Origin of the sequence: Allobosea sp. (assembly GCF_036675845.1) — a bacterium.
Lineage (GTDB): Bacteria > Pseudomonadota > Alphaproteobacteria > Rhizobiales > Beijerinckiaceae > Allobosea.
In genome coordinates this window covers 1-54,201 of record NZ_JAKFED010000036.1, presented here as the reverse complement: position 1 = coordinate 54,201, position 54,201 = coordinate 1, and the positions used below count along the sequence as shown (strand labels likewise).

Sequence of the window (54,201 nt, the reverse complement as noted above, 5' to 3'; positions counted from 1 at the left end):
CCTTCGACGGCGAGGCCGATCCTGGCCAGCCCTTCGCGCATATGGTCGAGAACGGCGCGCTGATCGCGGCGCTGCTGCAGGCGGCGAAGGCGGCCGGTGTCGCCTTGCGGCCCGAGGGCGTGCGTTCGGGCAGCTCCGCCGATGGCGGCCCGATGGAGATCGTCTTCGCTGGGGGCGAGGCCATGCCGGCGGCGTTGCTGGTCGCGGCCGACGGCGCGCGCTCGAAGCTGCGCGAGCAGGCCGGGATCGGCTGGGTCGGCTGGTCCTATCCGCAATCCGGCATCGTCGCGACGATCGGCCATGAACGGCCGCATGGCGGGCTTGCCGTCGAGCATTTCCTGCCGTCGGGCCCCTTCGCCATGCTGCCGCTGCGCGATGGCGGGCGGCTCGGCCATCGCTCCTCGATCGTCTGGACCGAACGCAGCGAGAATGTCGCGGCGCTGCTTTCGCTCGACGCGAGCGACCTTCTCGGCGAGATCGAGCGGCGCTTTGGCTTGCAGCTCGGCGAGATCGCGCTGGAGAGCCGGGTGAGCGCGCATCCGCTGTCCTTCGGCATTGCACGGCGTTTCGTCGGCGAAAGGCTGGCGCTGCTCGGCGACGCGGCCCATGTCATCCATCCGATTGCCGGGCAGGGGCTCAATCTCGGCCTTAAGGACGTCGCCGCCCTGGCCGAGGCGATCGTCGATGCCGCCCGGCTCGGGCTCGATCCCGGCGGGGCGGAGGTTCTCGACGCCTATGAGAAGGGGCGGCGCTTCGACACGGTGGCGATGGGGGTCGTCACCGACGGGCTGAACCGGCTGTTCTCGAACGATTCGACGCCGCTGCGCCTGGTGCGCGATCTCGGGCTCGGCGTGGTCGAGCGCCTGCCGGGGCTGAAGCACCTCTTCATCCGCGAGGCGGCGGGGCTATCGGGCCAGGCGCCGCGCCTGCTGCGCGGCGAGATGCTGTAGCGGTAGTCGTCATGGCCGGGCTTGACCCGGCCATCTCAGCCAGGATGGGCTTCTCGTCAGGAGATGCTCGGGTCAAGCCCGAGCATGACGGCGATCACCCCTCCAGCTGCCGCGCCTCTTCCGGCAGCATGATCGGGATGCCGTTGCGGATCGGGTAGGCCAGCTTGGCGGCCCGGCTGATCAGCTCCTGCTTGGCGGCGTCGTATTCCAGCGTCGCCTTGCTGACCGGGCAGACCAGGATCTCCAGCAGCTTGGGGTCGATGCGGGGCGCCGTCGCGGCGACCTCGGGCTTGGTCTCGGAACTCATCGCAATATCTCCGTCAGGCCTGCCGGCGCGGCAGGTCGGCCAGCATGCCGGCAGCGACCATCAGCTTTGGCAAAGACAGCCCCGACATGGCAATGGCCGAAACGGTGGCCCGGGTCCGCTCGGCCTCGGCACCGCGCTGTTCCAGCCAGGCCGGCAGCGGATCGGGACCGGCCGCGTCGGCGGCGATCTCCTGCGTCAGCCCGGCATGGGCGTCGGTCAGGGTCTCGACGGCGCGCTGGCGGGCCATGCGCTCGTAATCGTCGGTGGCCGGGACGCTGGCGGAGGCGGCAGCGAGAGCCGACAGGCCGAAGACCGAATCGGCGGCGAAATGAATCCGCGCCACCTCGGTCACATCGCGCCCGCCGCGGCTGGCGATGTCGACGATATCGGTCGCCTGCGCCAGCCAGGGCAGGCTGGCGACGCGGGCGGCCAGGGGCTCGGACACCCCTTCGACGACCAGGGTGGCGATCCTGGCGGCGCAGGCCTGCGCCGCCGCTTCGGGCAGCAGGGCCGGCAAGCCGGCAGCGAGCGCCGCGACGCCGGCGGCATAATGCGCCACGGTCTGCTCGATCGCGCCCGGCCTGGCCACGCCCCGGCGCAGGAACCAGCGCATCCGGTCGACCACCAGCTCCTGGGCCGCGCCATAGAGCCCGAGCTGGGTCTTGCCGGGGATCTTCGCATCGAGCGCGTCGATGCCGGCATTGAGGCCGATCAGGTCGAAGGCGTCGCGGGCGATGGCATAGGCCGCCGCGATCTCCGGCGCCGCGGCCCGGGTCTGGTCGGCGAGCATCGAGACGATGGCCGGGCCGCCGCGGTTGACGATGGCGTTGGCGAGCTGGGTGGCGACGATCTCGCGGCGGAGCTTGTGCCCGGCGATTTCGGCTCCGTAATGATTGCGCAGGGGCTGCGGGAAATAGCGGATGAGCTCGTTGTTCAGGTAGAGATCGTCCGGCACGGCCGATTCGAGCAGCGCGTCGTGCAAGGCGAGCTTGGCATAGGCGAGCAGCACCGCGAGCTCGGGCCGGGTCAACCCCTCGCCGCGCTTCTCGCGCTCGATCAGCGCGGCATCCGGCGGCAGGTTCTCGACGCTGCGATCGAGCCGGCCCTCGCCTTCGAGCTGGACCATCAGCCGGCGCAGATGCGGCGTCGCCGCGACGCCCTGGGCTTCGGTCAGGGAGAGCGCCAGCGACTGGAGGTAGTTGTTGCGCAGGACGAGCAGGCCGACCTCGTCGGTCATCTCGGCGAGCAGCGTATTGCGATCCTCGTTGGAGAGGCGGCCGCTCTTCACCGGCCCGGCGAGCGCGATCTTGATGTTGACCTCGACGTCCGAGGTGTTGACGCCGGCGGAGTTGTCGATCGCGTCGGTGTTGAGGCGCACGCCCTGGCGCGCCGCCTCGATGCGGCCGCGCTGGGTCATGCCGAGATTGGCGCCTTCGCCGACCACCCGGGCGCGCAATTCGGCTCCGGCGATGCGGATCGCGTCATTGGCGCGGTCGCCGACCTGGGCATCGCTCTCCTCCCCGGCGCGGACATAGGTGCCGATGCCGCCGAACCAGAGCAGATCGACCGGCGCCTTGAGGATCGCCGTCATCAGCTCGGCCGGGGTCGCCTCCGCCCTGGCGAAGTCGAGCACGGCGCGGATCTCGGGCGAGAGCGCGATGCTCTTGGCCTGGCGCGAGAACACGCCGCCGCCCTTCGAGATCAGGGCCTTGTCGTAATCCTGCCAGGAGGAGCGCGGCAGGGAAAACAGGCGCTGGCGCTCGGCCAGGCTGGTGGCCGGGTCCGGAGCGGGATCGAGGAAGATGTCGCGATGGTCGAAGGCCGCCACCAGCTTCGTCGCCGGCGAGAGCAGCATGCCGTTGCCGAAGACGTCGCCCGACATGTCGCCGACGCCGGCGGCGATGAAGGGTGTCGTCTGGATGTCGATGTCGATCTCGCGGAAATGGCGCTTCACCGCCTCCCAGGCGCCGCGCGCCGTGATGCCCATGCCCTTGTGGTCGTAACCCTGCGAGCCGCCCGAGGCGAAGGCGTCGCCGAGCCAGTGATGCTTTTCGGCCGAAAGCGCGTTGGCGGTGTCGGAGAAGGTCGCCGTGCCCTTGTCGGCGGCGACGACGAGATAGGGGTCGTCGCCGTCATGGCGGACGGTGTCGGCGGGCGGCACGACCGTCTCGCCGTCGAGATTGTCGGTGAGCTCGAGCAGCGTGCGCACGAAGATGCGGTAGCTCTCGGTGCCCTCGGCGAGCCAGGCCTGGCGGTCGGAGGCCGGCGGCAGCAGCTTGGGCACGAAGCCGCCTTTGGCGCCGACCGGGACGATCACGGCGTTCTTGACCTGCTGCGCCTTGACCAGGCCGAGCACCTCGGTGCGGAAATCCTGCGGCCGGTCCGACCAGCGCAGGCCGCCGCGGGCGACCTTGCCGAAGCGCATATGGACGCCCTCGACGCGTGGCGAATAGACGAAGATCTCGTAGAGCGGGCGCGGCAGCGGCATGCCGTCGACCTGCCCCGAGGCGAATTTGAAGGAGATCGTGCCGCGCGGATGGCCGTCGCTGCCGATCTGGAAGAAATTGCTGCGCAGGGTCGCGTCGATCAGGTTGACGAGGCGGCGCAGGATGCGGTCCTCGTCGAGGCTGGTGACGTCGGCGAGCGCCGCCTCGATCTTCTCGCGTTCGGCCGCCATGCCCTTGCGGCGCGCCGCCTCGTCGAGGCGCGGATCGAACTTGGCGATGAAGAGCTTGACCAGCATGGCGGCGATGCCGGCATGGCGGGTCAGCGCATCGGCGATGTAATACTGGGCATAGGGCGCGCCGACCTGGCGCAGATAGCGGCCCAGCGCACGCAGCAGCGCCGCCTCGCGCCAGGCGAGGCCGGCGGCGAGCACGAGTTGGTCGAAGCGGTCGGATTCGGTGAAGCCGCGGAACTGCGCCATCAGCGCCGCCTCGATCGTCGGGTCGAGGCGCTCGATGTCGATGGCGCCGCCATTGGCGCGCTCCAGCGTCATGTCGTGCAGCCAGACGCGGGCTTCGGTGCCGTTCTCCCCGGACTGCGGGGTGATGTTGAAGGTGCGCTCGTTGACGACGCGGAAGCCCATATTCTCCAGCATCGGCACGCGCTCGGAGAGGGTGATCGCGGCCTCGCGCGAGAACAGCTTGAGGTTGGCGCGGGTCGCGCCGTCGCCCTCGCGGCGGTAGAGATTGACCGCGCGCGGCCGCTCGGCCGAGAGCTTCTGCAGCATGTCGATGTCGATCAGCGCGTCGGCGGCCTCGTAGCGCTCGCGATAGGCGGCGCCGAAGGCCTCGACATAGCGCTCGACCAAGGCGCGCCCGGTCGGGCCGGCCTTCTGCTCGTCGAGCGCGTCGCGCAGCCCGTCGCCCCAGGTGCGGACGATCGCGCTGATCCCGGCTTCGAGCACGGTGCGCTCGACCTTCGGGGTTTTGCCCTCGTCGCGGCCGATGATGTAGTGGGTGCGGGCCAGCGGCCCGTCCGGATAGGCGGGGTAGGCGGCGGAGACGCGGCCCTGGAAGACGCGGGCGAGGAACTCGCCGACGCGCCGGCGCACCGTGGTGTCGTAGCGCTCCTTCGGGATGAAGACGAGGATCGAGACGAAGCGGTCGAACTCGTCGGCGCGGGCCAGCGCCCGGATGCGCGGGCGCTCGGTCAGTTGCAGGATGTCGAGAGCGAAGCGCTCCAGCGTCTCGACGTCGATCTGGAAGAGCTCGTCGCGCGGGAAGGCGTCGAGCACGTTGAGCAAGGCGCGGCCGGAATAACTCGAGGCGTCGAAGCCGGTGCGCTTGGCGACGCGGGCCACCTTCAGGCGCAGATAGGGGATGGCGCGGGCGCTGCCGGTATAGGCGTTGGAGGTGAGCAGGCCGACAATGCGCAACTCGCCGTCGAGCCGGCCGTCGGAGGTGAACAGCTTGACGCCGACATAGTCGAGATGGACGCGGCGATGCACCCGGCTCTTGACGTTGGCCTTGGTGATGATCAGCGCCAGCGGCTTGGCCAGGAAGGCGCGGATCTCGGGCGTCATCACCACGAGCTCGCGATTCTTGCGGAGCACGCGGACGCCGGAATCGCGCAGGATGCCGAGGCCGGAGGAATCGATCGGGTCGGCCGCGGTGTCGCCCCCGGCGATGCGATAGGCACGGACGCCGAGCAAAGTGAAGTTGTCGCCGGTGATCCATTCGAGGAACTCCAGCGCCTCGGCGACCTCGTCCTCCGGCAAGGGCGGCGGATTGGCGCGATAGGACTGGATGACCTCGGTGATGCGGCCGCGCATCGCCGCCCAGTCGTCGACCGCGAGCCCGACATCGACATAGACGCGGGCGAGCCCGGCACTGAGCTTCTCGCGCGCCTCCGGGGTGTCGATCCGGTCGAGATGGATATGGATCAGGCTCTCGCGGCGCGTCCCTTCCTGGGCGCGGGCGGCGGCTTCGCCGGCGAGCGCCTCGAAGGTACCATCGGCCCGGCGCGCCACGGCGAGGATCGGATGGGCGACGAGCCGCGGCTCGTAGCCCTGCTCGGCGAGCTCGGCCAGGGTCGAATCGAGCAGGAAGGGCTTGTTGTCGTTGACGACCTCGAGGATCGTGATCTGGCGCTGGCGGCCGCCATCCTCGGCGGTCTCGTCACGGAAGCGCAGGTTCGGCTCGCCGGGCGCGCGCTGGCCGGAGAGATGCTCATAGGCGGCCGCGGCGGCGCGGGCGAGCATGTCGGGCGAGAGCGCGGTCAGGTCTTCGGCGACGACGCGGCCATAGAGCAGCTTGGGGAAGTCCTCGGGCATCGCCGCGCCCAGCGCGCGGGCCGAGGCCTCGATCGACGCGACCGCCGCAACCGTGGCATTGGTTTCCCGTTTCGCCATCACGGTTCTTCCCCCTGTTCTTGTGCGGCAGCGATGACATAGCTCATGAACGGCTGCAACTTTCGTCGAATCATCCCCGCCGATTCGCGTCAATTCCGACGCCATGCCGGCCGATCGTGTCGGTTCTCGAGTGCAAACCAGAGCAAGGACAGCAGAAATGGCGAAGAACCATGACAAGCCGATGGTGGGCGAGATGCCGGCGCGACAGGACGATCCGCCGGAGGTGATGGCGCTCGGCCTGCAGCGCGCCGCGCTCTCGCCGCCGATGCAGGCCTATTTCGCGAAATGCGAGGAAAAGCTCGGCTATGTGCCGAATGTGCTGCTCGCCTATGCCCATGACGATGCCAAGCTTGCGGCCTTCGCGGGCCTCTACAACGACCTGATGCTGGCGCCGTCGGGCCTGTCGAAGCTGGAACGCGAGATGATCGCGGTCGCGGTCTCCAGCGTGAACCGCTGCTATTACTGCCTCGCCGCCCATGGCCAGGCGGTGCGGCAGCTCTCGGGCGATCCGCTGCTCGGCGAGATGCTGGTGATGAACTACCGCGCCGCGAAGCTCTCCCCCCGTCACCGCGCCATGCTCGACTTCGCCGTGAAGCTGACCGAGACGCCGCATCTGGTCGAGGAGGAGGACCGGCAGGGCCTGCGCGCCGCCGGCTTCGGCGAGCGCGATCTGTGGGACATCGGCGCCGTCGCCGCCTTCTTCAACATGTCGAACCGGATGGCTTCGGCGGTCGATATGCGCCCCAATGCCGAGTATCACGGCTCGGTGCGGCAAGCCGGCCAGGCTTGGAAGGCATGCCCCTGATGGAAGGCCTGCCGCAAAAGAAAAACGGCCGGCGTGACCGCCAGCCGTGAGTTGGCCTCGACTCGTTGGCCCGGCCCGCCGCAGCTCCGGAGGGGCTGGGGGGCTGACGTGTCCAGAACCGGACAAGCCGGGCCGTCGAGGCAACAAGGGGAGTTGAGCCGCGCAACAGGGCGGACGCTTGGCGCAAGCGCGGCAAAATCATGGCGAGGGGTGTTGCTGTTGGTCGCGGTGCGCAGCCCTGCCCGGCGATCTCGTCATGGCGCTTGTCAGCGCCCGGGTCGCGGGCCATCATCACAAGCCAGATCGGATGTCGATGGCCGGACCATCGCCGAGCAGGAGTCGCGATGAGCGAGAGCGAAACTCCGCCAGCGCAGCGAGCGGGTGCGGTGGTCGCCTTTCCAGGGGCGGCCAGCCCGCCCGCCGTCACCTTCGACCGGCGCGAGCTCAACGAACTGCTCAACCTCTACGGTCGCATGGTCGCCGCCGGGGAGTGGCGCGACTACGCCATCGATTTCCTGCGCGACAAGGCGCAGTTCTCGGTGTTCCGGCGCTCGAGCGAGGTGCCGCTCTACCGGATCGTCAAGGACCCCTCGCTGGCGCGCCGCCAGGGCGCCTATTCCGTGGTCAGCGCGACCGGGCTCATCCTGAAGCGCGGCGCCGAGCTCGGCCGGGTGCTGCGGGTGCTCGACAAGCGCCTGAGCGTGGTGAATTGACGGCTAGTCCGGCGGGGTGCCGTCGGCGGCGCCGAGCGGCTTCTGCATCAGCATCTGGTCGAGCCAGCGGCCATGCTTGTGGCCGACGGCGCGGGCGACGCCGATCAGGCTGAAGCCGGCGCGCTCGTGCAGGCGCCGCGAGCCGACCGAGGCGCCGGTGCCGTCGCCGATCACCGCGACCATCTGGCGAAAGCCGCGCGCCGTGCAGTCGGCGACGAGCGCGTCGAGCAGGGCGCTGCCGACGCCGCCGCCCTGCGCACCAGGGGCGACATAGATCGAGTTCTCGACGGTGGCGCGATAGGCCGGGCGCGGGCGATAGGCGCCGGCATAGGCATAGCCGACGATCGCGCCTTCGCGTTCGGCGACGAGATAGGGATAGCCGCCGGCGAGGATCGCCTCGAAGCGGCGGGTCAGCTCGGGCAGGTCCGGCGGCTCGATCTCCCAGGAGGCGGTGCCGTCGAGCACGGCATGGGCGTAGATCGCGGCGATCGCGGGGAGATCGCGGTGCTCGGCGGGGCGAATGGCGGGGAGGGTCATGGCGGCAGGATCGAATGCCAACCGGCAAAAGAAAAGCCCCGGCTTTGCAGCCGGGGCCCGATATCCACGAGTTGGAGCGCCGATATCACTCTTGCCTGGAGCCGAACAGCGAGAGCAGCATCTGGAACATGTTGACGAAGTTCAGGTAGAGCGACAACGCGCCGTTCACCGAGAGCTTCGCGGCCGATTCCGCGTCCATGTTCGAATAGAGATACATTTCCTTCAGGCGCTGGGTATCCCAGGCGGTCAGGCCGGCGAAGACCAGCACGCCGATCACCGAGATGCCGAAGGACAGGGCGCTCGAGGCCAGGAACAGGTTGACCACCGAGGCGATCACCAGGCCGATCAGGCCCATGATCAGGAAGGAGCCCATGCCCGAGAGCGACTTCTTCGTGGTGTAGCCGAACAGGCTGAGGCCCGCGAAGGACGCCGCGGTGATGAAGAACACCTTGGCGATCGACTCACCGGTGAAGACCACGAAGATCGACGACAGCGAGACGCCCATCACCGCCGCGAAGGCGAAGAACATGGCGCGCGCCGAGGACGAGCTCATGCTCTCGGCCTTGAACGAGAAGAACAGGATGAAGGCGAGCGGCGCCAGCATCACGACCCATTTCAGTGGGCTGAGATAGAGCGCCTGGCCGAGCGGCGTCAGCGCGGTGACCTTGCCCGTCGGCGAATAGCCGGCGATGGCGAGCATCGAGATGCCGATCGCGCACAGGCCGGTGATGGCGAGGCCGATCGTCATGTTGTTGTAGACGCCGAGCATGAACGAGCGCAGGCCCTGATCCATCTCGACGGCGCTGGTCTGCTGTGCGCGGCCCGCACCCCAGACCGGAGCATTGCGGTCGAAGTTGCTCATGCAGTGAGTTCCCCTTGAAACCGTTGGCACGGCGGACATCGCCCCTGCGACGGCCACCATCGTCCACCTTCGTGGCGACAGTGCGGAATATGAGGGGGAATGCGCCGCCTTACAAGGGGCCGCCATGGTTAAGCGGCCGGCGACGATAGAACTCCGCCGGCGCTTCGATGCAACATTACCCTTTGTCCATGTCTACGTTCAGCCGCCCACGTACGGGACTTATAAATTGCGTAGATGAGAAGCGGGCGCTTTCGACAGTATCTGCAACGTTCCGATCAATCCGAACATGACCGTGACGGCGACGGCGGCAGTCGCAGCAAGCATTGCGCCGGTGGGATCGGGAACAAATTCGATCTTCATCACTTGCGTGACGACGCCCCAGCCGGCGGCGGCGCCGGCGACGAGCCCGAACAGCGCCGAAACGACGCCGATCCCTGCGTATTCGAGGGCGTACGACGAAAGTATGAAGCGGCGAGTCGCGCCGAGCGTCTTCAGGATCATTGCGTCGTAGAGCCGCGCCCTCTGCCCGGCGGCGAGCGCGCCGGCCAGGACCAGCAGGCTCGCGGCGATGGCGAGGCTGGAGGCGCCGCGGATCGCGCCGGCAAGCTGGCCGACGATCACATTGACCGCTTCGAGCGCGTCCTTGACGCGCACCGCCGTCACCGCCGGGAAGGAGGTGGCGAGCTGGCGCATCAGCGCCGCGTCGCCGGCGGGCGTCGCGGCCTCGGTTTCGGTGACGGTGGCGAGATTGGTATGCGGCGCGCCGGCGAAGGTGTTGGGCGAGAACACCATCACGAAGTTGATGCCGAGCGAGCGCCATTCGATGTTGCGGAAATTGGCGATGCGGGCGGTGATGGTGCGGCCGAGCACGTTGACGGTGAGCATGTCGCCGAGCTTGAGCCCGAGCCCCTCGACGGCACGCGCATCGAAGGAGACCAGCGGCTCGCCGCGATGATCGGCCGGCCACCACTCGCCGGAAGCGAGCCGGGACCCTTCCGGCATCGTCGCCGCATAGGTGATGCCGCGGTCGCCCTCGAGCACCCAGGCCATCTGCTCGCTCGCCTTGACCTGTTCGGCCGGCACGCCGTTCAGGCTGACGATCCGCCCGCGCATCATCGGTACGCGCTCGACCATGGCGCCGGGACGCTGCTTGGCAAGGAAAGCGTCGAACGCGTCCGCCTGCGCGTTGGGGATGTCGAGGAAGAAGAAGCTCGGCGCCGTTTTCGGCAAGGACTGGGTGAGCTGCCGCGAGAGGCTGACATCGATGAAGGCGAGCGCCGAGAGCAGCGCGACGCCAAGCCCGAGCGAGAGCACGAGCGAGGGTGTCAGAGCGCCCGGGCGATAGGTGTTGGCGAGCGCCATGCGCAAGGCCGGGCGGCGCGGTCGCGGCATGCGCCGGGCCAGTGCCATCAGCCCCCAGGCGACCAGGCGCAGCAGCAGGAAGACGCCGCCGGCGACGCCGATATAGATCAGCGCGATGCGCCGCTCATAGGCGAAGGCGAGCGCGACGCCGACGAGGCCGGCGAGCGCGGCCGCGAAAATGGCGAGATAGATCCAGCGCGGCCGGCGGCGGTCGGGCTCGATCTGGTCGCGGAACAATGCCGAGACCGGCACGTCATGGGCGCGGCCGAGCGGGATGATGGCGAAGACGAGCGCGGTCAAAAAGCCGTAGAGCGCCGCGATGGCGAGTTCGCCGGGCGCCAGCGTCGGCTCGAAGGGCAGCGGCAGGCGGTCGGCGACCAGAGCGCCCAGGGCGAAGGGCGCGGCGGCGCCGAGCGCGAGCCCGATGGCGATGCCGAAGCCGGCGACCAGCATGACCTCGGCGAGATGGATCACGACGACCCGGCCGCCGGTGGCGCCGAGCGCCTTCAGCGTGGCGAAATCGAGCTTCTTGGCCTCGACGAAGCGGCGCACCGCATTGGCCACGCCGACGCCGCCGACGAGCAGCGCGGTCAGGCCGACCAGCGTCAGGAACTGGGTGAAGCGCTCGATATTGCGCTGGAAGTTCGGCGCGGCGTTGGAGCGCGAGCGGATCTCCCAGCCGGCCTGCGGCTGCTCGCGGGCGGCGTTGGCGAGCAGCGCTTCGAGCGCGGCGTCGGAAGAGGCGCCTGCCGGCAGGATGACGCGCGCCGTCCAGCGCACCAGGCTGCCGGGCTGGAGCAGGCCCGAAGCACGCAGCGCCTCCTGCGAAATCAGCAGGCGCGGGCCGAAACCGACGCCAGCGGCGATCTTGTCGGGCTCGGAGACCAGGCTGGCGCGTAATTGCACCCGGGCGGTGCCGATCGAGACGATGTCGCCGGGCTTGAGGTCGAGCCGGCCGAAGAGCACCGGATCGGCGATGCCGCCGAAGACGCCGTCGCGGTTGGCGAGCAATTCGCCGGCGGCGCCGGCGGGCTCGCTGTGCAGTTCGCCGACGCTCGGATAGGAGCCGTCGACCGCCTTGATCTCGACCAGGGCAGTGCCCTTCGCGCCGGCATTGGCCATGCCGCGCAGGGTGGCGATGGTCGAGACGCTGCCATGGCGCTCGAGGAAGGCGCGTTCCGGTGCCGTCGGCTCGCGATGGATCAGGCTGAAGGCGGCGTCGCCGCCGAGAATCCGCCGGCCCTCGCGGCCAAGCCCCTCGCTGAGGCCGCGCGAGGTGGAGGAGACGGCGGCGATCGCCATGACGCCGAGCGCCAGGCAGGCGATGAAGACGCCGAAGCCGCGCAGGCCGCCGCGCAGATCGCGCCAGGCCAGGCGCAGCGCCAGCTTGAGGCCGGCGCTGCTGCCGGCCGACGGGCCGGGGGCGGTTTCGGCCGGCTTGACGGGAGCGTGCATGGTCAGGCCACCGGCGCTTCGATTTGCCGCGCGTCGGCACCCTGGTCTTGCGTCTCGATCCGGCCGGCGCGCAGCTTGACGGTCCGGTCGCAGGCCGCGGCAAGCGCCAGGTCATGGGTGACCAGGACCAGGGTGCCGCCGCGCTCGCGCCGGAGCGCGAAGATCAGATCGACGATCGAGCGACCGGTCGCCTCGTCGAGATTGCCGGTCGGTTCGTCGGCGACCAGGATCGCCGGATCGGGCGCGACGGCGCGGGCGATGGCGACACGCTGCTGCTCGCCGCCGGAGAGCTGGGCCGGGTAGTGATCCATGCGCTCGCCCAGGCCGACATTGCGCAGCTCGGCTGCGGCGCGCTCGAAGGCGTCGGCGGCGCCGGCGAGCTCGAGCGGCAGGGCGACGTTCTCGCGCGCCGTCATCGTCGGCACGAGATGGAAGGACTGGAAGACGATGCCGATGCGGCGGCCGCGGAAGATGGCGAGCTCATCCTCGCCGAGCGCGCCGAGATCCTGACCGGCTACCTTGACGAGGCCGGAATCCGGCCGCTCCAGCCCGGCCATGGTCATCAGCAGGGTCGACTTGCCGGAGCCCGAGGGGCCGGTAAGCCCGGTCGCCTGGCCTTGCGCAATCGCCAGCGATACGCCTTTCAGGATATGGACGCGGGCGGCGCCACGCCCCAGACTGAGTTCGACGTCGCGCAATTCGATCGCCGAGGGGCCCTGCTCGCTCACCGCCATGTTTCCGCTCTCATCCCGTCCGATGCCGCTCCCTCGCACCGCTTCCGGAGCCGAAGGAGAAAGAACCGCCATGGCCAATGTCAGCAAGGCCGACGCCGCCAACCGATATGGGCGCTCGCTCGCCCGAATCCAGTCATTGCGCGGTTTTTGGGCGGTGGCGCTGCTGATCGCCCTCGCCTTGGGTTTCCATGCGATGACCATGCCGCTCCAGGCGCAGACGCCTCCGCTCAAGCTCGTCGCGCTCGGCGACAGCCTGTCTGCAGGCTACAATCTTCCCGGCAATGCCGCCTTCCCTTCCGTGCTGGAGAAGCTGCTGCGCGAGAAGGGAATGCCGGTCGAGATCGCCAATGCCGGGGTCTCGGGCGACACCTCGCAGGGCGGGCTCGAGCGGCTCGACTGGTCGGTGCCGGACGGGACCGACGGCGTCATCCTCGAGCTCGGCGCCAATGACGCGCTGCGCGGCATCGACCCGGCACTGACCGAAAAGGCGCTCGATACGATCATCACAAGGCTGAAGGCGCGCGGCATCCCGGTGCTGCTCGCCGGCATGTATGCGCCGCGCAATCTCGGCCAGGACTACGCGGCGCGCTTCGACGGCCTCTTCCCGCGGCTCGCCGAGAAGCATGGGCTGATCCTCTATCCGTTCTTTCTGGACGGCATCGCCGGCGACCGGGTATTGAACCAGCCCGACCTGCTGCACCCGACGGCGGAAGGCGTGCGCGTCATCGCGACGCGCATCCTGCCGACGGTGGAGCGGTTCCTCGCCACCCTGCGCCCGCGCTCCTGAGCGCTGGCGCCTCCCGCCTCGTCCTTTTTTCGTCCGCGGCGCGCCCGGCGCGTCCGTCTCCGGAGCCTTTCGCCATGGAATACCGTCAACTCGGCCGCACCGACCTGAAGGTCTCGGCGATCTGCCTCGGCACGATGACCTGGGGGCAGCAGAACAGCGAGGCCGAAGGCCATGAGCAGATGGACTATGCGCTGGCCCAGGGCGTGAACTTCTTCGACACCGCCGAGCTCTACTCGATCCCGCCCAAGGCCGAGACGCAGGGCTCGACCGAGCGGATCATCGGCAACTGGTTCAAGGCGCGCGGCAATCGCGACAAGGTGATCCTGGCCTCCAAGGTCGTCGGCCGCTCGGGCAATGACTGGTTCCGCGACGACAAGGGACCGACGCGGGTCAACCGCAGGCAGATCGAGGAGGCGGTCGACAAGAGCCTGAAGCGGCTGCAGACCGACTATATCGACCTCTACCAGATCCATTTCCCCGACCGGCCGATGGCCTGGGGCTCGAACCCGACGCGCTTTGGCAAGACCGCCTTCGAGCCCGCCGTGGACGAGACGCCGATCGCCGAGCAGCTCGATGCCTTCGCCGGGCTCGTCAAGGCCGGCAAGATCCGCCATCTCGGCCTCTCGAACGAAAGCGCCTGGGGCACGATGAGTTTCGTCGCCGAGGCGCAGAAGCAAGGCGACCGCCCGCGGGTGCAGTCGATCCAGAACGCCTACAGCCTGCTGAACCGGACCTTCGAGACGGCGCTGGCCGAGATCGCGCTGCGCGAGCAGGTCGGGCTGCTCGCCTATTCGCCGCTGGCGCAGGGCTATCTCACCGGCAAATATCTCGACGGGGCGCGGCCGGCCGGCGCGCGCACGACGCTGTTCGACCGCGCCCAGCGCTACCAGACCGAGGGCTCCGAGCTGGCGATCAAGGCCTATCTCGCAGTGGCGCAGGAGGCCGGGCTCGATCCGGCCCAGATGGCGCTGGCCTTCGTCACCTCGCGCTGCTTCGTCACCTCGAACATCATCGGCGCCACCAGCATGGCACAGCTGGAGATCGCGATCGGCTCGGCCTCGGTGACGCTGCCGGCGGAGGTCGAGGCCAAGATCGACGCGATCCACCAGCGCGTCGGCAATCCCTGCCCGTAAAGCGCGGCTGAAGCTCGCCGTCATCCCGGACAAGCCGCGCCAGCAGCGTAGCGCCGGGATGACGGTGCGGTAGGCGAGCCGTCGCCCTGCTTGTCCGAAGCCCGCTTGTCGATCGTCCCCTGCAATGCGAGGCTTCCGTCTCGCCAGAGTCACAAACGCTTGGCACTGATTCGCCTATGCCGCGCTTGTTCACCGCCCTGGAAATTCCCGCCGAGGTCGCCTCGGCCCTGACGCTGCATCGCGGTGGGCTCATCGGTGCGCGCTGGATCGAGCCGGCCGATTACCACATCACCCTGCGCTTCCTCGGCGATATCGACCGGCGCATGGCCCATGACGTCGACAGCTTCCTCAACGATGTCCAGGCGCCGCCGCTGACGATCACGCTCGACCAGCTCGGCAGCTTCGGCGGCGACAGGCCGCGCGCGGTGTTCGCGCGGATCCAGCCGACGCCGCAGCTCAGCGAGCTGCAGGCCGATCTGGAGCGGCTGATGCGCCGGCTCGGCCTGCCGGCCGAGGGGCGCAAATTCCTGCCGCATGTCACGCTGGCGCGCCTGCGCGACACCTCGCCGCTCGACGTGGCGCATTACCTCGCGACGCATCCGATCGTGCGGCCGATCAGCTTCACGGCGCGGCGCTTCGCGCTGTTCTCCTCGCGTGAATCGATCGGCGGCGGCCCCTATGTGCTGGAGGCGGCCTATCCGCTCGGCCCTTCCTATCCGAACCGCCCGAGCGGCTCGGTTTCCCAGCGGAGGTGACATGGCAAACGACCGGCCGAAACGGCTGAGCGCCGAGGCGAGGCAGGAAGCGCTGGGGATCCTGGCAGGGTGGAAACTGGTCGAGGGCCGCGAGGCCATCGCCAAGCGCTTCGTCTTCCGCGATTTCAGCGAGGCCTTCGGCTGGATGAGCCGGGTGGCTCTGCTGGCCGAGAAGATGGACCACCATCCCGAATGGTCGAATGTCTACAAGACCGTCGACGTCACCCTCGCGACGCATGATGCCGGTGGGCTGACCGAGCTCGACATCAAGCTGGCGCGCGCCATGGACGCGATGGCGAGCTAGAACGCACCGAAGAGGCGGCTGACCCAGGCCGCCGGCAGGCGCTTCGCGACGGCCTTGAGCGCCGGCCGCAATCGCGGCAGCGCGAAAGCGCAGGCAAGGCGGCCGCGCCAGCTCAGCGGCATGGCGAGATCGAGGACGGCGACGACCCCGTCGGCATGTTCGAGCTTGTAGGGATCGGCCGGCGCGAGCAGGTCGAACACCGCGCTGCCGCGTGCTTTCGCGCCGGCGAAGGTCCGGTGGATCAGGATGCGGCCGATGCCTTCGCGCTCGAAGGCGGGATCGCTGGCGATGACATGGCCGAAGCTGCGGCCCTTGCAGTCGAAGGAGAGGTCGATGCCGATCGGCCGGCCGGCGCAGGTGACGACGGAAAGCCGCAGGCCGGCCTCGTCCGCCTCGTCGCCGGCGAGCGCCGCGAAGAAGGCCTGGAAGCGAGGATCGGCGACGGTCGGCGCGGCGATGCCGTGCTGGGCCAGGGCGGCGCGCTTCATCGCCACGGCGCTTGCCGCCAGTTCGCGTGCCTCGGCGCCGGGGGTGAGTGCGCGGTAGTCGAGCTCGCCGCGCTCGGCCAGGCGGCGCAGGCGGCGGCGATAATTCGAGCGCTCGCGGGCGGGATAGGCCGCGCTCGGCCCGCCGGCCGCGACGCGCAGAGCGAGGTCCGCGAAGGGCGCTTCCTGACGCTGCACCAGCAGGGCCGCGTCCGGTCGGGAAAAAGCTGCGTCGGCGCGCAGATTGCGGATGTCGAGGAGATCGGCGCCGAGCCGGCCGAGCGCCTCCCGGCCGGCATCGAGCCAGGCCTGGCGGGGTGCGCCAGGCGCGATCAGGACATCGCCGAACTGGGCGACCGGCGCGCCCATGAATTGCAGGATGTCGAGGCCGAAGCGGCGCTTGCGGACCAGCGGCCAGAGCATCGCCAGCCGGCCGCCGCTGCGCCCGGCGAGGATGCAGATGCGGCTTCCGGCGTCGAGATAATGGTCGCACCAGTGACGCAGGAAGGCGTGGCGCTGGAAAAGCTGATGAGGCATGCCGGCGCGGGCGAAAAGCTCGTCCCATTCCGGCTTGATGGCCTCGAAGGCGGTGCGATCGCTGAGGATCTCGAGCGCCAGCGGCGCCATCGCGGCGTCGGTCGCCGGCTGCCGGCTCCCGGCCTCCGCCATCGCGGTCCGCGCCAGCACGGCTCAGGCCTGGCCGCGCAGGTGCTGGATCAGGCGCCTGGCGCCGGCCAGCCTGAAATGGGCGAGATAGGGCAGGAGCAGCAGCGGATGGCGCGCCGCGAAGGGCGCGTCATGCTCGACCATGTGGCGGATGGCGAGCACCGGCAACGGCGAACGCAATGGCCTGAAATCGGGGTTCCACAGGCCCGGTGCGTCCGAGCCGGCATGCATCAGGCCGATCATCCGGTTGCGGCTGAGCGAATGGAATTTGTGGCGCTTCTGCACCCGCTGCAGCATGGCGAGACCGGCCTCGTCGGCGCAATGCGGGAAGCCGACGATGATCGTCCGGAAATGCGCCATGCTCGGCTTGCAGGGGATTTCGTCGAGGGCGCCGAAGCTGCCGCGGATCAGCGTGAAGGCCCGCTCCTCCTCGCCGGGCCCGGCCTCGCAGATGGCGAGCCGCGCCGTGTCGATGCGGGCCGCCTGCCGGGTGAAGGGGCAGACGGCGCCGGTGCGGCCGAGCTGCGGATGCTCGCGCATCAGATAGCTCTCGACCCAGTCGTGCAGGCTGGCCAGCGCCGCATTCGCCTCGGGCCGGGCCGCGATCTCGGCGCGCGCCTGCGCAAAGCTCAAAAGCGCGCTGCGCGCTTTTGCAGTCCTCGCCACCTGCTCCAGCATGATCCCGCGCTCCGCGCCCTCTACAACCAGCGATAGCAGGCGCGGCTTAGGGAATGGTTGACCGGACCGCCGGGCAAGGCCGGATCGACGTTAGGGTTTAGGAAAGGTTTCGCCGGAGACCCAGCCGCAGGCGGCGAGCGCCGCGTGGAGATGCGGCGGCGGCGGCGCCTCGACCCGAATCGGGTCGCGCTTCGGATAGAGCGGCAGGGTCAGGTCATGGGCGTGCAGATGCAGGCCGGGGCCGCCGCTGCGCGGCGCCGTGCCGTAGATCTCGTCGCCCAGGATCGGCCAGCCGCTTGCCGCGCAATGCACCCGCAACTGGTGGGTGCGTCCGGTCAGCGGCTCCAGAGCCAGCCAGGCGAGCGGCGTCGCATCGAGGCTGCCGCGGCCGAGCACGCGGTAGCGGGTCTGCGAGGGCAGGCCGGCCGGATCGACCTTCATCCACCAGCCGCGATCCGGCGAGAGCTTCGCCAGAGCGAGATCGATCAGGCCCTCGTCCTCTCCCGGCCCGCCTTCGACGACGGCCCAGTAGGTCTTGCCGATGCGGCCATCGCGGAACAATTGGTTGAGCTGCGCCATGGCGCGCGGATGGCGACCCAGCACGAGGCAGCCGGAAGTGTCCTTGTCGAGCCGGTGCGCCGCTTCCGGCCGGCGCGGCAGGCCGAAGCGCAGCGCATCGAGATGGTCGGTCAGCACCGGGATGACGCGGCCCTTGGCCTGCGGCCCGCGATGCACCGGCAGACCGGCCGGCTTGTCGATGACGAGCATCATCGCGTCGCGGTAGAGCAGCGGGAAGGGCGGCTCGTCTTGCGAAATGGCTGGCGAAATGACTGGTTGATCCGGCTGGCTCATGGCATTGCGCTAAACAAGGCCGCAGGGCCATGCAACCGGAAGCGTCGCCGCCTGATATTGATCTGGCGCGAATTCTTGTCGTTCGGCCGGTTCCAGCCGAACCACGAGCGCGTGAGCGGCGCAAGGACGAGTGATGAGCGAGACCGAACCGAAAAAGCGCGGCTTCTTCTCGAAGCTGTTCGGGCTGGACGAGCCGGCCAAGCCACAGCCTCCCGCCGAGCAAATCCCGGAGGCCGTGCCGCCGCCGGCCGAAGCGGAACCGCAGGCCCCGGCCGAGCCGGTCGCCGAGCTATCGGCCGAGATACCGGCAGAGCCCGAGCCGGAGGCGCCGCTGGCTCCGGAGATCCTGCTCGGCGAGGACGCGCCCTTGCCGATCGCCGCCGCCGAGCCGGCCCAGCCGAAGCGGAGCTGGTGGCGGCGCCTGACCGAAGGGCTGTCGCGGACCTCCTCGGCGCTGACGACCGGCATCGCCGACCTCTTCACCAAGCGCAAGCTCGACGCCGGCACGCTGGAGGACCTCGAGGACATCCTGATCCAGGCCGATCTCGGCCTCGCCACCGCCGCGCGCGTCGCCAAGGCGGTCGGCGAGGGCCGCTACGACAAGCAGGTCGAGCCGGAGGAAGTGAAGGCGATCCTGGCGCGCGAGGTCGAGGCGATCCTCACCCCCGTCGCCAGGCCGCTGGTGATCGACGCCACGAAAAAGCCGTTCGTCATCCTGATGGTCGGGGTCAATGGTTCGGGCAAGACGACGACGATCGGCAAGCTCGCGGCGAAACTCCGGGCCGAGGGCAAGTCGGTGATGCTGGCGGCGGGCGACACCTTCCGCGCCGCCGCGATCGAGCAGCTCAAGGTCTGGGGCGAGCGCACCGGGACCGAGGTGGTCGCCGGCCAGCAGGGCGCCGATGCGTCCGGCCTCGCTTTCGAGGCGCTGCAGAAGGCGAAGGCGGCCGGAACCGACGTGCTGCTGATCGACACGGCCGGCCGGCTGCAGAACAAGACGGGGCTGATGGACGAGCTCGCCAAGGTGGTGCGGGTGATCCGCAAGCTGGATGCGCAGGCGCCGCATGCGGCGCTGCTCGTGCTCGACGCGACCGTCGGCCAGAACGCGATCAGCCAGGTCGAGGCCTTTCGCGAGACGGCGGGCGTCACCGGGCTGGTGATGACCAAGCTCGACGGCACGGCCCGCGGCGGCATCCTCGTGGCGCTGGCGGCGCAGTTCGGGTTGCCAGTGCATTTCATCGGCGTCGGCGAGAGCGTCGACGATCTGGAGCCGTTCCAGGCCCGCGACTTCGCGCGGGCCGTGGCGGGATTGGGAGAGATGGCATGAGCGAAACGGCGGCGAGCGCGACGGAAGCGGCGAAACCAAAGCCGGTCAATCCGCTGCTCAAGCTCGCGCTCGAATTCGGGCCACTCGCAGTGTTCTTCTTCGCCAATTCCTATGGCGACCGGCTGTTCGGCGTCGCCTCGGACCGGCGCATCTTCGTCGCCACCGGCATCTTCATCGCCGCTTCGCTGCTGTCGCTGGCGCTGTCCAAGCTCCTGATGAACCATCTGCCGCGGATGGCGATCGTCAACGCCGTCGTCGTCACGGTGTTCGGCGGCCTGACCATCGCGCTCGACGACGCCTTCTTCATCAAGGTCAAGCCGACCATCGTCAACGCGCTGTTCGGCTCCGTGCTGCTCGGCGGGCTCTGGTTCGGCCGCTCGCTGCTGTCGCTGGTGCTCGATTCCGTGCTTCAGCTCGACGAGGAGGGCTGGCGCAGGCTGACGCTGCGCTGGGGGCTGTTCTTCTTCGTGCTGGCGACGCTGAACGAGATCGTCTGGCGGACGCAGAGCCAGGATTTCTGGGTCGCCTTCAAGGTCTGGGGCGTGATGCCGATGACCATGGTGTTCGCGCTGGCGCAGACGCCGCTGATCCTGAAGCACGAGATCAAGCGCGAGGGGGCGGAATAACGACCCGTCATTCTCGGGCGGCGCCCTCGGGTCCGGCCTTTGGCCGGCCCAAGGATAAACTCCGCGCCGACCCGAGAAGCTCTTTCAGGAGATGCTCGGGGCAGGCCCGAGCATGACGCCCTCGCCTTATTTCGGCGCCAGCCGGATCGCGCCGTCGAGGCGGATCGAGGTGCCGTTCAGCATGTCGTTCTCGACGATGCTCTTCACCAGCGCCGCGTATTCGGCCGGCTTGCCGAGGCGCGAGGGATGCGGCACCGAGACGGCGAGCGCGGCGCGCGCCTCGTCGGGCAGGCCGGCGAACATCGGCGTCTCGAACAGGCCGGGCAGGATGGTGACGATGCGGATGCCGACCCCCGCCAGGTCGCGGGCGATCGGCAGCGTCATGCCGACGACGCCGGCCTTGGAGGCGGCGTAGGCCGCCTGGCCGATCTGGCCGTCCTCGGCGGCGACCGAGGCGGTGCAGACGAAGACGCCGCGGCCGCCATCCTCGGTGATGGGCTCGAGCGCCGCCAGCGCCACGGCCGATTTGGCGACCAGGCGGAAGGTGCCGGTCAGGTTGATCGCCACCGCCTTCTCGAAGGTGGCGAGGTCATGGGCGACCAGTTCGCCGGTTTCGCGCTTCTTCGAGACGACGCGGCGGCCCGGCGCGACGCCGGCGCAGTTGACGACGATGCGGGCGACGCCATGGGCCGCGCGGGACTTCTCCAGCGCGGCGTCGACGGAGGCCTCGTCGGTGACGTCGCAGGCGACGAAGAGCCCGCCGATCTCTTTGGCGATCGCCTCGCCGCGCTCGGCATTGAGGTCGAACAGCGCGACCTTGACGCCATGGGAGGCGAGCATGCGCGCGGTGCCCTCGCCGAGGCCGGAAGCGCCGCCGGTGACGATGGCGGCAAGGGACGAATCGAGCTGCATGGCGCGTTCCTCAAGCTTTTGACATTGCGCAAGGCCTTTAGAGGGGCGAGGCTCCGGCTCCAAGTGCGATTCTCGCCGGCTCCCTTGTGCAGCGTTGCGCGCGGGACCACATCTTCGCGTCGAAAGCGCGCCGTCTCCGGCGCGCCATGGAGGAGAAAGATGAGCGACGGGTTCAGCTTCAGCCGCCGTTTCACCCGCGAGGAGATGTCGGCGATCCGCCGGAGCCTGCGGAACGAGGAGCGCTTCGGCTCGGAGTTCATGGGCCTGCTCCGGCGCGTGGCCAAGCGCATCCCCTTCGCCGAGGATGGGCTTGCCGCCTGGCTCTGCGCCCGCGACCCGGCGACGCCGCGGCGCGTCAGGCTGACCCTGCTCGGCGCGCTCGGCTATTTCGTGCTGCCGGTCGATGCGCTGCCCGACTTCATGCCCTTCCTCGGCTTCACCGACGATGCGGCGGTGATCGCGGCGGCGGTGGCGGCGGTGGCTGGCTCGATCACGGCCGAGCACCGGGCCAGGGCGAAGAAGCTCCTGGAGGAGCTCTGAGCGCCGTCAGGGCGTCAGCACGACCTTGCCCCGGGCCTTGCGCTCGGCGATCAGCGCGAAGGCCTCGGCGGCGCGTTCCAGCGGGAAGGCGGCGTGGACATGGGCGCGGATCTTCCCGGCCGCGGCCCAGGCGAGCAGCCGCTCCATATTGGTGCGGTGGGCTGCCGGCTCGCGCCGGACGAAATCGCCCCAGAACACGCCGCGCAGGTCGCAGCCCTTGAGCAGCAGCAGGTTGAGCGGCAGTTTCGGGATGCCGCCGCCGGCGAAGCCGACGACGAGATAGCGCCCGCCCCAGCCCATCGAGCGCAGTGCCGGCTCCGCAAGGTCGCCACCGACCGTGTCGTAGAGCACGTCGACCCCTTCCGGAGCGAGGCGGCGCAGGCCGGCCCGCAGTTCGTCGGCCGCATAGTCGAGCCCCTCCTGCGCGCCGTGCTCGCGGGCCAGCGCCAGCTTTTCCGGCGCGGAGGCGCAGGCGATGACGCGGGCGCCGAGCAGCGCGCCGATCTCGACCGCCGCGAGCCCGGCCCCGCCGGCGGCGCCGAGCACGGCGAGCGTCTCGCCGGCGCTGACCTCGCCGCGCTGGATCAGCCCGTGCATGGCGGTGCCATAGGTGACGAACAGGCCGGCCGCCTGGCGGTCGTCGAGCGCATCGGGCACCCGCACCGCCGCTTGCGCCGACACGACGACCTGCTCGCGCGCTGCGCCATGGCCGAGCCAGGCCGCGACCCGCTCGCCGAGGCGCCAGCCGGTGACACCCTCGCCCAGCGCGCTGACGGTGCCGGCGCATTCGGCCGAGGGCGAGAAGGGCAGCGTCGGCTTGACCTGATAGCGGCCCTGGATGACCAGCGTGTCGAAGAAGTTGAGTGCCGCGGCGGTGACCCGGATCGCGATCTCGCCCGGGCCTGGCTTCGGCTCGGGCAGGTCGCGGACGACCAGGGTCTCGGCCGGGCCATGGGCCTCGCAAAGCAATGCCTTCATCGGCAGTCGGTCCCTTTACCGGTTTCTCCAGAGCCTTGCGGCGCGGGCCGGCGCAAGCTCGCACGCCGTGGCCGCGAGTGGAACCGGCCGGAAACCGCAGCGGATTATTCGCATTTTCGCCAGGATCGTGACATTCTATGCGCCGCGGCGCGCAATCCCGATCGCCGATCTCGCGTAGTCTCCATTCGGCGTTAAGATTTCTGATGATTAGTGGCGATCCATGATTCGCAAGTCGGCTTCCTCCTTCGCCCGCCGCCCATTGTCGGCGGCCATCCTCTTCAGCCTGTCGGCGCTGGGGCTGCTTCTGCCCGGCTCCGCCCAGGCACAGCGCGCTTCCAGCGGCCAGGGCCAGGCGCTCCTGCTCGAGACCGCCGGCAAATGGCAGGCCTTCTCCTCGCAGCAGGGCCGCTCGAAGATCTGCTACGCGCTCTCCAAGGCCGAGAGCCGTTCGCCCGCCAACCTCAAGGATGTCGAGGGGCTGCTGTTCATTTCGAGCCGGCCGACCGAGGGCGTGCGCAACGAGATCAGCCTGGTGATGAATTTCGACCTCAAGGAAGATGTCGAGCATCAGGCGATCATCGGCAACGACCGCTTCGTCCTCGTCGCCAAGGGCCAGAACATCTGGCTGAAGAACCCGGCCGAGGAAGGCCGCATGCTCGACGCGCTGCGCAAGGGCTCGGGGCTCGAGATCAAGGGCACCTCGAAGCGCGGCAACCCGACCAGCGACAAATATTCGCTGGCCGGCATCTCGCAGATCGTCAAGCGGGCCGAGGACGCCTGCAAGTAGGCCTTGCAAGTAAAGCAGGCCTTGCAAGGAGGCCTTGCGCTGCTGCCGGTTTCGCGGATGGCCGCTCTCGTGCTATGAGGCGGCCAATTCCGGGCGCGATCGCCCGTTTTGAGCCGAGATCCGATGACCGTTTCCGTTCCTGAAGCTGCCGCTCCGGCGGCCGATTCCGTTTTGCGACGCCCGTCGCTGGCCGGGCGCACGCGCGCCGGCATGGCCGAAGCGCTGGCCGAGATCGGCGTTCCGGAGAAGGAGCGGCGCATGCGCGTCGGCCAGCTCTGGAACTGGATCTACCATTACGGCGTCCGCGATTTCGCCGCGATGACGACGATCGGCAAGGGGTTGCGGGCGGCGCTCGCCGAGCGCTTCACGCTCGACCTGCCGGAGGTGACGGCCGAGCAGGTCTCGACCGACGGCACCCGCAAATGGCTGCTGCGGATGGCGCCGACCGGCCCGCATGACCGCGGCGCCGAGATCGAATGCGTCTACATCCCCGAGGTCGACCGCGGCACGCTCTGCGTCTCGAGCCAGGTCGGCTGCACGCTGACCTGCACCTTCTGCCACACCGGGACGCAGCGCCTGGTCCGCAACCTGACGACCGAGGAGATCGTCGCGCAATTGATGGTGGCGCGCGAGCGGCTCGGCGACTTCCCCAACCGCAGCGCGCCGGATGGCGCCTTCGTGCCCAATGATGGCGGGCGCTTCGTCTCCAACATCGTCTTCATGGGCATGGGCGAGCCGCTCTATAATTTCGACGGCGTGCGCGACGCCATCGACGTGATCTCCGACAATGAGGGGCTCTCGCTCGGCCGCCGGCGGATCACCGTCTCGACCTCGGGCGTGGTGCCGCAGATCGAGGCGCTCGGGGCGCAGATGGGCACGATGCTGGCGATCTCGCTGCACGCGGTCCGCGACGAGTTGCGCAACGAGCTCGTGCCGCTGAACAAGAAGTACCCGATCAGGGATCTGCTCGAGGCCTGCCGGAACTATCCCGGCCTCACCAACGCCAAGCGGATCACGTTTGAGTACGTCATGCTGAAGGGCGTCAACGACAGCGATGCCGAGGCGCGCGAGCTGGTGCGCCTGCTCAAGGGCATCCCGGCCAAGATCAACCTGATCCCGTTCAATCCCTGGCCCGGCACGCGCTACGAGTGCTCGGACTGGGAGCGGATCGAGCGCTTCTCCGAGATCGTCTTCCGCGCCGGCTACGCTTCGCCGGTGCGCACCCCGCGCGGCCGCGACATCCTCGCCGCCTGCGGCCAGCTCAAGAGCGAGACCGAGAAGCTCTCGGCCCGGGCCCGGCTGATGCTGGAGCAAAGCGAGGCCGAGCAGCCGGCGGCGCTCGCGAGCTGACCATGCTGCGCTGGCTGCTGCTGATCCCCTTCGCGCTGCTTTTCGCGATCGGCGCCGGGCTGTTCGCCCTGCTGTTCGCCGGCGTCGCCTCGCCCGATCTCGGCCTGCTGATCGGCGGCGGCTTCGAGCGACTGATTGCGGTGCTGTTCGACCAAGCCGAGCGCGGCTTCGATCCCGCGCCCGCGGCGGAGGCGGCGTTCTCGCTGCTCGGCCGGCTCGGCTTTGCGATCCTGGTGGCGCCGGTCGTGCTCGTCGCGATCGGCTCGGAACTCTTCCGGCTGCGCAGCGGCCTGATCCAGAGCGGCCTGACCGGGCTTCTTGCCGCCCTGCTGCCGCTCGCCATGCTCGGCCTTGCACGCTCGCCGACCGGTGCCGAGCTGCAGGTCATTTCCGCCTTGTTCCTGGTGGGGGCGGCGACCGGGTTCGTCTACTGGCTGATCGCCGGGCGCGGGGCCGGCGGCGAGCGGGCAGCGGAGCAGGCCTGACAGGGAAGGGCGCGCGCGTTCCGCGCCGGCCGGGGCAGGCCCGCAATCCGTTGAAGAACAGTCTGCCTGACCTCTCCGGAGGTCAGACTTTCCGTTTCATTACAGAACATTAATACAGTCATTCAGGTTCGGTTCATGCCTGAAATCTAAATTCTTCACATCAACTGGTGGAGAATAATCATGTTCAAGCGCGCTCTCATTATTGCTTCGTGCCTTGCCGTTATTTCTTCTTCTGCGGCTGTTGCGCAGCCGAGGCATCACGGCCCTGGCCATCACCCCGGTAAGCACCATTATATTCAGAAGAAGAAGGTGCATGCTCCAGTTCGCGGCCATGTCCGCCATCATGAGGTCCGTCGCCATCGCTGGGCGAAGGGACACCGCATGAACGACTGGCGCCGGCACAGCCACGTGCGCGATTATCACCGCCACGGATTGCGCAGGCCCGGCCGCGGCCAAGCCTGGGTCAGGGTCGACAACAATTATCTGCTGCTCAGCATGGCGACCGGCCTGATCGCGTCGATCACCGCCGCGCGCTAGTCTAAAGCGCGCGGCGATCATATCGCCGGCAGGCGTCGCGATAGCGATGCCTGCCGCAGGGCTGTCCGGCCACTCAATCGCCGATCGCGACGCCCTCGCGCCGGCCGTCGGCGCCGCCGAGATAGCCCGCCGGCGTCTTGACGATCGCCTGGATGCCCGAGGTCATCTCGAGCAGGCGGACCTCGTGGCCTTTGGCCTCCAGCGCCGCCTTCCAGCTTTCCGCCTCGCTGCCCTTCTCGAGCTCGGTCGGGCCGTTGCGGCTGCCGAAATTGCCGAGATCGACGGCAGCTTGCGGGTCCATCTTCCAGTCGAGCAGCGCGACCAGCGTCTTGGCGACATAGCCGATGATCTGGCTGCCGCCGGGCGAGCCGGTGACGGCATAGAGCCGGCCGAAGGCGTCGAAGACGATGGTCGGCGCCATCGAGGAGCGTGGCCTCTTGCCGGGCTCGACGCGGTTGGCGACGGGCTTGCCGTCCTCCTGCGGCGCAAAGCTGAAATCGGTCAGCTCGTTGTTGAGCAGGAAGCCGCCCTTGGTCATCAGGCGGGAGCCGAACCCGTCCTCGATCGTCGTGGTCATCGAGACGGCGTTGCCGGCGGCGTCGACGACCGAGATGTGGCTGGTGCCGTTTTCGATGCCGTCCGATGGGGCGAGCAGCTGCGCCCGCTTGTTCGGCGGGTCGCCGGCGGTCGCCTTGCCCATCGATTTTTCGGGGCTGACCAGCCTGGCGCGCTCGCGCAGATAGCCCTGGTCGATCAGCCCGGCCGCCGGGACGCTGACGAAGGCCGGGTCGGCGAGGTAGAGCGCCCGATCGGCGAAGGCGAGCCGGCCGGCTTCAGCAAACCAGTGTGCCGCTTCCGGGCCGGGGCCGAGCCGGGCGAGGTCCTTGGTTTCCAGGATGCCGAGGATCTGCTGCACGGCGATGGCGCCGGAGCTCGGCGGACCCATGCCGCAGAGCGTGTAGACGCGGTAGCGGCCGCAGACGGGCGTGCGTTCCTCGACCTTGTAGCCGGCGAGGTCGTCCAGCGTGATGTCGCCGGGATTGTCCTTGTGGCCGGTGACGGTCGCGACGATGTCCTGCGCGATCTCGCCCTTGTAGAAGACCTCGGCGCCGCCCTCGGCGATGCTGCGCAGGGTCGCGGCGAAGGCCGGGTTCCTCAGCACCGTGCCGACCGCCTTCGGCTTGCCGTCCGGCTCGTAGAAATAGGCGGCGGCGCGCGCGTCCTTGCTCAGGTTCTTTTCCAGCGCGAGCAGGCCGCCCAGCCGTGGCGAGATGGCAAAGCCCTCTTCGGCGAGCTTGATCGCCGGCGCGATCACCTGCGGCCAAGGCAGTTTGCCCCAGCGCCTATGCGCCTCCTCCAGCAGCCTGACCGTGCCGGGAACGCCGACGGAGCGGCCGCCGACCACGGCGTCGACGAACTTCATCGGCTTGCCGTCGGCGCCGAGGAAACGCTCGGGCCTGGCCGCCTTCGGCGCGGTCTCGCGGCCGTCCAGGGTGGCCAGCGTCTTGCCGGCCTCGTCCCAGTGCACGAAGAAGGCGCCGCCGCCGATGCCGGAGCTCTGCGGCTCGACCAGGTTGAGCACGAGCTGGATTGCGAGCGCCGCATCGGTGGCGCTGCCGCCGGCGCGCAGGATGTCGCGCCCGGCGGCGGCGGCGAGCGGGTTGGCGGCGGCTGCCATGAAGCGCTGCGCCGTGCCGAGCGTCCGGGCGGTGCGGCCGGTCGACGCTTCCGGAGCCGGGGCGAGCACCTGCGCGACTGCGGGAGCGGCAAGGGCCAGGCAGAGGCCGGCGGCGGACAGCGAAAATCCGACTAACGAGGACGGGCTAAGACGCATCGGGCACTCCTCTTCCCTTGCTGGAGAAGACTAGCCCGCCTCGCCACCGCCGCGCCATCCTCGGCGTGGCTTTGATCTGTCCGGCGGCATCGCTATGCTTGGCTTGCCGACCTTCTCCCGCCCCAGCCCAAGGTTCCTCCCCATGGTTCTCGTCGCGCCGTCGCCGGCTCTCCGCCGTCCCTTCGCCCTGCTTCTGGTCGGCCTGCTTGGCCTCGCGCTCGCCGGCTGCGGCGTCAACAATGTGCCGACGCTGGAGGAGAAGGCCAAGGCGGCGTGGAGCGAGGTGCAGAACCAGTACCAGCGCCGCGCCGACCTGATCCCTAATTTGGTCGAGACGGTGAAGGGCTATGCCCAGCAGGAGCGCGAGGTCCTGACCCAGGTCATCGAGGCCCGCGCCAGGGCGACGCAGGTCAAGGTCGATGCCTCGACCATCACCGATCCGGCCAAGTTCAAGGAATTCCAGGACGCGCAGAACCAGCTCAGCGGCGCGCTGGGGCGCCTGATGGTCACGGTCGAGCGCTATCCGGACCTCAAGTCGAACCAGAACTTCCTGGCCCTGCAGTCGCAGCTCGAAGGCACCGAGAACCGGGTGACGGTGGCGCGGCGCGACTACATCCAGGCGGTGCAGGCCTTCAACACCGAGATCCGGACCTTCCCCGGCGTGATCTGGGCCCGGTTGTTCTGGGGCGCCAAGGCGATGGAAACCTTCTCGGCGACTGCAGGGACGGAGCAGCCGCCGGCGGTGAAGTTCTGAGGCAGCTCGGCGTGATCTCGGCCGTCGATAGCGCCGGCAAGCCGTCATTCCCGGGCGAAGCGCAGCGCCGACCCGGGAATCTCCGGCAGGAGATGGTCGGCTCAAGGCCGACCATGACGCTCATCCGTTGGCTCGCGCTTCTGGCGCTTCTGCTCGTCTTCCCGCTTCTCGCCGCGGCGGCCGAGCCGAGCTATCCGGCGCTCAGCGGGCGCATCGTCGACAATGCCAGGCTGCTCGGGTCCGATGCCACCAGCCGCATCGAGCAGAAGCTGAAGGCGCATGAGGAGAAGACCACCGACCAGGTGGTGGTCGCGACCGTGCGGTCCCTGCAGGGCCTGACCATCGAGGAGTTCGCCAACGGGCTGTTCCGGGCCTGGGCCCTCGGCGACAAGGCCAAGAACAACGGCGCGCTGCTGCTGGTGGCGCCGAACGAGCGCAAGGTCCGCATCGAGGTCGGCTACGGGCTCGAGGGCGCGCTGACCGACGCGCTCTCCAAGATCATCATCACCACCGCGGTCGCGCCGAAGTTCAAGAACGGCGATTTCACCGGCGGCATCGAGGGCGGTGTCGACGCGATCCTGTCGATCCTGACGGGGGACGCCGAGGAATGGCAGCGACGTGCTCAGGTGCGTGAGGACGAATCGTCCTTCGCCGAGACGCTCGCCGTGATTTTCGTCATGATCATGGTGTTCGTCCTGATCGTGAGCTTCATGCGCGAGCTCGGCCGCGCCAGCGGCGGGGCGCGCCGCCACCGGATGCGCAACGGACGCTGGGTGACCCTGCCGTCCGCGGGCGGCGCGGGCTGGAGCGGCGGCTCGTCCTCCGGCGGCTGGAGCTCCGGCAGCTCGGGCGGTTTTTCGGGTAGCGGCGGCTCGTCCGGTGGCGGCGGCGCTTCGGGAGATTGGTGAGAATGCTGGATTCCGAGGATCGCGACGCCATCGCCGAAGCGGTCGAGGTGGCCGAAAGCCAGACCTCGGGCGAGATCGTGGTGGTGATCGACCGCGCGGCCGGCAGCTATCTCGCCGTCCCGGTGGTGCTCGCGCTCGCAGTGGCCCTGTTCGTGCCCTGGCCGCTGCTGGCGCTGACGATGACGAGCGCGCCGCGCATCTTCCTGCTGCAGCTGACCGCGGCGGCGCTGCTGCTGGCGGTGCTGCTCTGGTATGGCCGGGGCGGGCGCTTCGTGCCCGGCTTCGTCAAGCGGCGGCACGCGCATGAAACGGCACTGCGCGAGTTCACGGCGCGGGGCCTGACCCTGACGCGGGGCCGGACCGGCGTGCTGCTCTATGTCGCCGTGCAGGAGCGCTATGCTGAGATTGTCGCCGATGCCGGAATCGACGGCAAGGTCGACGAGGCGACCTGGAAGGCGATCATCGAGCCGCTGCTGGTGGCGGCGCGCGAGGATCGGCTACGCGAGGGGTTGGAGGCGGCCGTCGCAGCGGTGGGCCACGTCCTCGCCGCACATGCGCCGCCGGCCGCCGACGATCTCGACGAGCTGCCCAACAAGGTGGTGATCCTGTAGGGCGGCCCAGGCGCACCCGTCTCTCATCTAGGCGTTGGAGCAGGATGATCGCGAAAAACCGGTTCTCACTTTTTCGCATCCTGCTCTAGATCGCCGCGCGTCCTTTCGGACGTGGAGTGGCGATCTATCTCTTTGTCTCAGCATCGGATTTTGCCGAAAAGTGCATTCCACTTTTCGGTCCGATGCTCTAGCGAGCGCCGCCGCGCGCGGCGCCGAGGATCGCGCCGCCGCGCTGGTACTGGTCGGTCTGCACCAGCACGACATAGCCGTCGGCCTTGGGCGGGCGCGTTGCGTCGAGCGGCACGGTCAGGGTGGCTGCCGAGCCGGACCAGTCGCCGACACGGGTCAGGCCGCGCACGACATTGGCATAGGTCACGGTCCTGCCGGTGTTCTCGCCGCGCTCGATCGGCACCACCGTCGAGCGGCTATACGCCACGACCCAGACGCCGGCCGGCTTCTCGCCCGTCGGCGCACCGGTCGGCGAGAGCGCGATCTGCAGCGCGCCGTCGGCTTCCTTGAGCGCGACCTTGACGGCAAAGCCGTCCGCGCCCTGTTCCGCCACGATCTTCTCGATGCCGCTCCGGTCGGAGCCGACGATATGGCTGGCGCCGTTGACCACCGCCTGCGGCGTGTAGACCTGGCCGTCGCCACGGGCCTTGGCATAGAGCTTCTGGCGCTTGGAGAAGACCTGCTGGCCGAGCGTGTCCTTCCAGCCGAGATAGTCCCAATAGGTCACCGGGAAGGTCAGCGCGATCAGGCCGGGATCCCGGGCGAGCTCGACGAAGAGCGCGTCGGCGGCCGGGCAGGACGAGCAGCCCTGGCTGGTGAAGAGCTCGACCACCGCCCTGGGCTGCACCTGAGCCGACTGCGCATGCGCCGGCGAGCCGCCCGAGAGCAGGGCGGCGAGCACGACGAGGAAGCGGTTGCGAACGGACATCGGTTTCAACTCGAAGCCAGGATACAAACAGGCCCTTACCAGAAGCGCCAGTCTTCGCTCACTTGGAAATCACTTTGCCTTGAAAGCCGGCTCCTGCGGCGCCTTGTCCCCAAATCGCCGCAGCGCCTCGGCGCCGATCATGTTCGGCCGCCAGCGCCGGTGCATCCAGAGCCATTGCTCGGGCGTCTCGCGGACCCAGCCCTCGACGACGGCCGTCATCATCGCCATCGCGCCTTCGACGTCGATCTCGCCGGCGGCATCGCGCGGCAGGTCGAGCGGCGGCGTCAGCTCGAGGCGGAAGCGCTGGCCGGGCAGGCGCATGACGCGCACGCCATGGACGGGGCATTCGAAGCGCCGGGCGAACTTGCCGAGGATCGGATTGGTCAGTGCCGGGCGGCCGAGGAACGGAACCACGACGCCGCGGGTGAAATGCTGGTCGATCAGCATGCCGAGATGGCCGCCGGCCTCGAGCACGCCCTGCATGGCGAAGGCGGCGCCGGGCTTGGCGGCGGCGAGCCCGCCCATGGCGCCGGAGCGGATCTCGTGGACGACGGCGGCGATGGCGGGGTCGTTCGGGGCGCGGAAGACGGCGGTGGTCTCGAGGTCATAGGCGGCGGCGCAGATCGCCGGCAGTTCCCAGTTGCCGAGATGGGCGGAGAAGATCAGCCCCGGCCGGTCGTCGTCCTTCAGCGCGATGAAATGCTCGATGCCGGCGACTTCGACCCGGCCATTCGGGTCGGGGTTCTGGTAGTCGTAGTCGAACAGCGTCCTGAGATGGGCGTATTCGGCGGCGGTGCGGCCGAGATTGTCCCAGGCGCCGCGCGCGATCCGCCGGACCTCGGCCTCGTCCATGCCCGGGAAGGCAGCGCGGATATTGGCGAGCGCCACCCGGTTGACCGGGATCAGCGGGCTCACCGAGCGCAGGAGCCAGCCGCCGAGGTCGGAAGCGCGCTCGCGGCCGAGCATGCGCAGGAAGGCGAAGACGCCGCGCACCAGACCGATCATGACCGCCGCGCCGATGCGCGTCGCGTATTGCTTCAACCGCTTCAAGCTTCGAGCCCGGCCCCGTCAGGCGCGGGTCCGTTCCCGCCGCTATGCCGCGACTTGCGGGATCGGGGCCGGCGCGTCAAGTCTTGCCGGCACATGACCTGGCGCCTCAGAAGGTGACGATGACCTTGCCGAAGACCTGGCGCCCTTCGAGGCGGGCGAGGCCCTTCTCGAAATCCTGCAGCGGGAAGACCGTATCGATCACCGGTGTCATGCCCGCCGCCATCTTCTCGAGCGACTGGCTGATGTTCTCGATCCGGCAGCCGAAGGAGCCGGTGATCCGGTATTGCTGCTGGAAGAGCTGCATCAGGTTCATCGTCGTCGAGGCGCCGGAGGTCGCGCCGCAGGTGACGAGCCGGCCGCCGCGCTTCAGGCAGAGCAGCGAGCCGTTCCAGGTGTCGGCCCCGACATGCTCGAAGACGACGTCGACGCCCTTGCGCTTGGTCAGCTGGCGGACCTCGCCCTCGAAGCGCTCGGTCTTGTAGTTGACGACGAAATCGGCGCCGAGCGCCTTGGCCTTGGCGCCCTTCTCGTCGTCGCCGACGGTGGTGTAGACCGTGCAGCCGATCGCCTTGGCCATCTTGATCGCGGCCGTGCCGATGCCGGAACCGCCGGCATGGACGAGGATCGATTCGCCGGGCTCGAGCCTGGCATTGTCGAACAGCATGTGCTGGACCGTGCCGAAGCCGATCGGCGCGCAGGCGGCATCCTCGAAGGAGACGCCCTTCGGCGCCTTGATCACCAGGCGCTCGGGCCGGTTGATCAACTCGCGGGCGAAGCCGTCGATATGGAAGCCCATGATGCCGGCGACGTTCTCGCAGAGATTGTCCCGGCCCTCGCGGCAGGCCTTGCAATGGCCGCAGGTCTCGGCGCCGTACATCGTCACGGTGTCGCCCTCGCGGAATCGCGAGACGCCCTCGCCGACCGCGACGACCTCGCCGGCCGCCTCGACGCCGGCCGCCTGCGGCATCTTGCGCTTGGCGAAGGCCATGCCGCGAAAACCCCAGACGTCGAGATAGTTCAGGCCGACGGCCCGCACCCGGATCTGGACCTCGCCGGCGGCGGGCGGCGGTGGCGGCTCGATCTCCTCGAGGCGGAGGTCGCGGTCGCCGTGAAGCTGGAGAGAGCGCATGGATCGTCGTCTTTCAAAGCTGGTCCGGCCATTGCCGGGAGGTGTGTATGACGGCAAGGATTTCGATGGCGTCGCGATGAGCACGGTACGGCAGGACATATGAGGTGCCGATGATCACGAGCTCGCGGGTGCCGTCGATTCGTCCCGGTCGCCCGCTGGCAGGGTGTTGTAGGAGTTGCTTTGGCGCTGCGCGGATGGTTCGCACCGTCGAGAGCGCCGCAAGCGGATTGAACTGCGTCAGGTATCGAGCCGCATCGCGCAGATTGCGTTGAGCGCGCGGCGTCCAGACGATCTTCATCGACGATCGATCTTGGCCTGAATTTCAGCTTCGATCGCATCGAGATCGGCCTCGCTGACGAACTCGCCGCGATCGGCTTCCGCTAGACCGGCTTTGATCTGCTCGATCTGCCAGGCGTTCAGCGCGACATAGGATTCGATCGCCTTGGCGGCCAGCCAGCTGCGCGAACGGTCGGTATCGGCGGCCAGCGCGTCGAGCCTGGCCAATGTCTCGTCGTCGAGACGAATCGTGAAGGCTGCGGTCATCGCGGTTCACTCCGGTTCGGAGTAAACATAAGCGGTTTGAGCAGCCCCGCCAACCGCGCCGTCCCCGAGGCATGTTTCACGTGAAGCGTCAGCGGGCTAGCGATGCACGCCCAGCTGCGCGGCCAGCCCGCCATCGATCGGCAGCACCGTGCCGGTGAGATAGGCGGCAGGCTCGCTCATCAGGAAGGTCGCGAGACCGGCGACCTCCTCGGGCTTGGCGAAGCGGCCGGCCGGGATCTGGCTTTCCATCTTCGCGCGATAGGCGGCGTAGGGCGCCATCATGTCGGTGTCGACGAAGCCGGGCGCGATGACGTTGACGGTGACACCGCGCTTGCCAGTCTCGACCGCGAGCGTCCTGGCATAGGAGATCAGCGCGCCCTTGGAGGCGGCGTAAGCCGCGTTGCCCGGGTTGCCGCGCAGCGCCGCGACCGAGCCGATGGCGACGATTCGGCCGGCCCTGGCCCGGATCATGCCGCGCACCAGGCTCTTGGCGAGGCGGGTGAAGGCCCAGAAATTGACCTGCATCGCCGCTTCCGCCTTGTCCTGCACCAGCATGGCGGCGAGCGAATCATAGGGCTGTCCGGCATTGTGGATGAAGCCGAAATAGCTCTCGCCCTCGGCCGTGTCGCAGAAGGCGTCGAGCCCGGTCTTGTCCGCAAGGTCGAGCGGCAGGGCGCGGATCTGCCGGTCCGGCGCGGCGGCGCCGATCTCGGCGGCGAGCTCCAGCGCCTGCTCAGCCGAGGAGCGGTAGGTGAAGTCGACATCGTGGCCGGCCGCGGCCAAAGCGCGCACGATGGCGGCGCCGACGCCCTTGGCGCCGCCGGTGACGAGGATCCGCGTCATGTTACCGTCGGCCCCGCGGTAAGGACGAGGCAGGTGTTCTGGCCGCCGAAGCCGAAGGAGTTCGACAAGACGGTGCGCACCTTCGCGTCGCGGGCCTGGTTGGGCACGACATCGAGCGCGATCGCCGCGTCGGGCTGCTGGTAGTTGATCGTCGGCGGGATGCGGCCATTGGCGATGGTGAGCAGCGAGATCACCGCCTCGACCGCGCCGGCCGCGGTCAGCGTATGGCCGAGCATCGATTTGTTCGAGGAGATCGGCAGGCTCGCCATGCGCTCGCCGAACACCGCCGAGCAGCTCATCGCCTCCATCTTGTCGTTCTCCGGCGTCGAGGTGCCGTGGGCGTTGATGTAGTCGACATCGTCGGGGGTCAGCCCGGCATCGGCGAGCGCGTCCTGCATGGCGAGGATCGCCGGCTTGCCGTCCGGGCTCGAGCGGGTGCGGTGGAAGCCGTCGCCGCGCTCGCCGCAGCCGGCGACGATGCCGAGGATGGTCGCGCCGCGGGCCAGGGCATGGTCGTAATCCTCGAGCACCAGCGCGCCGGAGCCCTCGCCCATGACGAAGCCGTCGCGATTCTTCGAGAACGGCTTGGCGGCGGCTTCGGGCGGGTCGTTCTGGGTCGAGAGCGCCGAGAGCAGCGAGAAGCGGATCAGTGCCTCGGCATGGACCGAGCCATCGGTGCCGATGCACAGGGCAGCTTCAGTCTCGCCTCTTCTGATCGCCTCGACACCCATCTGGATCGCGGTCGCGCCCGAGGAGCAGGCGGTCGACAGCGAGATCGGCGAGCCTTTGGTGCCGAAGGTCTCGGCGATGTGCTCGGCGACGCCGCCGAACAGGAAGAGCTCGTGCATCGCCTTGTACTTATGCGTCGCGGCGGCGCGCAGCAGGCCGTCGTAATCGGCATCGCCGTCGATCGACTGCGCGATCTCCTGCTTCTGCGGCCATTCCATCTCGACCGGCGGCACCGCCATGAAGAGCTCGCCGGGAAAATCGCCGGGCTGGCCGAGGCCGCTCTGGGCGACGGCTTCGCCGGCGGCCAAGGTAGCCAGCTTCTCGGAGAGCTCGGGGGCGGAGACCGGCCGGTCGAAGACGAAGTCGACGGTGGCGGCGATGGTGGTGCGCAGGCCCGCGGTCGGGAAGCGCTCGATGCGGTGAATCCCGGAGCGGCCGGCGGTCAACGCTTCCCAGTTGGCCTGCTTGCCCTGGCCGAGCGAGGTAACAATACCGAGTCCGGTGACGGCGACGATGGGCCGGCCCTGACTGTCGCGATGGTTAGCGCTCATTTCGAACCTCCCTCACGCCTTGACCAGCCGGGCGGCGCCTTCGCCGCGCCAATGGGCGGCGCCGGTGACGATCGCCTCGGTCGCGGCGCCGGTGGAAAGGGCTGCGGCGGCGAGCGCCACCGAAACCGGGAAGGCCGCTTCGATGGCGTGGCCGAGGAGGTCGCCGGTGGCGACGCGCCTGGCTTTCGGCGCGGCGGCAGCGATGGCGGCCGCTTCTTCGGCGGTGACGCCGGCGCAGCCGGTCGCGGCGGAGACGGCGAGGGCGTCCGGAGCGATCGGCCCGAGGCCGGCGAGCAGCTGGTCGAGCCCCTTGGCGACAGAGCCGGGCTGGCGGCGGCTGCGATGGGCGCCGACATCGCTCAGCCTGGCATGGGCGCGGGCGCCGCGGGCCCGGGCGTGCTCGGCCGATTCCAGCACGAGGAAGGCAGCGGCACTGCCGGTGATCAGTCCCGGCGCGTCCTCGCGGGCGAAGACCGGGGCGAAGCCGCCGGTGCGCAGGAAGCCGCCGAGCTCGAAGAGCAGCAGCATGTCGCGCCGCTCGGCATTATAGGCGCCGCCGACGAGCATCACCTGCGCCTGGCCGGCGGCGATGCGGGCATGGGCGGTGCGGATCGCGTCGACGCCGGCCTGTTCCTCGCCCATGAAGGTGCGCGAGGCGCCGGTGACGCCGTGGACGATGGCGATGTTACCGGCCAGCAGGTTGGAGAGCTGCGCCAGGAACAGGGTCGGCCGCAGATCGCCCATCAGGCGCTCGTTGAGGAAGGCGCCGGGCTCATTGGCGCCGCGCAGGCCGGTGAGGATGGCGCTGTCGACGGCATGGTCGCGCTCGCCGCCGCCGGCGGCGACGATGACCTGCAGCTCGCTCTTGATCTGCGCATCTTCCTTCAATCCGGCCGAGTCGAGCGCCAGGCCGGCGGTGTAGACGCCGAGGCGCTGCCAGGGCTCCATCTGGCGCTGGTCGGACTTCTTGGGGATCTGCCGGTCGAGATCGAGCGGCTTCAGCGGGTGCACCGGATAGGGTGCGAAGCTGGTCTCGTCGACGACCGGCGCCGCCCCCGCGGCGAGCGCCTGCGCGTGCGGCTCGATGCCCTCGCCGAGGCTTGAGGCGAGGCCGATGCCGGTGATCAGGACTTCGTGAGCCATATCAGGCCGCTTCCGGGTTCAGGCCGATGGCGGCGATGCGCGCCTCCATCAGGGTGCGCATGTCGGCGGGGAACGGCATCAGGCGGAAGCGCAGCTCGGCATCGCAGATCGGCTTGCCGTCGATCGCGATCCTCGCCTTGGTCGCGGCATAGCCCGAACCTTCATGGACAAGCTCGGCGCTGACGTCGAGCACCGCGTTCGGCTCGACGAAGGTGCGGAAGCGCGCCTTGTCGACCATCATCAGGAACGGCATCTGCGTGAGACGGTTGAGCGCCAGCAGGAGATAGCCGGAGGCCTGCGCCATGGTCTCGGTCAGGAGCACGCCCGGAACCAGCGGATGGCCCGGGAAATGCCCTTCGAAGACGGGGCTTGCGGAAGGGACGGTCGATCGGGTGACGATGCGCTTTTCCGCCGGAACGAAGCTCGCGACCTGATCGATCATGTCGAAATATTCGAGGCGCATGCGTTCCCAACCGGTTCGGGCGCCGGCGGCGCGAGGGGGAACCCTCCGCCGCGGCGCGTCAGCTTCCTGCTCTATCGGTTGCGCCAGCCGCGCTCAAGGCCGCCGGGCGGATCGGCGCGACGAGGGCGGCCATCGGACCAGCTCGCTCAGGTGGTTCTGTTCAGGCCGGTGCTGTTCAAGCCGCTTTGGCGGCGACGAGATCGTCGATGCGCTTGCACAGGTTATCGAGCACGAAATACTGCTCGGCGGGCGCCTTGCCCTCGTTGACTTCCTGGGTCCACTGCTCGAGCGGCAGCTTGATGCCGAAAGCCTTGTCGATCGCGAAGGCGATGTCGAGGAAAGCAAGCGAATCGATGCCGAGATCGTCGATGGCGTGGCTCTGGGGCGTGATCTTCTCGCGCGGAATGTCGCAAGTCTCCGAAATGATGCCGGCGACCGTCTCGAACGTGGCGGACATGCGGGTGCTCCCGTCGTCAGTGAATGATGATGGCGGACGGCGTCCGGGCGCGGAAGCGTCCCGCGCCTGCCCCAAGCCCCCCGCCGAGGATGACTGTGACGCCCCCTTACACCCCGGTGCGGAATTGGACAACCTTGAGTGACGGCTAGAGCACGCGCCGATCAGATTGCGGTGCAATCTGATCGGATCACGCGTTCTCTATCCATAGTTTAGAGGCGGATTCACCGATCAGGTTGGTCCAACCTGATCGGATCCGGCTCTAGCACGTCATGGCCGGGCTTGACCCGGCCATCTCCCGCAGAAAAGCCTCTTCTTGAAGGAGATTCTCGGGTCCACGCTTTGCGCGGCCCGAGAATGACGTCCGTGGTTCAGGCGGCGATGCCGCGCAGCACGTAGTGCAGGATGCCGGCGTTCTTGAAGTAGTCGAGCTCGTCCAGCGTATCGATGCGGCAGAGGATCGGCACCTTCTTGATCTTGCCGTCGGCCGAGGTGATCTCGGCCTCCAGCATCTGGCGCGGCTTGACGGTGGCGAGACCCTTGATCGTCACGGTCTCGTCGCCCTTGAGATCGAGCGAGGCCCAGCTCGTGCCCTCGGCCAGGGTGAACGGCACCACGCCCATGCCGACCAGGTTCGAGCGATGGATGCGCTCGAAGCTCTGCGCGATCACGGCCTTGACGCCGAGCAGGTTGGTGCCCTTCGCCGCCCAGTCGCGCGAGGAGCCGTTGCCGTATTCGACGCCAGCGAAGACCACCAGCGGCACCTTCTCGGCGGCATAGCGCATCGCCGCGTCGTAGATCGGCAGCTCTTCCTTGCTCGGATAATGGATGGTGTAGCCGCCCTCGCGCCCGTTCGGCCCCATCATGTGGTTGCGGATGCGGATATTGGCGAAGGTGCCGCGCATCATCACCTCATGATTGCCGCGCCGCGTGCCGTACTGGTTGAAGTCGGCGACGGCGACGCCGTTGTCCATCAGGTACTTGCCCGCCGGCGAGGCGGCCTTGATCGAGCCGGCCGGCGAGATGTGGTCGGTGGTGATCTTGTCGCCGAACAGGCCGAGGATGCGCGCGCCGACGATTTCGGTCACCGGCTCGGGCTTGCGGCCCATGCCCTGGAAATAGGGCGGGTTCTGCACATAGGTCGACTTGTCGTCCCAGGCATAGGTCTGGCTCTGCGGCGCGTCGACCGCCTGCCAATGCGCGTCGCCCTTGAAGACGTCGGCATATTTGGCCTCGAACATCGCGCGGGTGACGTTCTGCTGGATGAAGCTCTGGATCTCCTTGTTGGAGGGCCAGACATCCTTGAGATAGACGGGCTGCCCGTCCTTGCCGGTGCCGAGCGGCTCCTTGGTCAGGTCCATCTGCACCGAGCCGGCAAGCGCATAGGCGACGACCAGCGGCGGCGAGGCGAGGTAGTTCGCCTGGACGTCGGGCGAGACGCGGCCCTCGAAGTTGCGGTTGCCGGAGATGACGGCGCCGGCGATCAGGCCCTGCTCGTTGATCGCCTTGGAGATCGGCGCCGGCAGCGGGCCGGAATTGCCGATGCAGGTGGTGCAGCCGAAGCCGACCAGGTTGAAGCCGAGCGTGTCGAGATCGGTCTGCAGGCCGGACTTCGCCAGATATTCGGCGACGACCTGCGAGCCGGGCGCCAGCGAGGTCTTGACCCAGGGCTTCACCGTCAGCCCCTTTTCCACCGCCTTGCGGGCGAGCAGGCCGGCGGCCATCAGCACCGACGGGTTCGAGGTGTTGGTGCAGGAGGTGATGGCGGCGATGACGACGTCGCCATGGCCGAGATCGAAGGACTGGCCCTCGACCGGGACACGACGGGCGATCTCGGCGGCCTTCTTGTATTCGGTCTCCATCGCGGCGGCAAAGCCTGCCTTGACGGCGGAAAGATCGACGCGGCCCTCGGGACGCTTCGGACCGGCCATCGAGGTCTGCACCGTCGAGAGATCGAGCTCGAGCGTATCGGTGAAGACCGGATCGGGCGTCTGCGGCGTGGCGAACAGGCCCTGCGCCTTGCTGTAGGCCTCGACCAGGGCGATCCGCTCGGCCTTGCGGCCGGTCGTGGTCAGGTAGTCGAGCGTCTCGGTGTCGACCGGGAAGAAGCCGCAGGTCGCGCCGTATTCCGGGCCCATATTGGCGATGGTGGCGCGGTCGGCCAGCGTCAGATTGTAGAGGCCGGGGCCGAAGAACTCGACGAACTTGCCGACGACGCCCTTCTTGCGCAGCATCTGGGTGACGGTGAGCACGAGGTCGGTCGCGGTGATGCCCTCGCGCAGCGAGCCGGTCAGCTTGAAGCCGATCACCTCGGGCAGCAGCATGGACTGCGGCTGGCCGAGCATGGCGGCTTCCGCCTCGATGCCGCCGACGCCCCAGCCGAGAACCGACAGGCCGTTGACCATGGTGGTGTGCGAATCGGTGCCGACCACGGTGTCGGGATAGGCGACCTCGACCTCCTGTCCGTCGATGGTCTCGGTGCGGGTCCAGACCGTCTGGGCGAGGTATTCGAGATTGACCTGGTGGCAGATGCCCGTGCCGGGCGGGACGACACGGAAATTGTCGAAGGCGCCCTGGCCCCATTTCAGGAAGCGGTAGCGCTCGCCATTGCGCTCATATTCGAGCTCGACGTTCTGGGAGAGCGCCCTGGGCGAGCCGAACTCGTCGACGATCACCGAGTGGTCGATGACCAGATCGACGGGGACGAGCGGATTGATCTTGGCGGGGTCGCCGCCGAGCGCCACCACGCCGTCACGCATCGCGGCGAGGTCGACCACGGCGGGGACGCCGGTGAAGTCCTGCATCAGCACGCGCGCGGGGCGAAAGCCGATCTCCTTGCCGGCGGTGCCCTTGTCGTCGACCCAGCCGATGAACGCCTCGATATCGGCCTTGGTGACGGAGCGGCCATCCTCGAAGCGCAGCAGGTTCTCGAGCAGCACCTTCATCGAGAAGGGCAGCCTGGAGATCCCGGGCAGGCCGTTCGCCTCGGCGTCCGGCAGCGAGTAATAGGTGTAGGTCTTGCCACCGGCGGACAGGGTGCGGCGACATTTGAAGGAATCGAGCGAGGCCATGCTGGCTTACATCCTGATCAAGGGGTTGCGGTCGCGAGCCGGGAGCCCTTGCGGAAACGCCCGGTCGAAGGCCTATTGCGCATGACGCGCGCGCCGCCCCGGGAGTGCCCGAGCCCCGCGCCGGATCGGCGTGCGGCGTAGCCACGGGTTCTATAGATCAATTCCAAGAAGGCCGCTACAGGGTCGATGCGTGCATTGCGGGCCGCAGGACATTCGAAAAAAAGCGCGGATTCCGTGACGCAGACCTCCTTCCAGAAACTGGTTCTGAGTGCCGAAGGGCTGGCCTGCCGGCGCGGCGGGCGGCTGATCTTCGAAGCTGTCGGCTTCCGGCTCGGCACCGGCGAGGCCATCGCGCTGACCGGCCGCAACGGGGCCGGCAAGTCGAGCCTGATCGCCATGCTGTGCGGCCGCCTGCGGCCGGAGGCCGGCACGATCCGCCTGGAAGGGCTGGACGAGACGCCGCTGGCCGAAGCCGCGCATCTCGTCGGCCATCGCGATGGGCTGAAGAGCGCGCTGACGGCGGAAGAGAACCTGCGCTTCGCCCAGGAGGTGCTCGGCGGCACGGCGATGACGCCGGCGCAGGCGCTCGAAGCGGTCGGCCTCGCCCATGCCGGGGCGCTGCCAGTCGGCTATCTCTCGGCCGGGCAGCGGCGGCGGGTGGCGCTGGCGCGCCTGCTGGTGGCGTCGCGGCCGCTCTGGCTGCTGGACGAGCCGGCCGCGGCCCTCGACAGCAATGCGCAGGCGATGCTGATCGGGCTGATGCAGGGGCATCTTGCGGCAGGCGGGGCGATCCTGGCGGCGACGCATGGCCCGCTCGGCCTCGATGGCGCCCGCGAGCTCAGGATCGGGCCGTGAGGCGCGCCTTCCTCGCCATCCTGCGCCGCGACCTGACGCTGGCGGCCCGTGCCGGCGGCGGCGGCGAGCTGGCGCTGGTCTTCTTCCTGACTCTGGTCGTGCTGATACCCTTCGCGCTCGGCCCGGATCTCAACCTGTTGTCGCGGATCGGCCCGGCCATCCTCTGGCTCGGGGCACTGCTCTCGACCCTGATCGGCCTCGACCGGCTGTTCCAGAGCGACGAGGAGGATGGCTCGCTCGAGCTGATGCGGGCCTCGGCGCTGCCGCTCGAGCTTGCCGTTCTGGCCAAGGGGCTCGCCCATTGGTTGGCGAACGGGCTGCCGCTGGCGCTGGCGGCGCCGCTGCTCGGCCTGCTGGTGGCCCTGCCGGCGGAAGCGATCCTGCCGCTGACCGCGAGCCTTCTCGTCGGGACGCCGGCGCTGAGCTTCATCGGCGCCTCGGCGGCGGCGCTGACCGCGGGCCTGCGCCGCGGGGGGCTGATCCTGCCGGTCATCGTCGCGCCGCTGACCGTGCCGGTGCTGATCTTCGGGGTCTCGGCGGTGGACGCAGCCCGCGGCGGGCCGCTGCCGGCGGGGACGCCGCTCCTGATCCTCGCGGCGCTGACCCTTGCCGCGATGGTCGTCGGCTGCATCGCGGCCGCTGCGGCGCTGCGACAGCCCGAGTAAAAGTCGGTCGGAGGCGGGTCAGACGCCGTCCAGCTCGACGGCGCAGCCGCTTTGCGCGCCCAGCCGCGCGACGAGGGCGGCGATATCCTCCAGCGCGACATTGTCGTCGTTGAAGCGAAGCTGCACCTCTTCGGCGACGGCAAGGACATCGAGCACGCGGGATTCACCCGCCTTCAGGCGGACGGTCGCCTCGATCTCCCGCTGCATGGGATCGGGTAGCTTGACGAGCATGACAATCCCTCCTGAGCAGACCTTAATCGGCCATTTCGGGGCGTGCAACAAAAAGATATGTATTTCAGATAGTTAGCAATATGTGCCGTCGGTGCTTCCAGTGCATGACGCTCAGTCGGCGACTCTTGCTGAGGATGCGGTGGGGGTTGCGCTTGAGCCGACACTGCCTGTATCGTCACTTACTCATTCTTAGTGCGTGAGAGGGGCGGCATGTCGGATCTGGAACGCGGCGAACGCCTGCAGATCATGCTCAGCAGCGACGAACTGCGCGCCGTCGAGGACTGGCGCTTCCAGAAGCGCATGCCGAGCCGGGCCGCGGCGGTGCGCGAACTGCTGCGCCGTGGACTCCAGGCGGAAGGTTTCGCCATGGCGGCGGACGGCGTCCGTTCCGGCCGTTTCGGTGTGGTCGATCCCGAGGGTGCCGAAGCTTCGCGCGCCGGCAGCGAGGAATAGCCCCGACAAGGCGCTATCGTCGCAGGCGTGCGCCGCCGGATTGTGAGCCGGGCCGGCGGTTGCTACATGCTCTCTGGTCGAAAGAAGAGCATCGTTATCAACGCGAGGCCATGGCGAGCTTCATCGAACTGGCGAACCCGGCGCGCTTCATGCGCCTTTCGAGCCTGCTGCTGCCGTGGCTTTCCGGCATCGCGGCGCTGTGCCTGCTCGTCGGCTTCTATCTCGCCTGGTTCGTCGCGCCGGCCGACTACCAGCAGGGCGAGACCATCCGCATCATGTATGTCCACGTCCCGGCCGCCTGGCTGGCGATGATGTTCTATTCGATGATGGCATGCTCGGCGCTGGGCGTGCTGGTCTGGCGCCATCCGCTGGCCGATGTCGCGCAGCAGGCGGCGGCGCCGATCGGGGCGGCCTTCGCGCTGGTCTGCCTGCTCACCGGCTCGTTCTGGGGCAAGCCGATGTGGGGGACCTACTGGGTCTGGGATGCGCGGCTGACCTCGATGCTGGTGCTGTTCCTGCTCTATCTCGGCGTCATGGCCCTGCGGCGCGCCCTCGACGAGCCTTCGCGCGCCGGCCGCGCCGTCGCGATCCTGACGCTGGTCGGCTGCGTCAACATCCCGATCATCAAGTTCTCGGTCGACTGGTGGAGCACGCTGCACCAGCCGGCCTCGGTGCTGCGGCTGAGCGGGCCGACCATCCACGCCTCCATGCTCTGGCCGCTGCTGATCCTTGCTATCGGCTTCACCCTGGCGGCGCTGTCGCTGCATCTCGTCGCGATGCAGGCGGAACTGCTGCGCCGGCGGGTCAGGACCCTGAAGATCTTCGAGGCGGAGCGCCTCGACCGGCTCTCCCTGCAGGCAGCGGAATGATGGCGGCGCTCGGTCCCCATGGCGGTTTCATCCTTGCCGCCTACCTGGCCTCGGCCCTGATCCTGTGCGGTCTCACCGCCGCGATCCTGCTCGACCGCCGGGCCCAGCGGCGGGCGCTGGCGGCTCTCGAGCAGCGCGGCGCCGGCCGCCGCTCCGAACAGGCTGCGCCATGAGCGAGAGCAGCGCCGCAACCCCGGCCAGGCGCTCGCCCTGGCTGTTCGCCGTGCCGCTCATCCTGTTCGCGGCGCTTTCGCTGGTCTTCATGGCCGGGCTGTTCTCCGGCGACGCCAGCAAGGTGCCCTCGGCGCTGATCGGCAAGCCGGCGCCGGCGATCACGCTCACGCCGCTGGAAGGTCTGCAGCGCGACGGCAAGCCGGTGCCCGCCTTCGCGATGGCCGATCTGGCGAAAGGCAGGGCGACGATCGTCAACGTCTTCGCGAGCTGGTGCGCGCCCTGCCGGGTGGAGCATCCCTTCCTGGTCGCCATGGCCGAGGCGCCGGCGGTGAAGCAGGGCAAGGTCGCGGTGGTCGGGCTCAACTACAAGGACGAGGCCGAGAATGCCCGCCGCTTCCTCGGCGCGCTCGGCAATCCCTATTCGGCGGTCGGGGTCGACAAGGCCGGCCGCGCCGCGATCGAATGGGGCGTCTATGGCGTGCCCGAGACCTTCCTGATCGGGCCGGAAGGGCGCATCCTCGACAAGCATGTCGGGGCGCTGACCGGCGAGAGTGCCGCCAGGATGCTGGCCAAGGCGGCGGCGCTGGTGAAGTGAGGCTCGTCAGACCGTTTCGGGACGAGAAGGCGCCCAATCCTCAGGAGATTCCCGGGTCTGCGCTTCGCTGCGCCCGGGAATGACGCGAGGCCTTACGCCGCCCGCTTCGCGCCGACCAGGCTCTCGAACATGCCGCGTCCGTCGGTGCCGCCGACCAGCCCGTCGATCAGGTTCTCCGGATGCGGCATCAGGCCGAGCACGTTGCGCCCCGGCGAATAGATGCCGGCGATGTGGTTGAGCGAGCCGTTCGGATCGGCCTCGGCCGTGATCTGGCCTTCGGCGTCGCTATAGCGGAAGGCGACAAGGCCTTCGCCCTCGAGGCGGGCCAGGGTCTCCGCATCGCAGAGATAATTGCCCTCGCCATGGGCGATGCAGACATCGATGACCTGGCCCTTGGCATAGGCCGAGGTGAAGGGCGTGTCGTTGCGCTCGACGCGCAGATGCTGGCGCTTGCAGACGAATTTCAGGTTGGCGTTGCGGGCGAGCACGCCCGGCAGCAGGCCGGATTCACAGGCGATCTGGAAACCGTTGCAGATGCCCAGCACGAAGCCGCCGCGCGCCGCATGGCTGCGCACCGCATCCATGATCGTGGCGCGCCCGGCGATGGCGCCGCAGCGCAGATAATCGCCATAGGAGAAGCCGCCGGGCAGCACCACGAGGTCGGTCCCGGCCGGCAGCGCCGTGTCGGCATGCCAGACATGGTCGACGGCGGCGCCGGCCAGCTTCAGCGCCTTGGCGACGTCGCCGTCGCGGTTGGAGCCCGGGAAGGTGATGACGGCGGCTTTCATCGGCTCAGGCCCCGATCTCGACGCGGTAGTTCTCGATCACCGTGTTGGCGAGCAGCTTTTCGCAGGCGGCCTTGAGGGTTTCCTCCGCCACGGCCTTGTCGGCGCCGTCGAGCTCGATGTCGAAGACCTTGCCCTGGCGCACGGCGCCGACGCCGGCGATGCCGAGGGATTTGAGCGCGCCCTCGATCGCCTTGCCCTGCGGATCGAGCACGCCGGTCTTGAGGGTAACGGTGACGCGGGCTTTCATCGTGATCTCCGGAACAGGTGCTTGCGGTTCGCTTAGCGGCGAATCGGGAAAGGCTCAACCATTTGCGCCTTCAGCGGCTCGCCCAGGTGGCGCGGGCGTAGTCGCGGGCGGCCTGCGAATCATTGGTGACGGCGATCGCGAGCGAAAGCACCTTGTCCTTGCGGGCATAGAGGATCGCGGTCGAGGCCAGCCGGTCGCCCGCCTTCGCGCGAATATCGACCAGGATGCCGTTGGTGCCATCGAGCTTGAAGCGCGACACGGTGGTCGTGCTCTCCGGCTTGGCCGGCTTCTTCGCCTTGGAGCCCGAAGCCTTGACGCTCGAAGCCTTGGCGCTCGAAGGCGGCTTCGAGAAGACCCGCGCCAGCCGCGCCGGATCGAGCGCCAGCGCCCGCTCCATCTCGACGGCCCGGCGGCCCTCGAAGCTCAGCAGCGCCGCGACGCCGGGGCGAACGCAGTCCTGCGGCGGGCAGTAGACGATCGCCTTCGGGGTGATGCCGTCGTTCACCACCCAGCTCTGGATCGGCAGCGGCTCCCAGCCGCGGCCGGCGGCAAGCTGGACGAGACCCGGGCCGAAATGATCGGCACAGCCGGCCAGCAGCACGAAGGCCAGCGTCAGGGCGCCCAAACGCAAACGGGAGCGCAAGCGCTCCCGTTCCGATGTCCGTGCGGCGGCGTGCGCGGCGCTCACTGCACCAGGCGCGGCAATTATTGCACCAGCCGGGGGCCGGCCGGGCCCGACTTCTCGTTCTCGCCCATGATGCCGAGGCGGCGCGCCACTTCGGTATAGGCCTCGATCAGCCCGCCCATGTCGCGGCGGAAGCGGTCCTTGTCCATCTTGTCCTTCGACTTGATGTCCCAGAGCCGGCAGGAATCGGGGCTGATCTCGTCGGCGACGACGATGCGCATCATGTCGCCTTCCCAGAGCCGGCCGCACTCCATCTTGAAGTCGACGAGGCGGATGCCGGCACCGAGGAAGAGGCCGGAGAGGAAATCGTTGACGCGGATGGCGAGCGCCATGATGTCGTCGATCTCCTGCGGCGTCGCCCAGCCGAAGGCGGTGATGTGCTCTTCCGAGACCATCGGGTCGTTCAGCGCGTCGTTCTTGTAGTAGAACTCGATGATCGAGCGCGGCAGCTGCGTGCCTTCCTCGAGGCCGAGCTTGGTCGACAGCGAGCCGGCGGCGACGTTGCGGACCACGACCTCGAGCGGAATGATCTCGACCTCGCGAATCAGCTGCTCGCGCATGTTCAGCCGGCGGATGAAATGCGTCGGCACGCCGATATCGTTGAGATTGGTGAAGATGTGCTCGGAGATCCTGTTGTTCAGGACACCCTTGCCGTCGATCACTTCATGCTTTTTGGCGTTGAAGGCGGTCGCGTCGTCCTTGAAATGCTGGATCAGCGTTCCGGGCTCCGGTCCTTCATAGAGGACCTTCGCCTTGCCTTCGTAAATGCGACGGCGGCGGTTCATCGGGATATACCGTGGCTTGAGGAAATCCAAAGGGTCGGCCTCTCTCTGGTCGCGGTCTCCCGCGGCGGGATCTTGGCCCTGTTCAGCACGCTCTCGCGCAATCCCGTTGCTCTTTCGAGTTCGATCCTGGCGCGCCGATCCGGCTGGTTCTTGCGCGCATGGTTCCGAGGAGCCTGCCACGCTCGCGCTATATGGGCCTTTCGCGCCGCAAACGCAACAAAGGGCACCAAGGGCCGCCGAATCGTCACCGAGGGCCGCCGGGGGCGGTCTGGTGGCCGGAGCCCCTGGAGAACGCGCCGATCGGATTGCTGTGCAATCTGATCGGATCACGCGTTCTCTATCCATCGTTCAGAAGCGGATTCACCGATCAGGTTGATGCAACCTGATCGGATCCGGCTCTAGCCGCATCCGCCGTCGCATTCTATATGGCGGGGAGGCCGATATCGACCGATCTGCCGCAGCCCCGCGATACCGGAGAGGAACAGAACCGTCATGGCGACATTCGACCAGCGCAAGGATGCCTTCGAGAACAAGTTCGCGCATGACGAGGAACTGCGTTTCAAGGCGATGGCGCGCCGCAACAAGCTTCTCGGACTCTGGGCCGCGGAAAAGCTCGGCAAGAGCGGGGCGGATGCCGATGCCTATGCCAAGTCCGTCGTGCTGGCCGATTTCGAGGAGGCCGGCGACGAGGATGTGGTGCGCAAGGTCAAGGCCGATTTTTCGGCCGGCAATGTCGGCACCGACGACGCCGAGATCCGCCAGGTCATGCAGGAGCTGCTGATCCGGGCGGCCGAAGAGATCCAGGCCGGACGCTGAGGCGATGCGGCGCCGCAGGAGCACTTCGCGAAACGCCGGGCACCGGTTTTTCGCGTTCCGGCTCGGTCGAGGTCGGCGCCGCTTTTCGCATTCGGACGGTTCGGTCCGGATGCGGCGTGAACGCCGCGGCGGCGCGATGCGCATTGCCTCCCCGAGCCGGGCGCATGCCCCGGGGTTTGCCTTTCGCCCAGGGTTGGGTCCAGTTTCAGCGAGCCGCCGGAGAAGAGCGGCTGCAACCGGATGAACGCGCCCGATGACCTCCCCCAAGCCCACCGTGCTTTCCTCGCTCGCCGACCGCCTCGCCCGGGGCGACGCGCTGCTCTCCGCCTGGTGCGGGCTGCCTGATCCGAGCATCGCCGGCGTGCTGGCGCAGGAGAATTTCGACGCGGTCACGCTCGACATGCAGCACGGGCCGATCACGCTCGGCGAGGTGATTCGCGCCGTGCCGTTGATCAATGCTGCCGGCAAGCCGGCGCTGGCGCGGGTCGCGGTCGGCGAGTTCCAGAACGTCTCCAGGCTGTTCGACGCCGGCGTCTCGGGGGTGATCGCGCCGATGATCAACACCATGGACGATGCCCGTCGCTTCGCGGCCTACGCCAAATACCCGCCAATGGGCGAGCGCAGCTGGGGCAGCTATGGCGGGCTCGGCGCCTCGGGGCTCGACCAGAACAGCTATCTGCGCGAGGCCAACCGCTTCTCGCTGACCTTCGCGATGATCGAGACGCGCGAGGCGATGGCGATCCTCGACGACATCCTCGCCTTGCCCGGGATCGACGCGGTCTTCGTCGGGCCGTCCGATCTCTCGATCGCGCTGTCCGGCGGCAAGGCGGTCAACGCCCAGTCGAAGGAGGTCGACGAGGCGATCCGCCATATCATCGCCCGCGCCTCGGCGGTGAACAAGCCGGTCGCGGTCTATGCGCAATCCGGCGAGCGCGCCGGTGAGGTCCTCGCCATGGGCGCCAAGCTCGCGACCGTGATGAGCGACACCTCGTTCCTGCGCACGGCCGCCCAGACGGCGATCAAGCTCGCCCGCGGCTGACCCCCCTCAGGCGTTGACGCCTTCGCGCGCCTTGAGCGCGGCGTAATAGGCCCAGAGCAGCCGGGCCGCCACGCCGCGCCAGGGCCGCCAGGCTTCGGCGAGCGCCAGCAGCTCGGTCGATTTCGGCCGCGCCGCCAGCCCGAAGGCGAGCTTTGCCGCCTCCTGGACGGCGAGGTCGCCGGCGGCGAAGCCGTCGCGGTGGCCGAGGCAGAACAGCAGGTAGACATCCGCCGTCCAGGGGCCGATGCCGGAAACGGCGGTCATGTGCTCATGCACGAATTCCGGGCTCGCCATCTCGAGCCCGGCAAGGTCGAGATGACCTTCGGCGACCGCGGCGGCGACGGCGCGCAGCGTCTTCTGCTTCGGCCGCGACAGGCCGGAGAGCCGCATCTCCTCGTCGCTGGCGGCCAGCACGCGCTCCGGCGTCAGCGGATCGAGCACGCTACCGACCCGCGCCCAGACGGCGCGGGCGCTGGCGACCGAAAGCTGTTGCGAGACGATGATCGAGACGAGGCTGGCAAAGCCGCTTTCGCGGCGGCGCAGGGGCGGGATGCCGGTGCGCGCGATCACCGGCTCCCAGGCGGGATCGAGGGCTTTGAGGGCGGCCATGCCTTCCTCGAGATCGGCGTCGCAGGTGATTCGTGGCATGGCGGACAGTCTAGGGCGTGGGCTTGCGCCGATCCTGTCAGGAGGGCGCGGGGTTGGCGGCGGTCTGATCCGACCATAGACAAGGGAGGATGGCAGCGTCCCCACCCGTTTTCCGTTTTGCCCCGAGCCCGAACGGGCGGCTGCATCTCGGCCATGCGCTTTCGGCGCTGACCAATGCTCGGCTCGCGGCGCAGTTCGGCGGCGCGCTGCTGCTGCGGATCGAGGACATCGACCTGACGCGCTGCCGGCCGGAGTTCGAGCAGGGCATCCGCGACGATCTCGCCTGGCTCGGCCTCGTCTTCGAGCCGGATGTGCGCCGCCAATCCGAGCATTTTTCCGATTACCGCGCCGGGCTCGACCGGCTGGCGGCGCTAAGCCTGGTCTATCCCTGCTTCAGTTCGCGGCGGGAGGTCCAGGTGGCGGTCCTCGCCCGCGAGGCGGAAACCGGCAGGCCCTGGCCGCGCGACCCTGATGGCGCGCCGCTCTATCCCGGCAGCTGCCGCACCCTGCCCGAGGACGAGGCGCAGGCGCGGATGGCCGCGGGCGAGCCCCATGTGCTGCGGCTCGCCATGGACCGCGCGCTGGCCCGTGCAGGCACCCAGCTTTGCTATTCCGTCTTCGATGCCGAGGGCGGCACGCGACAGGTCGCCGTCGATCCGGCCCGCTGGGGCGATGTCGTGCTGGCCCGCAAGGACGTGCCGACGAGCTACCATCTCGCCGTCACCGTCGACGACGCCCTGCAGGGCGTGAGCCATGTCGTGCGCGGCCGCGACCTCGAGGCGGCGACCGATATCCATGTCGTGCTGCAGCGCCTGCTCGGCCTGCCGACGCCGCTCTACCATTTCCACCCGCTGCTGGCGGACGAAACCGGGCAGAAGCTGGCGAAGAGCCGGCTTTCGGAGAGTCTGGCGGAGTTGCGGGAGAAGGGCCTGACGGCTGGTGGCATCAGGGTCCGGCTGGGGTTCGGCTGACTCTTCCGTCATTGCGAGCGTAAGCGAAGCAATCCAGGAGGGCTCGCTCGACGTCCCCCTGGGTTGCTTCGTCGGCTGCGCCTCCTCGCAATGACGGGATGGAGCCTCAGCCGGCCCCGAGCCAGGTCAGCCAGCCGATGGTGGTGAAGAGCGAGAGCGCCGTCGACAGGGCGATGGCGCTGGAGGCGTCGGCGACGCCTTGCCGGTAGCGCTCGGCGAAGAGATAGGCGTTGATCCCGCAGGGGCAGGCGGCGAAGAGCACCGCGACGCCCGACCAGGCCGGGGGCATGTCGAAGACCTGTGTCGCCAGCACCCATACGATCAGCGGGTGGACCACGAGCTTGAGCCCGCTCAGCACCGCCGGCAGCCCAATGCCGGAAGCCAGGCCATGGCGGCGCAGCGCGATGCCGAGGCTGACGAGAGCGCAGGGCACCGCCGCCGCGGCCAGAAGATCGACGATGGTCCAGAGCGGCGCCGGCACCAGGCCGACGATCGGCCGCATGGCCGCCCCGAGCAGGATGCCGATGATGATCGGGTGGGTGAACAGGCGCCGGACCAGCAGGGCGAAGGAGGCCGAGCGGCCTTCGGCCAAGAGGGTCGCGATGGTCATCGTCACCGGCAGGTGGATCACCAGGAGCAGGCCGAGCGGCACGGCGCCGGCGTCGCCATAGGCTTTCAGGATCATCGGCACGCCGACGAAGACGGTGTTCGACTGGGCGGCGGCGAAGCCGGAGACGACGAGTTCCGGCCCCCTGCGCCGGAAGAGGCGGTACGCCACCAGCTGGGCGATCAGCCAGACCACGGCGAGACCGGTGAAATAGGAGATCCAGTAGCCCCAGGGCTGGTCCAGCGGCACGACCGCGGTCGCCAGCGTCTTGAACAGCAGGCAGGGCACGGCGAGCACGAAGACGAAATCGGAGAGGCCCTCGCCGGTCGTCTCGCGCAGGAGCCTCATCCAGCGGGCCACATAGCCGAGCCCGATCAGGCCGAAGACGGGCAGGACGATCAGCAGCGAAGACAGCATCGGGGCATCACAATCGTGGCGAAGCGGGCAGGATTCCGAGCGCCTTGCTCAGCGCGCCTGCGCGGTCTGCCCTCCGGCCCGCACGATCAGCCCCTGGACCTCGTCGCGCTGGCGCTTGAACTCGGCGAGCGCCCGGCCGTCGAGCTCGCGCCCGCGCGGCACCTTGATCTTCATCGGGTTGACGAAGTTGCCGTTGACCATGACCTCGTAGTGCAGATGCGGGCCGGTCGAGAGGCCGGTATTGCCGATGAAGCCGATGACCTGGCCCTGGCGGACCTTGACGCCGGGCGCGATGCCCTTGGCGAAGGCCGATTGGTGGGAATAGGTCGTGACATAGCCGTTGGCGTGCTGGATCTCGATGCGCCGGCCATAGCCGGAATCCCACTCCGCCTTGATCACCGTGCCGTTGCCGGCGGCGAGGATCGGCGTGCCAATGCGGTTGGCCCAGTCGACGCCGGTATGCATCTTCGAATAGCGCATGATCGGGTGGTAGCGCATGCCGAAGCCGGAACGCATCTCGGCATCGCTGATCGGCTTGCGCAGCAGGAACTTCTTCAGCGAGCGGCCGTCCGGGTCGAAATAGTCGATCAGCCCGTCCTCGGGGGCCTGGTAGCGATAGACCTGCCTTGTCTCGCCGCCGACGGTCAGCGAGGCGGAGAGGATCTCGGCGCGCTCACCCTCGTCCTCGTCGGTGAAGATCACCTCGAGGCTGTCGCCGCCGCGGACGCGCTGCTGGAAGTCGAGATCATAGGAGAAGATGCGGACCATCTCGTCGATCAGGGCGCGCGGCAGGTCGTGGCGCAAACCGGTCTCGTAGAGGCTTTCATAGAGACGTGCGCCGGTGCCGCCGCGGCCGTCCTCGTCCTCCTCATCCTCGTCGTCGCTGCCGCCCTGGGCTTTCTGCTGCGGGCCGAGCGGCTCCAGCTTGGGCAGCGTCACGGGCATGAACACGCCCTTGTCGTTGACCGCGACCATGGCCGCCGGCCGGCCGTTCTCGAGCAGGGAGACGCGCACGATCTGACGGCCGTCGCCCGGCCTGGGCCCCGGCGCGAACATCGCCTGCAGGACCTGGCCCTCGGGCAGGGCGGCGACCTTCACCTTGCCGCCGAAGGCGTTGATCATCGAGACGATCTGGTCGCGGTTGGCGCCGGCATTGCGGACCACGGTCTCGAAGTTCTCGCCGCGGCGCGTGATCAGCAGCTTCTCCTCGACCAGCGGCTCGCGCGTCGCGGCGATCGGCGCCTTCAGCGCGTTGGTGACGTTCTCCGGGACGACGCGGACCTCGATCCCCGAGAACGAGGTGTCGGTGGCCGGCGCATAGCCGAGCAGATCGCCCGTCGTCGCAGCGGCGCCCTGGCCGAGGGTGCGGCTGAGCATCAGCTGCGGCGGGATCGGCAGGGCGGCGCGCCGATCGCTGGCGGCGAGGTTGGCGCGTTCCTCTTCCATCTGCGCGATCACGTCGGCGTCGCTCAGATTGGCCTTGCTCGCCTGGATGGTGAGCTCGGCGAGATCGCGCTTGGTGATCGAGACGTCGGCATCCGGCAGCTCCGTCACCGGCTCGGCGTAGCGCTCGCTGCCGGGGGCGCCCTCGGCGAACAGCCGCAGCGGATTGAAGGGCGGGATGTTGGTGGCGTAGACGCCGGTGGTGAGCGAGAGATTCGAGGCCAGGCGCACATAGGGGCGCACCCTGATGACCTCGCGGTCGCCGACGCGCTGGGACATCGGCGCGCGTGCCGTGTGCCTTGCCGCGGCGATCGGCTGCTCGGCGACCAGCTTGTCGCCCTTGCGCGCGCCGCCGCCGGCGCCCGTCGCCTGACGGACCGAAACCGTCTCCGGGCGCTCCGCGAAACTGGTGTCGCCGCGCATCGCCACGAGGATCGCGCCGCCGAGCAGCGCTGCGCCGCAGGAGCCGACCAGCATGCTGGCGGAGAGCCAGCGCAGCGAGACGCCGCGCCGGTCGAGCCCGACCGGCGACGCGCCCGCCGGCTGGATCGGCGGATCGATGCCGAGATCGACGAGAAGCGCGGCAGCTTCCGGCGTCAGCGGCTCATGCGGCGCTCTCAGTTCGGGAGGGGCGTTCATGACGTGGGGTTGGCCGAATCCAATCGATCGCCCTTGGGGCTGGTGCCGCAGGCGGCACGCTCTCCTCTATAAGACAGGAGCGAACATGCCTTCGTCGCGCGCGGGAATCAATCTTCACCCCGGGAAGGGCGCCAGAGCGCGCCCCTGGCGAGCGATCCGCGATCACCTGAAAGCAATGCCGGGGGAATGCGGCTCTTTGCGGGCGGGGGCGCTCCGGAGCATCCGCTGGAAGACGGCGTGCAAACGGCCGGAAAGCCTCCGAATCGGCGAGCTCGATGGAAAGCCGCGCCCTGTCTAAAAAACTTCACGAAGCTTGTTGACAGGCAAAACGGGTTGCCCCTATAAAGCGCCCATCGAGACGGCGACGCCGCTGGCGGCGCCGCTCCTGCTTCACTGGAACGTTGGGCCTGGCGCCGATTTGATCGGATCGCAAGGCTGTTCGGCAGTGAATGCCCGCTGTTTGAAAACTGAA

General features: G+C 68.8%; 57 protein-coding genes (1 of these 57 only partly in view). 26 read left to right on the top strand and 31 right to left on the bottom strand.

From position 1 onward, the window contains the following. Positions 1-950, top strand: partial view of a ubiquinone biosynthesis hydroxylase gene (locus V6M56_RS03270; RefSeq protein ID WP_332681174.1) — the 3' portion only. 304 nt of this gene lie to the left of the window's left edge; only the last 950 of its 1,254 coding nucleotides appear in the window; its start codon lies off the left edge, out of view; its stop codon occupies positions 948-950. Positions 951-1,044: 94 nt separating this feature from the next. Here the strand turns inward: V6M56_RS03270 and V6M56_RS03265 are convergent, their stop codons facing one another. Together V6M56_RS03265 and V6M56_RS03260 are read right to left on the bottom strand one after the other, a co-directional pair. After that, positions 1,045-1,257 carry a Trm112 family protein gene (locus V6M56_RS03265; protein WP_332681173.1) on the bottom strand — a complete coding sequence of 71 codons (213 nt, stop codon included), beginning with the start codon at positions 1,255-1,257 and terminating at the stop codon, positions 1,045-1,047. Between the two features lie 13 nt (positions 1,258-1,270). Continuing rightward, positions 1,271-6,112, bottom strand: coding sequence for an NAD-glutamate dehydrogenase (locus V6M56_RS03260; protein WP_332681171.1), 4,842 nt, complete (start codon positions 6,110-6,112; stop codon positions 1,271-1,273). A 193-nt stretch (positions 6,113-6,305) separates the two neighbouring features. On the opposite strand from V6M56_RS03260, the gene V6M56_RS03255 reads away from it, so the two are divergent. Both V6M56_RS03255 and V6M56_RS03250 read left to right on the top strand, forming a co-directional pair. Further along, complete coding sequence (locus V6M56_RS03255) at positions 6,306-6,917, top strand: peroxidase-related enzyme (protein ID WP_442881068.1); 612 nt, start codon at positions 6,306-6,308, stop codon at positions 6,915-6,917. Positions 6,918-7,261: 344 nt separating this feature from the next. Beyond that, positions 7,262-7,630 (top strand): DUF2794 domain-containing protein, encoded by a 369-nt coding sequence (locus V6M56_RS03250; protein ID WP_332681169.1) that lies wholly within the window; start codon positions 7,262-7,264, stop codon positions 7,628-7,630. A gap of 3 nt (positions 7,631-7,633) precedes the next feature. Here the strand turns inward: V6M56_RS03250 and V6M56_RS03245 are convergent, their stop codons facing one another. The 4 genes from V6M56_RS03245 to V6M56_RS03230 all read right to left on the bottom strand — a co-directional run bounded on the left by V6M56_RS03245 (position 7,634) and on the right by V6M56_RS03230 (position 12,574). Continuing rightward, positions 7,634-8,167, bottom strand: coding sequence for a GNAT family N-acetyltransferase (locus V6M56_RS03245; RefSeq protein WP_332681168.1), 534 nt, complete (start codon positions 8,165-8,167; stop codon positions 7,634-7,636). Positions 8,168-8,252: 85 nt separating this feature from the next. Further along, positions 8,253-9,029, bottom strand: coding sequence for a Bax inhibitor-1/YccA family protein (locus tag V6M56_RS03240; protein ID WP_332681167.1), 777 nt, complete (start codon positions 9,027-9,029; stop codon positions 8,253-8,255). A gap of 219 nt (positions 9,030-9,248) precedes the next feature. Continuing rightward, entirely contained in the window at positions 9,249-11,846 is a 2,598-nt protein-coding gene (locus V6M56_RS03235) for an ABC transporter permease (protein ID WP_332681165.1), read from the bottom strand. Positions 11,847-11,848: 2 nt separating this feature from the next. Continuing rightward, the gene (locus V6M56_RS03230; RefSeq protein WP_442881065.1) at positions 11,849-12,574 is read right to left on the bottom strand and encodes an ABC transporter ATP-binding protein; all 726 of its coding nucleotides are present in this window, start codon (positions 12,572-12,574) and stop codon (positions 11,849-11,851) included. Between the two features lie 76 nt (positions 12,575-12,650). Between V6M56_RS03230 and V6M56_RS03225 the strand changes: the two genes are divergently transcribed. From V6M56_RS03225 to V6M56_RS03210, 4 genes are all read left to right on the top strand, one after another. Next, entirely contained in the window at positions 12,651-13,367 is a 717-nt protein-coding gene (locus V6M56_RS03225; RefSeq protein WP_442881064.1) for an arylesterase, read from the top strand. Positions 13,368-13,441: 74 nt separating this feature from the next. Continuing rightward, positions 13,442-14,500: an aldo/keto reductase gene (locus tag V6M56_RS03220; RefSeq protein WP_332681162.1), complete on the top strand. Its 1,059-nt coding sequence runs from the start codon at positions 13,442-13,444 to the stop codon at positions 14,498-14,500. A gap of 176 nt (positions 14,501-14,676) precedes the next feature. Continuing rightward, positions 14,677-15,255 carry an RNA 2',3'-cyclic phosphodiesterase gene (thpR, locus tag V6M56_RS03215; protein ID WP_332681160.1) on the top strand — a complete coding sequence of 193 codons (579 nt, stop codon included), beginning with the start codon at positions 14,677-14,679 and terminating at the stop codon, positions 15,253-15,255. A 1-nt stretch (position 15,256) separates the two neighbouring features. Then, on the top strand, positions 15,257-15,559 hold the full coding sequence (locus V6M56_RS03210) for a 4a-hydroxytetrahydrobiopterin dehydratase (RefSeq protein WP_332681157.1): 303 nt from the start codon (positions 15,257-15,259) through the stop codon (positions 15,557-15,559). Here the strand turns inward: V6M56_RS03210 and V6M56_RS03205 are convergent. From V6M56_RS03205 to V6M56_RS03195, 3 genes are all read right to left on the bottom strand, one after another. Continuing rightward, a complete protein-coding gene (locus tag V6M56_RS03205; protein ID WP_332681155.1) occupies positions 15,556-16,731 on the bottom strand; it encodes a GNAT family N-acetyltransferase in 1,176 nt (391 codons plus the stop codon). The genes V6M56_RS03210 and V6M56_RS03205 overlap by 4 nt on opposite strands. 3 nt (positions 16,732-16,734) lie before the next feature. Further along, on the bottom strand, positions 16,735-17,388 hold the full coding sequence (locus tag V6M56_RS03200; RefSeq protein WP_332681154.1) for a DUF6875 domain-containing protein: 654 nt from the start codon (positions 17,386-17,388) through the stop codon (positions 16,735-16,737). A gap of 90 nt (positions 17,389-17,478) precedes the next feature. Further along, positions 17,479-18,240 carry an RluA family pseudouridine synthase gene (locus V6M56_RS03195; protein ID WP_442881063.1) on the bottom strand — a complete coding sequence of 254 codons (762 nt, stop codon included), beginning with the start codon at positions 18,238-18,240 and terminating at the stop codon, positions 17,479-17,481. 133 nt (positions 18,241-18,373) lie between these two features. On the opposite strand from V6M56_RS03195, the gene ftsY reads away from it, so the two are divergent. Both ftsY and V6M56_RS03185 read left to right on the top strand, forming a co-directional pair. After that, positions 18,374-19,567 carry a signal recognition particle-docking protein FtsY gene (gene ftsY / locus V6M56_RS03190; RefSeq protein ID WP_332681153.1) on the top strand — a complete coding sequence of 398 codons (1,194 nt, stop codon included), beginning with the start codon at positions 18,374-18,376 and terminating at the stop codon, positions 19,565-19,567. Continuing rightward, positions 19,564-20,193 carry a septation protein A gene (locus V6M56_RS03185; protein WP_332681150.1) on the top strand — a complete coding sequence of 210 codons (630 nt, stop codon included), beginning with the start codon at positions 19,564-19,566 and terminating at the stop codon, positions 20,191-20,193. Before ftsY ends, V6M56_RS03185 begins: the two co-directional genes overlap by 4 nt. 126 nt (positions 20,194-20,319) lie before the next feature. Here the strand turns inward: V6M56_RS03185 and V6M56_RS03180 are convergent, their stop codons facing one another. Next, positions 20,320-21,105 carry an SDR family NAD(P)-dependent oxidoreductase gene (locus tag V6M56_RS03180; RefSeq protein WP_332681148.1) on the bottom strand — a complete coding sequence of 262 codons (786 nt, stop codon included), beginning with the start codon at positions 21,103-21,105 and terminating at the stop codon, positions 20,320-20,322. Positions 21,106-21,264: 159 nt separating this feature from the next. Here V6M56_RS03180 and V6M56_RS03175 point away from each other — a divergent pair, with 159 nt between their 5' ends. Further along, a complete protein-coding gene (locus V6M56_RS03175; RefSeq protein ID WP_332681146.1) occupies positions 21,265-21,645 on the top strand; it encodes a YkvA family protein in 381 nt (126 codons plus the stop codon). Between the two features lie 6 nt (positions 21,646-21,651). On the opposite strand, the gene V6M56_RS03170 is transcribed toward V6M56_RS03175, so the two are convergent. After that, entirely contained in the window at positions 21,652-22,623 is a 972-nt protein-coding gene (locus tag V6M56_RS03170) for an NADPH:quinone oxidoreductase family protein (protein WP_332681145.1), read from the bottom strand. Between the two features lie 220 nt (positions 22,624-22,843). On the opposite strand from V6M56_RS03170, the gene V6M56_RS03165 reads away from it, so the two are divergent. From V6M56_RS03165 to V6M56_RS03150, 4 genes are all read left to right on the top strand, one after another. Next, a complete protein-coding gene (locus V6M56_RS03165) occupies positions 22,844-23,410 on the top strand; it encodes a hypothetical protein (RefSeq protein WP_332681143.1) in 567 nt (188 codons plus the stop codon). Positions 23,411-23,533: 123 nt separating this feature from the next. Further along, positions 23,534-24,760, top strand: coding sequence for a dual-specificity RNA methyltransferase RlmN (rlmN, locus tag V6M56_RS03160; RefSeq protein WP_332681142.1), 1,227 nt, complete (start codon positions 23,534-23,536; stop codon positions 24,758-24,760). A 2-nt stretch (positions 24,761-24,762) separates the two neighbouring features. Beyond that, entirely contained in the window at positions 24,763-25,245 is a 483-nt protein-coding gene (locus V6M56_RS03155) for a hypothetical protein (RefSeq protein ID WP_332681140.1), read from the top strand. Between the two features lie 180 nt (positions 25,246-25,425). Further along, the gene (locus V6M56_RS03150; RefSeq protein ID WP_332681137.1) at positions 25,426-25,782 is read left to right on the top strand and encodes an RcnB family protein; all 357 of its coding nucleotides are present in this window, start codon (positions 25,426-25,428) and stop codon (positions 25,780-25,782) included. Positions 25,783-25,855: 73 nt separating this feature from the next. On the opposite strand, the gene ggt is transcribed toward V6M56_RS03150, so the two are convergent. Continuing rightward, on the bottom strand, positions 25,856-27,616 hold the full coding sequence (ggt, locus tag V6M56_RS03145; protein WP_332681136.1) for a gamma-glutamyltransferase: 1,761 nt from the start codon (positions 27,614-27,616) through the stop codon (positions 25,856-25,858). 142 nt (positions 27,617-27,758) lie between these two features. On the opposite strand from ggt, the gene V6M56_RS03140 reads away from it, so the two are divergent. The 3 genes from V6M56_RS03140 to V6M56_RS03130 all read left to right on the top strand — a co-directional run bounded on the left by V6M56_RS03140 (position 27,759) and on the right by V6M56_RS03130 (position 29,889). Beyond that, on the top strand, positions 27,759-28,370 hold the full coding sequence (locus V6M56_RS03140) for a LemA family protein (RefSeq protein ID WP_332681135.1): 612 nt from the start codon (positions 27,759-27,761) through the stop codon (positions 28,368-28,370). Positions 28,371-28,483: 113 nt separating this feature from the next. After that, positions 28,484-29,278: a TPM domain-containing protein gene (locus tag V6M56_RS03135; RefSeq protein WP_332681133.1), complete on the top strand. Its 795-nt coding sequence runs from the start codon at positions 28,484-28,486 to the stop codon at positions 29,276-29,278. Positions 29,279-29,280: 2 nt separating this feature from the next. Beyond that, the gene (locus V6M56_RS03130) at positions 29,281-29,889 is read left to right on the top strand and encodes a TPM domain-containing protein (protein ID WP_332681131.1); all 609 of its coding nucleotides are present in this window, start codon (positions 29,281-29,283) and stop codon (positions 29,887-29,889) included. Positions 29,890-30,076: 187 nt separating this feature from the next. Here V6M56_RS03130 and V6M56_RS03125 read toward each other — a convergent pair whose 3' ends face one another. The 11 genes from V6M56_RS03125 to acnA all read right to left on the bottom strand — a co-directional run bounded on the left by V6M56_RS03125 (position 30,077) and on the right by acnA (position 40,802). Next, a complete protein-coding gene (locus V6M56_RS03125) occupies positions 30,077-30,826 on the bottom strand; it encodes a DUF1223 domain-containing protein (RefSeq protein ID WP_332681130.1) in 750 nt (249 codons plus the stop codon). Between the two features lie 69 nt (positions 30,827-30,895). Beyond that, positions 30,896-31,831: a lipid A biosynthesis lauroyl acyltransferase gene (locus V6M56_RS03120; RefSeq protein WP_442881067.1), complete on the bottom strand. Its 936-nt coding sequence runs from the start codon at positions 31,829-31,831 to the stop codon at positions 30,896-30,898. A gap of 151 nt (positions 31,832-31,982) precedes the next feature. Continuing rightward, complete coding sequence (locus tag V6M56_RS03115; RefSeq protein WP_332681125.1) at positions 31,983-33,005, bottom strand: zinc-binding dehydrogenase; 1,023 nt, start codon at positions 33,003-33,005, stop codon at positions 31,983-31,985. Between the two features lie 13 nt (positions 33,006-33,018). After that, complete coding sequence (locus tag V6M56_RS03110) at positions 33,019-33,303, bottom strand: type II toxin-antitoxin system RelE/ParE family toxin (RefSeq protein WP_332681123.1); 285 nt, start codon at positions 33,301-33,303, stop codon at positions 33,019-33,021. Further along, on the bottom strand, positions 33,300-33,548 hold the full coding sequence (locus V6M56_RS03105; protein ID WP_332681121.1) for a CopG family ribbon-helix-helix protein: 249 nt from the start codon (positions 33,546-33,548) through the stop codon (positions 33,300-33,302). The genes V6M56_RS03110 and V6M56_RS03105 overlap by 4 nt, the downstream gene beginning before the upstream one ends. A 96-nt stretch (positions 33,549-33,644) precedes the next feature. After that, a complete protein-coding gene (locus V6M56_RS03100; RefSeq protein WP_332681119.1) occupies positions 33,645-34,391 on the bottom strand; it encodes an SDR family oxidoreductase in 747 nt (248 codons plus the stop codon). Next, positions 34,388-35,671 carry a beta-ketoacyl-ACP synthase gene (locus V6M56_RS03095; RefSeq protein ID WP_332681117.1) on the bottom strand — a complete coding sequence of 428 codons (1,284 nt, stop codon included), beginning with the start codon at positions 35,669-35,671 and terminating at the stop codon, positions 34,388-34,390. The genes V6M56_RS03100 and V6M56_RS03095 overlap by 4 nt, the downstream gene beginning before the upstream one ends. Before the next feature lie 12 nt (positions 35,672-35,683). Further along, positions 35,684-36,814 (bottom strand): beta-ketoacyl-ACP synthase, encoded by a 1,131-nt coding sequence (locus V6M56_RS03090; RefSeq protein WP_332681116.1) that lies wholly within the window; start codon positions 36,812-36,814, stop codon positions 35,684-35,686. Position 36,815: 1 nt separating this feature from the next. Next, the gene (locus V6M56_RS03085) at positions 36,816-37,277 is read right to left on the bottom strand and encodes a 3-hydroxyacyl-ACP dehydratase FabZ family protein (RefSeq protein ID WP_332681114.1); all 462 of its coding nucleotides are present in this window, start codon (positions 37,275-37,277) and stop codon (positions 36,816-36,818) included. A 175-nt stretch (positions 37,278-37,452) separates the two neighbouring features. Next, positions 37,453-37,734: an acyl carrier protein gene (locus V6M56_RS03080; protein ID WP_332681112.1), complete on the bottom strand. Its 282-nt coding sequence runs from the start codon at positions 37,732-37,734 to the stop codon at positions 37,453-37,455. Between the two features lie 368 nt (positions 37,735-38,102). After that, the gene (gene acnA / locus V6M56_RS03075; protein WP_332681111.1) at positions 38,103-40,802 is read right to left on the bottom strand and encodes an aconitate hydratase AcnA; all 2,700 of its coding nucleotides are present in this window, start codon (positions 40,800-40,802) and stop codon (positions 38,103-38,105) included. Between the two features lie 258 nt (positions 40,803-41,060). On the opposite strand from acnA, the gene ccmA reads away from it, so the two are divergent. Both ccmA and ccmB read left to right on the top strand, forming a co-directional pair. Further along, entirely contained in the window at positions 41,061-41,657 is a 597-nt protein-coding gene (gene ccmA / locus V6M56_RS03070) for a heme ABC exporter ATP-binding protein CcmA (protein ID WP_332681184.1), read from the top strand. Next, positions 41,654-42,322 (top strand): heme exporter protein CcmB, encoded by a 669-nt coding sequence (gene ccmB, locus V6M56_RS03065; protein WP_332681110.1) that lies wholly within the window; start codon positions 41,654-41,656, stop codon positions 42,320-42,322. The genes ccmA and ccmB overlap by 4 nt, the downstream gene beginning before the upstream one ends. A gap of 18 nt (positions 42,323-42,340) precedes the next feature. Here ccmB and V6M56_RS03060 read toward each other — a convergent pair whose 3' ends face one another. Then, a complete protein-coding gene (locus V6M56_RS03060) occupies positions 42,341-42,553 on the bottom strand; it encodes a hypothetical protein (protein WP_332681108.1) in 213 nt (70 codons plus the stop codon). Positions 42,554-42,763: 210 nt separating this feature from the next. Here V6M56_RS03060 and V6M56_RS03055 point away from each other — a divergent pair, with 210 nt between their 5' ends. From V6M56_RS03055 to V6M56_RS03040, 4 genes are all read left to right on the top strand, one after another. Beyond that, on the top strand, positions 42,764-43,006 hold the full coding sequence (locus V6M56_RS03055) for a hypothetical protein (protein WP_332681105.1): 243 nt from the start codon (positions 42,764-42,766) through the stop codon (positions 43,004-43,006). Between the two features lie 110 nt (positions 43,007-43,116). Further along, positions 43,117-43,875 carry a heme ABC transporter permease gene (locus tag V6M56_RS03050; RefSeq protein WP_332681103.1) on the top strand — a complete coding sequence of 253 codons (759 nt, stop codon included), beginning with the start codon at positions 43,117-43,119 and terminating at the stop codon, positions 43,873-43,875. Beyond that, positions 43,872-44,048, top strand: coding sequence for a heme exporter protein CcmD (gene ccmD / locus V6M56_RS03045; protein WP_332681102.1), 177 nt, complete (start codon positions 43,872-43,874; stop codon positions 44,046-44,048). The genes V6M56_RS03050 and ccmD overlap by 4 nt, the downstream gene beginning before the upstream one ends. Continuing rightward, positions 44,045-44,644 carry a DsbE family thiol:disulfide interchange protein gene (locus tag V6M56_RS03040; RefSeq protein ID WP_332681101.1) on the top strand — a complete coding sequence of 200 codons (600 nt, stop codon included), beginning with the start codon at positions 44,045-44,047 and terminating at the stop codon, positions 44,642-44,644. Before ccmD ends, V6M56_RS03040 begins: the two co-directional genes overlap by 4 nt. A 92-nt stretch (positions 44,645-44,736) precedes the next feature. On the opposite strand, the gene purQ is transcribed toward V6M56_RS03040, so the two are convergent. The 4 genes from purQ to purC all read right to left on the bottom strand — a co-directional run bounded on the left by purQ (position 44,737) and on the right by purC (position 47,179). After that, on the bottom strand, positions 44,737-45,432 hold the full coding sequence (gene purQ / locus V6M56_RS03035) for a phosphoribosylformylglycinamidine synthase subunit PurQ (protein WP_332681100.1): 696 nt from the start codon (positions 45,430-45,432) through the stop codon (positions 44,737-44,739). Positions 45,433-45,436: 4 nt separating this feature from the next. Continuing rightward, positions 45,437-45,679, bottom strand: coding sequence for a phosphoribosylformylglycinamidine synthase subunit PurS (purS, locus tag V6M56_RS03030; protein WP_332681099.1), 243 nt, complete (start codon positions 45,677-45,679; stop codon positions 45,437-45,439). A gap of 70 nt (positions 45,680-45,749) precedes the next feature. Next, positions 45,750-46,310: a hypothetical protein gene (locus V6M56_RS03025; RefSeq protein WP_332681098.1), complete on the bottom strand. Its 561-nt coding sequence runs from the start codon at positions 46,308-46,310 to the stop codon at positions 45,750-45,752. A gap of 74 nt (positions 46,311-46,384) precedes the next feature. Further along, positions 46,385-47,179 carry a phosphoribosylaminoimidazolesuccinocarboxamide synthase gene (gene purC / locus V6M56_RS03020; protein WP_332681096.1) on the bottom strand — a complete coding sequence of 265 codons (795 nt, stop codon included), beginning with the start codon at positions 47,177-47,179 and terminating at the stop codon, positions 46,385-46,387. Positions 47,180-47,641: 462 nt separating this feature from the next. Here purC and V6M56_RS03015 point away from each other — a divergent pair, with 462 nt between their 5' ends. Together V6M56_RS03015 and V6M56_RS03010 are read left to right on the top strand one after the other, a co-directional pair. Beyond that, on the top strand, positions 47,642-47,965 hold the full coding sequence (locus tag V6M56_RS03015) for a DUF1476 domain-containing protein (RefSeq protein WP_332681095.1): 324 nt from the start codon (positions 47,642-47,644) through the stop codon (positions 47,963-47,965). A gap of 253 nt (positions 47,966-48,218) precedes the next feature. Continuing rightward, positions 48,219-49,004: an HpcH/HpaI aldolase family protein gene (locus V6M56_RS03010; protein ID WP_332681094.1), complete on the top strand. Its 786-nt coding sequence runs from the start codon at positions 48,219-48,221 to the stop codon at positions 49,002-49,004. Between the two features lie 6 nt (positions 49,005-49,010). Here V6M56_RS03010 and V6M56_RS03005 read toward each other — a convergent pair whose 3' ends face one another. Next, positions 49,011-49,652, bottom strand: coding sequence for a DNA-3-methyladenine glycosylase family protein (locus V6M56_RS03005; RefSeq protein WP_442881062.1), 642 nt, complete (start codon positions 49,650-49,652; stop codon positions 49,011-49,013). A gap of 89 nt (positions 49,653-49,741) precedes the next feature. Here V6M56_RS03005 and gluQRS point away from each other — a divergent pair, with 89 nt between their 5' ends. Then, on the top strand, positions 49,742-50,623 hold the full coding sequence (gluQRS, locus tag V6M56_RS03000; protein ID WP_332681092.1) for a tRNA glutamyl-Q(34) synthetase GluQRS: 882 nt from the start codon (positions 49,742-49,744) through the stop codon (positions 50,621-50,623). Positions 50,624-50,729: 106 nt separating this feature from the next. On the opposite strand, the gene V6M56_RS02995 is transcribed toward gluQRS, so the two are convergent. Continuing rightward, positions 50,730-51,647 carry an AEC family transporter gene (locus V6M56_RS02995; protein ID WP_332681091.1) on the bottom strand — a complete coding sequence of 306 codons (918 nt, stop codon included), beginning with the start codon at positions 51,645-51,647 and terminating at the stop codon, positions 50,730-50,732. A gap of 48 nt (positions 51,648-51,695) precedes the next feature. Next, positions 51,696-53,729, bottom strand: a complete 2,034-nt coding sequence (locus V6M56_RS02990; RefSeq protein WP_332681090.1) for a M23 family metallopeptidase — start codon at positions 53,727-53,729, stop codon at positions 51,696-51,698. Between the last annotated feature and the right edge of the window lie 472 nt (positions 53,730-54,201).

Coding starts and splice junctions, on each gene's coding strand:
- V6M56_RS03265 (WP_332681173.1), bottom strand. CDS start 1,257: ATGAGTTCCGAGACCAAGCCCGAGGTCGCCGCGACGGCGCCCCGCATC.
- V6M56_RS03260 (WP_332681171.1), bottom strand. CDS start 6,112: ATGGCGAAACGGGAAACCAATGCCACGGTTGCGGCGGTCGCGTCGATC.
- V6M56_RS03255 (WP_442881068.1), top strand. CDS start 6,306: ATGCCGGCGCGACAGGACGATCCGCCGGAGGTGATGGCGCTCGGCCTG.
- V6M56_RS03250 (WP_332681169.1), top strand. CDS start 7,262: ATGAGCGAGAGCGAAACTCCGCCAGCGCAGCGAGCGGGTGCGGTGGTC.
- V6M56_RS03245 (WP_332681168.1), bottom strand. CDS start 8,167: ATGACCCTCCCCGCCATTCGCCCCGCCGAGCACCGCGATCTCCCCGCG.
- V6M56_RS03240 (WP_332681167.1), bottom strand. CDS start 9,029: ATGAGCAACTTCGACCGCAATGCTCCGGTCTGGGGTGCGGGCCGCGCA.
- V6M56_RS03235 (WP_332681165.1), bottom strand. CDS start 11,846: ATGCACGCTCCCGTCAAGCCGGCCGAAACCGCCCCCGGCCCGTCGGCC.
- V6M56_RS03225 (WP_442881064.1), top strand. CDS start 12,651: ATGGCCAATGTCAGCAAGGCCGACGCCGCCAACCGATATGGGCGCTCG.
- V6M56_RS03220 (WP_332681162.1), top strand. CDS start 13,442: ATGGAATACCGTCAACTCGGCCGCACCGACCTGAAGGTCTCGGCGATC.
- thpR (WP_332681160.1), top strand. CDS start 14,677: ATGCCGCGCTTGTTCACCGCCCTGGAAATTCCCGCCGAGGTCGCCTCG.
- V6M56_RS03210 (WP_332681157.1), top strand. CDS start 15,257: ATGGCAAACGACCGGCCGAAACGGCTGAGCGCCGAGGCGAGGCAGGAA.
- V6M56_RS03200 (WP_332681154.1), bottom strand. CDS start 17,388: ATGCTGGAGCAGGTGGCGAGGACTGCAAAAGCGCGCAGCGCGCTTTTG.
- V6M56_RS03195 (WP_442881063.1), bottom strand. CDS start 18,240: ATGAGCCAGCCGGATCAACCAGTCATTTCGCCAGCCATTTCGCAAGAC.
- ftsY (WP_332681153.1), top strand. CDS start 18,374: ATGAGCGAGACCGAACCGAAAAAGCGCGGCTTCTTCTCGAAGCTGTTC.
- V6M56_RS03185 (WP_332681150.1), top strand. CDS start 19,564: ATGAGCGAAACGGCGGCGAGCGCGACGGAAGCGGCGAAACCAAAGCCG.
- V6M56_RS03180 (WP_332681148.1), bottom strand. CDS start 21,105: ATGCAGCTCGATTCGTCCCTTGCCGCCATCGTCACCGGCGGCGCTTCC.
- V6M56_RS03175 (WP_332681146.1), top strand. CDS start 21,265: ATGAGCGACGGGTTCAGCTTCAGCCGCCGTTTCACCCGCGAGGAGATG.
- V6M56_RS03170 (WP_332681145.1), bottom strand. CDS start 22,623: ATGAAGGCATTGCTTTGCGAGGCCCATGGCCCGGCCGAGACCCTGGTC.
- V6M56_RS03165 (WP_332681143.1), top strand. CDS start 22,844: ATGATTCGCAAGTCGGCTTCCTCCTTCGCCCGCCGCCCATTGTCGGCG.
- rlmN (WP_332681142.1), top strand. CDS start 23,534: ATGACCGTTTCCGTTCCTGAAGCTGCCGCTCCGGCGGCCGATTCCGTT.
- V6M56_RS03155 (WP_332681140.1), top strand. CDS start 24,763: ATGCTGCGCTGGCTGCTGCTGATCCCCTTCGCGCTGCTTTTCGCGATC.
- V6M56_RS03150 (WP_332681137.1), top strand. CDS start 25,426: ATGTTCAAGCGCGCTCTCATTATTGCTTCGTGCCTTGCCGTTATTTCT.
- ggt (WP_332681136.1), bottom strand. CDS start 27,616: ATGCGTCTTAGCCCGTCCTCGTTAGTCGGATTTTCGCTGTCCGCCGCC.
- V6M56_RS03140 (WP_332681135.1), top strand. CDS start 27,759: ATGGTTCTCGTCGCGCCGTCGCCGGCTCTCCGCCGTCCCTTCGCCCTG.
- V6M56_RS03135 (WP_332681133.1), top strand. CDS start 28,484: ATGACGCTCATCCGTTGGCTCGCGCTTCTGGCGCTTCTGCTCGTCTTC.
- V6M56_RS03130 (WP_332681131.1), top strand. CDS start 29,281: ATGCTGGATTCCGAGGATCGCGACGCCATCGCCGAAGCGGTCGAGGTG.
- V6M56_RS03125 (WP_332681130.1), bottom strand. CDS start 30,826: ATGTCCGTTCGCAACCGCTTCCTCGTCGTGCTCGCCGCCCTGCTCTCG.
- V6M56_RS03120 (WP_442881067.1), bottom strand. CDS start 31,831: ATGATCGGTCTGGTGCGCGGCGTCTTCGCCTTCCTGCGCATGCTCGGC.
- V6M56_RS03115 (WP_332681125.1), bottom strand. CDS start 33,005: ATGCGCTCTCTCCAGCTTCACGGCGACCGCGACCTCCGCCTCGAGGAG.
- V6M56_RS03110 (WP_332681123.1), bottom strand. CDS start 33,303: ATGAAGATCGTCTGGACGCCGCGCGCTCAACGCAATCTGCGCGATGCG.
- V6M56_RS03105 (WP_332681121.1), bottom strand. CDS start 33,548: ATGACCGCAGCCTTCACGATTCGTCTCGACGACGAGACATTGGCCAGG.
- V6M56_RS03100 (WP_332681119.1), bottom strand. CDS start 34,391: ATGACGCGGATCCTCGTCACCGGCGGCGCCAAGGGCGTCGGCGCCGCC.
- V6M56_RS03095 (WP_332681117.1), bottom strand. CDS start 35,671: ATGAGCGCTAACCATCGCGACAGTCAGGGCCGGCCCATCGTCGCCGTC.
- V6M56_RS03090 (WP_332681116.1), bottom strand. CDS start 36,814: ATGGCTCACGAAGTCCTGATCACCGGCATCGGCCTCGCCTCAAGCCTC.
- V6M56_RS03085 (WP_332681114.1), bottom strand. CDS start 37,277: ATGCGCCTCGAATATTTCGACATGATCGATCAGGTCGCGAGCTTCGTT.
- V6M56_RS03080 (WP_332681112.1), bottom strand. CDS start 37,734: ATGTCCGCCACGTTCGAGACGGTCGCCGGCATCATTTCGGAGACTTGC.
- acnA (WP_332681111.1), bottom strand. CDS start 40,802: ATGGCCTCGCTCGATTCCTTCAAATGTCGCCGCACCCTGTCCGCCGGT.
- V6M56_RS03060 (WP_332681108.1), bottom strand. CDS start 42,553: ATGCTCGTCAAGCTACCCGATCCCATGCAGCGGGAGATCGAGGCGACC.
- V6M56_RS03055 (WP_332681105.1), top strand. CDS start 42,764: ATGTCGGATCTGGAACGCGGCGAACGCCTGCAGATCATGCTCAGCAGC.
- V6M56_RS03050 (WP_332681103.1), top strand. CDS start 43,117: ATGGCGAGCTTCATCGAACTGGCGAACCCGGCGCGCTTCATGCGCCTT.
- ccmD (WP_332681102.1), top strand. CDS start 43,872: ATGATGGCGGCGCTCGGTCCCCATGGCGGTTTCATCCTTGCCGCCTAC.
- V6M56_RS03040 (WP_332681101.1), top strand. CDS start 44,045: ATGAGCGAGAGCAGCGCCGCAACCCCGGCCAGGCGCTCGCCCTGGCTG.
- purQ (WP_332681100.1), bottom strand. CDS start 45,432: ATGAAAGCCGCCGTCATCACCTTCCCGGGCTCCAACCGCGACGGCGAC.
- purS (WP_332681099.1), bottom strand. CDS start 45,679: ATGAAAGCCCGCGTCACCGTTACCCTCAAGACCGGCGTGCTCGATCCG.
- V6M56_RS03015 (WP_332681095.1), top strand. CDS start 47,642: ATGGCGACATTCGACCAGCGCAAGGATGCCTTCGAGAACAAGTTCGCG.
- V6M56_RS03010 (WP_332681094.1), top strand. CDS start 48,219: ATGACCTCCCCCAAGCCCACCGTGCTTTCCTCGCTCGCCGACCGCCTC.
- V6M56_RS03005 (WP_442881062.1), bottom strand. CDS start 49,652: ATGCCACGAATCACCTGCGACGCCGATCTCGAGGAAGGCATGGCCGCC.
- gluQRS (WP_332681092.1), top strand. CDS start 49,742: ATGGCAGCGTCCCCACCCGTTTTCCGTTTTGCCCCGAGCCCGAACGGG.
- V6M56_RS02995 (WP_332681091.1), bottom strand. CDS start 51,647: ATGCTGTCTTCGCTGCTGATCGTCCTGCCCGTCTTCGGCCTGATCGGG.
- V6M56_RS02990 (WP_332681090.1), bottom strand. CDS start 53,729: ATGAACGCCCCTCCCGAACTGAGAGCGCCGCATGAGCCGCTGACGCCG.